At 38.2% G+C, this 47,541-nt stretch carries 49 protein-coding genes, 1 tRNA gene and 1 pseudogene; 9 read left to right on the top strand and 42 right to left on the bottom strand.

All coding sequences use genetic code 11. The features are described from left to right. The 3 genes and pseudogenes from PVA17_RS15030 to PVA17_RS15020 form a co-directional block, all read right to left on the bottom strand. A pseudogene (locus PVA17_RS15030) lies at positions 1-267 on the bottom strand (S9 family peptidase); the annotation flags it as partial. Positions 268-534: 267 nt separating this feature from the next. Continuing rightward, positions 535-1,299 (bottom strand): TPM domain-containing protein, encoded by a 765-nt coding sequence (locus PVA17_RS15025; protein WP_132361992.1) that lies wholly within the window; start codon positions 1,297-1,299, stop codon positions 535-537. Then, positions 1,299-1,880: a LemA family protein gene (locus tag PVA17_RS15020; RefSeq protein WP_132361994.1), complete on the bottom strand. Its 582-nt coding sequence runs from the start codon at positions 1,878-1,880 to the stop codon at positions 1,299-1,301. Before PVA17_RS15020 ends, PVA17_RS15025 begins: the two co-directional genes overlap by 1 nt. A 189-nt stretch (positions 1,881-2,069) precedes the next feature. Between PVA17_RS15020 and PVA17_RS15015 the strand changes: the two genes are divergently transcribed. Then, complete coding sequence (locus tag PVA17_RS15015) at positions 2,070-2,684, top strand: spore coat protein (RefSeq protein WP_142509288.1); 615 nt, start codon at positions 2,070-2,072, stop codon at positions 2,682-2,684. Positions 2,685-3,117: 433 nt separating this feature from the next. On the opposite strand, the gene PVA17_RS15010 is transcribed toward PVA17_RS15015, so the two are convergent. After that, positions 3,118-3,192: transfer RNA gene (locus tag PVA17_RS15010), tRNA-Arg, on the bottom strand. A gap of 857 nt (positions 3,193-4,049) precedes the next feature. Between PVA17_RS15010 and clpP the strand changes: the two genes are divergently transcribed. Further along, positions 4,050-4,631, top strand: a complete 582-nt coding sequence (gene clpP / locus PVA17_RS15005) for an ATP-dependent Clp endopeptidase proteolytic subunit ClpP (RefSeq protein ID WP_132361998.1) — start codon at positions 4,050-4,052, stop codon at positions 4,629-4,631. 52 nt (positions 4,632-4,683) lie between these two features. On the opposite strand, the gene PVA17_RS15000 is transcribed toward clpP, so the two are convergent. The 23 genes from PVA17_RS15000 to PVA17_RS14890 form a co-directional block, all read right to left on the bottom strand. After that, a complete protein-coding gene (locus PVA17_RS15000; RefSeq protein WP_274068126.1) occupies positions 4,684-4,863 on the bottom strand; it encodes a hypothetical protein in 180 nt (59 codons plus the stop codon). Further along, on the bottom strand, positions 4,845-5,357 hold the full coding sequence (locus PVA17_RS14995) for a hypothetical protein (RefSeq protein ID WP_274068125.1): 513 nt from the start codon (positions 5,355-5,357) through the stop codon (positions 4,845-4,847). The genes PVA17_RS15000 and PVA17_RS14995 overlap by 19 nt, the downstream gene beginning before the upstream one ends. A 291-nt stretch (positions 5,358-5,648) precedes the next feature. Continuing rightward, positions 5,649-5,906 (bottom strand): HPr family phosphocarrier protein, encoded by a 258-nt coding sequence (locus PVA17_RS14990; protein ID WP_132362000.1) that lies wholly within the window; start codon positions 5,904-5,906, stop codon positions 5,649-5,651. Positions 5,907-6,021: 115 nt separating this feature from the next. Next, positions 6,022-6,969 (bottom strand): DNA-binding protein WhiA, encoded by a 948-nt coding sequence (gene whiA / locus PVA17_RS14985; RefSeq protein WP_132362002.1) that lies wholly within the window; start codon positions 6,967-6,969, stop codon positions 6,022-6,024. A gap of 65 nt (positions 6,970-7,034) precedes the next feature. Further along, on the bottom strand, positions 7,035-8,018 hold the full coding sequence (locus tag PVA17_RS14980) for a gluconeogenesis factor YvcK family protein (protein ID WP_132362004.1): 984 nt from the start codon (positions 8,016-8,018) through the stop codon (positions 7,035-7,037). 4 nt (positions 8,019-8,022) lie between these two features. Next, complete coding sequence (gene rapZ / locus PVA17_RS14975; protein WP_132362006.1) at positions 8,023-8,916, bottom strand: RNase adapter RapZ; 894 nt, start codon at positions 8,914-8,916, stop codon at positions 8,023-8,025. Between the two features lie 9 nt (positions 8,917-8,925). After that, positions 8,926-9,393: an 8-oxo-dGTP diphosphatase gene (locus PVA17_RS14970; RefSeq protein WP_132362008.1), complete on the bottom strand. Its 468-nt coding sequence runs from the start codon at positions 9,391-9,393 to the stop codon at positions 8,926-8,928. Positions 9,394-9,790: 397 nt separating this feature from the next. After that, entirely contained in the window at positions 9,791-10,735 is a 945-nt protein-coding gene (trxB, locus tag PVA17_RS14965) for a thioredoxin-disulfide reductase (RefSeq protein WP_132362010.1), read from the bottom strand. A gap of 100 nt (positions 10,736-10,835) precedes the next feature. Then, positions 10,836-12,359 (bottom strand): tetratricopeptide repeat protein, encoded by a 1,524-nt coding sequence (locus tag PVA17_RS14960; protein ID WP_132362012.1) that lies wholly within the window; start codon positions 12,357-12,359, stop codon positions 10,836-10,838. Between the two features lie 90 nt (positions 12,360-12,449). Then, positions 12,450-13,067, bottom strand: a complete 618-nt coding sequence (gene hisIE, locus PVA17_RS14955; protein WP_132362014.1) for a bifunctional phosphoribosyl-AMP cyclohydrolase/phosphoribosyl-ATP diphosphatase HisIE — start codon at positions 13,065-13,067, stop codon at positions 12,450-12,452. Beyond that, the gene (gene hisF, locus PVA17_RS14950; protein WP_274068124.1) at positions 13,064-13,825 is read right to left on the bottom strand and encodes an imidazole glycerol phosphate synthase subunit HisF; all 762 of its coding nucleotides are present in this window, start codon (positions 13,823-13,825) and stop codon (positions 13,064-13,066) included. Before hisF ends, hisIE begins: the two co-directional genes overlap by 4 nt. Continuing rightward, positions 13,819-14,451, bottom strand: coding sequence for an imidazole glycerol phosphate synthase subunit HisH (hisH, locus tag PVA17_RS14945; protein WP_274068123.1), 633 nt, complete (start codon positions 14,449-14,451; stop codon positions 13,819-13,821). Before hisH ends, hisF begins: the two co-directional genes overlap by 7 nt. Further along, positions 14,448-15,047, bottom strand: a complete 600-nt coding sequence (hisB, locus tag PVA17_RS14940; protein ID WP_100544051.1) for an imidazoleglycerol-phosphate dehydratase HisB — start codon at positions 15,045-15,047, stop codon at positions 14,448-14,450. Before hisB ends, hisH begins: the two co-directional genes overlap by 4 nt. A 4-nt stretch (positions 15,048-15,051) precedes the next feature. Continuing rightward, positions 15,052-16,326 carry a histidinol dehydrogenase gene (gene hisD / locus PVA17_RS14935; protein ID WP_274068122.1) on the bottom strand — a complete coding sequence of 425 codons (1,275 nt, stop codon included), beginning with the start codon at positions 16,324-16,326 and terminating at the stop codon, positions 15,052-15,054. A gap of 54 nt (positions 16,327-16,380) precedes the next feature. After that, complete coding sequence (gene hisG, locus PVA17_RS14930) at positions 16,381-17,004, bottom strand: ATP phosphoribosyltransferase (protein ID WP_132362024.1); 624 nt, start codon at positions 17,002-17,004, stop codon at positions 16,381-16,383. After that, positions 16,997-18,169, bottom strand: coding sequence for an ATP phosphoribosyltransferase regulatory subunit (locus PVA17_RS14925; protein ID WP_274068121.1), 1,173 nt, complete (start codon positions 18,167-18,169; stop codon positions 16,997-16,999). The genes hisG and PVA17_RS14925 overlap by 8 nt, the downstream gene beginning before the upstream one ends. Positions 18,170-18,697: 528 nt before the next feature. After that, positions 18,698-19,240, bottom strand: a complete 543-nt coding sequence (locus PVA17_RS14920) for an acyltransferase (RefSeq protein WP_274068120.1) — start codon at positions 19,238-19,240, stop codon at positions 18,698-18,700. Between the two features lie 4 nt (positions 19,241-19,244). Beyond that, positions 19,245-19,886: a pyrophosphatase PpaX gene (gene ppaX, locus PVA17_RS14915; RefSeq protein WP_274068119.1), complete on the bottom strand. Its 642-nt coding sequence runs from the start codon at positions 19,884-19,886 to the stop codon at positions 19,245-19,247. Positions 19,887-19,898: 12 nt separating this feature from the next. Then, positions 19,899-20,720: a prolipoprotein diacylglyceryl transferase gene (gene lgt / locus PVA17_RS14910; RefSeq protein WP_132362032.1), complete on the bottom strand. Its 822-nt coding sequence runs from the start codon at positions 20,718-20,720 to the stop codon at positions 19,899-19,901. Between the two features lie 252 nt (positions 20,721-20,972). Then, on the bottom strand, positions 20,973-21,908 hold the full coding sequence (gene hprK / locus PVA17_RS14905) for an HPr(Ser) kinase/phosphatase (protein ID WP_132362034.1): 936 nt from the start codon (positions 21,906-21,908) through the stop codon (positions 20,973-20,975). 193 nt (positions 21,909-22,101) lie between these two features. Next, on the bottom strand, positions 22,102-22,422 hold the full coding sequence (cccB, locus tag PVA17_RS14900; RefSeq protein WP_132362036.1) for a cytochrome c551: 321 nt from the start codon (positions 22,420-22,422) through the stop codon (positions 22,102-22,104). A gap of 52 nt (positions 22,423-22,474) precedes the next feature. Next, on the bottom strand, positions 22,475-23,323 hold the full coding sequence (locus PVA17_RS14895; protein ID WP_274068118.1) for a YitT family protein: 849 nt from the start codon (positions 23,321-23,323) through the stop codon (positions 22,475-22,477). Positions 23,324-23,767: 444 nt separating this feature from the next. Next, the gene (locus PVA17_RS14890) at positions 23,768-24,997 is read right to left on the bottom strand and encodes an EAL and HDOD domain-containing protein (protein WP_132362040.1); all 1,230 of its coding nucleotides are present in this window, start codon (positions 24,995-24,997) and stop codon (positions 23,768-23,770) included. Positions 24,998-25,388: 391 nt separating this feature from the next. Between PVA17_RS14890 and PVA17_RS14885 the strand changes: the two genes are divergently transcribed. Genes PVA17_RS14885 through PVA17_RS14870 form a run of 4 tightly spaced genes read left to right on the top strand, consistent with a single transcriptional unit; the run spans position 25,389 to position 28,057 of the window. Then, positions 25,389-25,763, top strand: a complete 375-nt coding sequence (locus tag PVA17_RS14885; protein WP_132362042.1) for a GntR family transcriptional regulator — start codon at positions 25,389-25,391, stop codon at positions 25,761-25,763. Beyond that, complete coding sequence (locus tag PVA17_RS14880; protein ID WP_274068117.1) at positions 25,760-26,650, top strand: ATP-binding cassette domain-containing protein; 891 nt, start codon at positions 25,760-25,762, stop codon at positions 26,648-26,650. Before PVA17_RS14885 ends, PVA17_RS14880 begins: the two co-directional genes overlap by 4 nt. Further along, the gene (locus PVA17_RS14875) at positions 26,634-27,362 is read left to right on the top strand and encodes a hypothetical protein (RefSeq protein ID WP_274068116.1); all 729 of its coding nucleotides are present in this window, start codon (positions 26,634-26,636) and stop codon (positions 27,360-27,362) included. Before PVA17_RS14880 ends, PVA17_RS14875 begins: the two co-directional genes overlap by 17 nt. Then, a complete protein-coding gene (locus PVA17_RS14870; RefSeq protein ID WP_274068115.1) occupies positions 27,359-28,057 on the top strand; it encodes a hypothetical protein in 699 nt (232 codons plus the stop codon). Before PVA17_RS14875 ends, PVA17_RS14870 begins: the two co-directional genes overlap by 4 nt. A 59-nt stretch (positions 28,058-28,116) precedes the next feature. Here the strand turns inward: PVA17_RS14870 and PVA17_RS14865 are convergent, their stop codons facing one another. The 9 genes from PVA17_RS14865 to lplA form a co-directional block, all read right to left on the bottom strand. Further along, positions 28,117-28,764 (bottom strand): VTT domain-containing protein, encoded by a 648-nt coding sequence (locus PVA17_RS14865; RefSeq protein ID WP_274068127.1) that lies wholly within the window; start codon positions 28,762-28,764, stop codon positions 28,117-28,119. 597 nt (positions 28,765-29,361) lie between these two features. After that, the gene (locus tag PVA17_RS14860; protein WP_274068114.1) at positions 29,362-30,909 is read right to left on the bottom strand and encodes a fatty acid--CoA ligase family protein; all 1,548 of its coding nucleotides are present in this window, start codon (positions 30,907-30,909) and stop codon (positions 29,362-29,364) included. Positions 30,910-31,361: 452 nt separating this feature from the next. After that, the gene (locus PVA17_RS14855) at positions 31,362-33,296 is read right to left on the bottom strand and encodes an FtsX-like permease family protein (RefSeq protein WP_274068113.1); all 1,935 of its coding nucleotides are present in this window, start codon (positions 33,294-33,296) and stop codon (positions 31,362-31,364) included. After that, complete coding sequence (locus PVA17_RS14850) at positions 33,268-34,044, bottom strand: ABC transporter ATP-binding protein (protein ID WP_274068112.1); 777 nt, start codon at positions 34,042-34,044, stop codon at positions 33,268-33,270. Before PVA17_RS14850 ends, PVA17_RS14855 begins: the two co-directional genes overlap by 29 nt. Before the next feature lie 12 nt (positions 34,045-34,056). Next, complete coding sequence (locus tag PVA17_RS14845) at positions 34,057-34,491, bottom strand: hypothetical protein (protein WP_132362058.1); 435 nt, start codon at positions 34,489-34,491, stop codon at positions 34,057-34,059. Between the two features lie 11 nt (positions 34,492-34,502). After that, a complete protein-coding gene (locus tag PVA17_RS14840) occupies positions 34,503-35,486 on the bottom strand; it encodes a sensor histidine kinase (protein WP_132362060.1) in 984 nt (327 codons plus the stop codon). Continuing rightward, complete coding sequence (locus PVA17_RS14835) at positions 35,486-36,190, bottom strand: response regulator transcription factor (RefSeq protein WP_132362062.1); 705 nt, start codon at positions 36,188-36,190, stop codon at positions 35,486-35,488. The genes PVA17_RS14840 and PVA17_RS14835 overlap by 1 nt, the downstream gene beginning before the upstream one ends. A gap of 132 nt (positions 36,191-36,322) precedes the next feature. Beyond that, a complete protein-coding gene (locus tag PVA17_RS14830) occupies positions 36,323-36,565 on the bottom strand; it encodes a hypothetical protein (RefSeq protein ID WP_274068111.1) in 243 nt (80 codons plus the stop codon). A 478-nt stretch (positions 36,566-37,043) separates the two neighbouring features. Next, positions 37,044-38,036: a lipoate--protein ligase gene (gene lplA, locus PVA17_RS14825; protein WP_274068110.1), complete on the bottom strand. Its 993-nt coding sequence runs from the start codon at positions 38,034-38,036 to the stop codon at positions 37,044-37,046. A gap of 144 nt (positions 38,037-38,180) precedes the next feature. On the opposite strand from lplA, the gene yhfH reads away from it, so the two are divergent. Further along, positions 38,181-38,306 carry a protein YhfH gene (gene yhfH, locus PVA17_RS14820; RefSeq protein WP_132362068.1) on the top strand — a complete coding sequence of 42 codons (126 nt, stop codon included), beginning with the start codon at positions 38,181-38,183 and terminating at the stop codon, positions 38,304-38,306. 245 nt (positions 38,307-38,551) lie between these two features. Here the strand turns inward: yhfH and PVA17_RS14815 are convergent, their stop codons facing one another. From PVA17_RS14815 to PVA17_RS14790, 6 genes are all read right to left on the bottom strand, one after another. Next, positions 38,552-40,741: a YhgE/Pip domain-containing protein gene (locus PVA17_RS14815; protein ID WP_132362070.1), complete on the bottom strand. Its 2,190-nt coding sequence runs from the start codon at positions 40,739-40,741 to the stop codon at positions 38,552-38,554. A gap of 114 nt (positions 40,742-40,855) precedes the next feature. Beyond that, positions 40,856-41,428, bottom strand: a complete 573-nt coding sequence (locus PVA17_RS14810; RefSeq protein ID WP_132362072.1) for a TetR/AcrR family transcriptional regulator — start codon at positions 41,426-41,428, stop codon at positions 40,856-40,858. A gap of 137 nt (positions 41,429-41,565) precedes the next feature. Next, the gene (locus PVA17_RS14805) at positions 41,566-42,075 is read right to left on the bottom strand and encodes a FixH family protein (protein WP_132362074.1); all 510 of its coding nucleotides are present in this window, start codon (positions 42,073-42,075) and stop codon (positions 41,566-41,568) included. Positions 42,076-42,078: 3 nt separating this feature from the next. Next, the gene (locus tag PVA17_RS14800; RefSeq protein ID WP_274068109.1) at positions 42,079-43,467 is read right to left on the bottom strand and encodes a sensor histidine kinase; all 1,389 of its coding nucleotides are present in this window, start codon (positions 43,465-43,467) and stop codon (positions 42,079-42,081) included. Beyond that, positions 43,464-44,147, bottom strand: coding sequence for a response regulator transcription factor (locus tag PVA17_RS14795; protein WP_132362078.1), 684 nt, complete (start codon positions 44,145-44,147; stop codon positions 43,464-43,466). Before PVA17_RS14795 ends, PVA17_RS14800 begins: the two co-directional genes overlap by 4 nt. Then, a complete protein-coding gene (locus tag PVA17_RS14790) occupies positions 44,144-45,112 on the bottom strand; it encodes a YncE family protein (RefSeq protein WP_274068108.1) in 969 nt (322 codons plus the stop codon). The genes PVA17_RS14795 and PVA17_RS14790 overlap by 4 nt, the downstream gene beginning before the upstream one ends. A gap of 191 nt (positions 45,113-45,303) precedes the next feature. Here PVA17_RS14790 and PVA17_RS14785 point away from each other — a divergent pair, with 191 nt between their 5' ends. Both PVA17_RS14785 and PVA17_RS14780 read left to right on the top strand, forming a co-directional pair. Beyond that, on the top strand, positions 45,304-46,389 hold the full coding sequence (locus tag PVA17_RS14785; RefSeq protein ID WP_142509253.1) for a glycosyltransferase family 2 protein: 1,086 nt from the start codon (positions 45,304-45,306) through the stop codon (positions 46,387-46,389). Between the two features lie 153 nt (positions 46,390-46,542). Beyond that, the coding region (locus tag PVA17_RS14780) for a beta strand repeat-containing protein (protein WP_274068107.1) at positions 46,543-47,541 on the top strand (999 nt) is incomplete at its 3' end.

Genomic DNA, 47,541 nt, shown 5'->3' with positions numbered 1-47,541 from the left:
ACGTTTAATATGGACACTTAAATCTTTTAATTCCTCGCCTTTTACCCACGTATCAATGATTTGCTGACGCATTGTCTCTGATCCATGTTGGAATGTTAGGGCTGTTACAGTTAAATTTAAAAATTCCTTAGCAGATAAACGTTCCTCTTTTACTTCTACTTGACTGCTAGTTTCATTGGCAGCGTGCACTTCCTGCATAGATACAGGAATGACAGCAGATGATGTTAAAATAACCGCTAATGATGCTGATAAAAATCTCTTCTTCAAAATGATTCCTCCATATATCAGTTTATGTTATATCGTTTGTCGATATAATTGAATTATAGCAATTTTATCTCTATTGTCAATAATTGATAATAATTAAGTATATTTCCCTTTTAAACCAATAAAAAAAGCGAACTGCATTGAGTTCACTTTTTCACTATAAACAGTTGTGCCACCGGAAGCTTCCGCCTATAAAGGAAGTCTGTCGCTACCAAAACACTTGTAACTGCCAGCTAGCTCACTTACGTTACATAAAGCAGGCATCTGAAGTTAAAATTTCCGACTTGCTCCTCCACCAGCAGATGAGCCGCCTCCGAATCCGCCAAATCCACCGCCCCTAGAACCGCCACCTCCGAATCCACCTGGAAAACCACCCGGAAAACCGCCACGTCTACCAGAACGAGGCCCTCCTCCTCTACCATTAGAAATAAATGTATAAATAACAAGTACGATGATAGCGATTAAAATAATCATCCACGTTGGCATTTCTTCATTGTCAGCTGTATTTTCAGGCATCTTTCCATCCCAATTGTATTCGTGTGCGACAGTTTGAAATACTTCTGCGTACGTTGCTTTGAATGCCTTATTAATGTCCCCAGCTCTTGCATTTGGATAAAACGCTGTATCTAAAATGCGCCCCAACTTGCCATCAGGTAATGCTCCTTCTAGACCTTGGCCTACAGCAATGACGACATCATTATTGCCATCGCCCTGTCCAAAAGTTGCTAAAATTAAAACACCGTTATTTTTTTGCGCATCGCCAATACCCCATGAACGAATCATTTTTGTTGCATACATTTTTGGTTCTTCTCCGTTAATCGTATCTACTGTTACGACCATAATTTCAGCACCTGTGCCTTTGTCTAGCTGCTCTGAATAGTGGTTTAGTTCTTCCTTAACGGATGTTGATAAAACATTAGCAAAATCATGCATATACGTATTTTTCTTCGGTGTCGGCATTGCGGCATCCGCCATTGTTATAGACAGAATAAACATGATGCTAACAATAGCAAGTTGGAATATTAACCGTTTCATTATTGTTTACCGGTACTGCCAAAATCTATAGATGGTGCCTTTTCAGCACCCGCAGCTGCTTTAAAGTATTCTTTCTGTTCAAAACCAAACATCCCTGCAATAAGATTGCCTGGAAAACGTTTAACCGTTTTATTAAAAGTCTGCACTTCATTGTTGTAATCTTCTCGAGCCACCGCTAAACGATTTTCTGTCCCAGCTAATTCATCCATTAATTGACGGAAATTTGCATCTGCCTTTAAATTCGGATAATTTTCCACGACTACTAGTAATCGACTAAGTGCTCCGTTTAATGCATCATTGGCAACCGCCTGTTCCTTTGGACTTTGAGCACTTCCCATTTGTGCACGTGCCTCTGTAATGCTAGCGATCACTTCTTTCTCATGGTTAGCATAACCTTTTACAGATTCTACTAAGTTCGGAATCAAATCGTAGCGACGTTGTAGCTGATTTTCAACTTGCGCCCATTTCGAATCTACGCTTTCCTCTGCCGTTACTAGACTATTGTATTTTGGAATAAATAGTAAGGCTAATACAACTAAAATAATAACGATTATTCCTACAGGTCCAACTATTTTTTTCAATGTAAAAACCTCCTTCGCTTTCTTTTAGCTATCATCCATGATAGGCCTTTCTTTTTTCTTACCATTAATGTGCAGCAAAAAAAACATCCCTATTCTACATATATGCAAATACATTAATACCGTATGAAATTTCTCTAACGTGCCATACTTAATACTGTAACAAACTATGATATTTAGGAGGCGCTTTTTTTGACACAATCGTTTCAAAACGAATCATCAAACCAAACATCGTTTAATCAACAACAAAGCCTAAATCATGGTGGACATGAGCAAATGGACTTACATGAAACAATCGGTGCAATCATTGCTTGTATGAATCAATCCATTGTTTTACGTCCACATGTTAAGGACACAGAGTTACTTAGTATTTTGGATCGCCAATATAATTTCACATTAGGTATGTATAACACAATTGTGGAATCTTATAACACAGGTCATGATCCATCTGTTCCTACAGGTCGCTATCAAATGGAGACAGGAAATAATTTTAAATATGGATTAACTCCTGGCCAACCTAAAAAGCCAATGCAAAATGCAAATGAGCTCAGCGATGAATGTATTTCTGGCTTCTTACTTGGCGCTCAAAAAGGTGTGGCAAAAGGTATGACTGCAGCAGCAACAGAAACTACAAACCCTGTTGTTCGTCGCGTTATTGCCGATAGTATTCCCAACTGCATTGAAATGGCATACGAATTATCTATATACCAAAATATGCATGGCTACTATCAAGTACCTCAATTTTCTCAACAAGATATGCAAACAATGCTTAATGCATACAGCACTACAACAAATCCCCTTCATTAATTTAAAAAAACAAGAGCAGCCCCACCTGTGGTCACTATCACCCAGGGGCTGCTCTTGTTTAATGTTTTAATGCTTTTCGTTCATGGATTCGCCAAGTCAAGCCGATCACCTATCGAATAACTAAAAATAGCACCTGGAGTGAATGTTTTGCCATTCATCCTGGTGCTATTTTTAGACTATTTGTAAAAAAAAAGAATCCCCTCAGATAGGATTCTTTTTTTCGACTAGTATAACTAGTCTTCACGTACAGTATGTTCACTAAAAATAATTTGGAGTTGTTGCTTTTTTGAAGGTTTGAAAGGAACATATACGGGAATAATGCCTATTAGGCAATATTTCCATTATATTCCCTTCTCTTTTCCCCACTAAGCAGGCTGCTAAACTACTTATTAGGAGAATTGAGTTATAAAAGTAAATCAAATAATCAGTAAAATGGCGCCCTCGGAGGGAATCGAACCCCCAGTGCAAGAACCGGAATCTTACGTGTTATCCATTACACCACGAGGGCAATTAAACAAAAAAAAAAGTACTCACCCTAGGCTTTAGAAAAGCATGATGTAGATAACCCTCATGTGAAGCATACCTGCAAAATAGTGTACTGTACTTTAACTTATGTGACCTTATCAATTATACAAACCTATTGCCCATATTTCAACTATAGAATGCAAAACATTTTAACTTTTTTTATCTTCATCCAATAAGTATCAAAAACCTACGAAAAAAAGATAACCTACAGACGGATATCACAGATTGTGAATTATGCTGATACCCTTTAAATTTTGGAGACAGTATCTATTTACGTGAGAGCAAAGCGTTTGCGGTACTTCCTTATTTGCGTGGAACGAGGCGGTAATGGGAAATGTTTTTTGTAGCACAGCGAGGCGGTAAGATTTAATGGTTTCTAGGCGAGGGCGATGTGATTGCATCCAAGTTTTTTGTGGCGAAAAGCAAAGCGATTGCATCCAATGTTTTTTGAGCGAAAGCGAAGCGGTAGCATCCTATGGTTTCTGAGCGGGGACGAGGCATTTGCATCCTATGTTTTTGTTGCCAAAGTGAAGCGGCGCATCCAATGGTTTCTGTTGCGAAAGCGAAGCGGTAGCATCCTATGGTTTCTGAGCGAGGGTGAGGCTATTGCATCCAATGTTTTTGTGGCCAAAGCGAGGCGGCGGCGGCAAATGGTTTCTGTGGCGAAAGCGAGGCAGCACTATAAATACGCTAAGGCAAAATTGATTTAATTTATTTTACTTTAACAGGGTTAATATTTGACCTTCCCTGACTATAATGTGTATGATAAGGATACAGCTGAATTACCAAGGAAGTTTTCAGCAAAAGTATTCGAATTTAGTTTTTTAAGGAGGATTTAACATGAATTTAATTCCTACAGTTATTGAACAAACAAGTCGTGGTGAACGTGCTTATGACATCTATTCACGACTACTAAAAGATCGTATCATCCTATTAGGAAGTGCAATTGATGACAACGTTGCTAACTCAATTGTTGCTCAACTTCTATTCCTACAAGCAGAAGATCCAGACAAAGATATTTTCCTTTACATTAACTCACCAGGTGGATCTATCACTGCTGGTATGGCAATTTATGACACAATGCAAATTATCAAGCCACAAGTACAAACAATTTGTATCGGAATGGCAGCATCTATGGGTGCTTTCCTACTTGCTGCTGGTGAACCTGGTAAACGATTCGCATTACCAAATGCTGAAGTAATGATTCACCAACCTCTTGGCGGTGCACAAGGTCAGGCAACTGAAATCGAAATCGCTGCAAAACGTATTTTATTCTTACGTGAAAAATTAAATGGAATTTTATCGGAACGCACTGGTCAACCACTTGAAGTCATTGCAAGAGATACAGACCGCGATAACTTCATGACAGCTGAGCGTGCAAAAGAATACGGCCTAATCGACCAAATTATGGAACGTAAATAAAAAAGTTAATGGCATCCCAGATTATTTCTGGGATGTCTTTTTTTGTTCGACATTAACTGTATTGGTTTGATGGACTTCTTTCCGTCGCAGCGTCTTCTTTCCGTCGCTTCGACCTTTCTTTCCGTCGCTCCGACCCTTCTTTCCGTCGCTCCGACCCTTCTTTCCGTCGCTTCGACCTTTCTTTCCGTCGCTCTGACTCTTCTTTCCGTTGCTTCAGCCTTCTTTCCGCCACAGCGTCTTCTTCCGTCGATCTGACTCTTCTTTCCGTCGCTCTGACTCTTCTTTCCTTCGCTTCAACCTTTCTTTCCGTCGCTCTGATTCTTCATTCCGTCGCAGCGTCTTCTTTCCTTCGCTCTGACTCTTCTTTCCGTCGCTTCGGCCTTTCTTTCCGTCGCTCTGAATCCTCTTTCCGTCGCTTCGGCCTTTCTTTCCGTCGCTCTGACTCCTCTTTCCGTCGCAGCGTCTTCTTTCCTTCGCTTCGCCCTTTCTTTCCGTCGCTCTGACTCTTCTTTCCGTCGCTTCAGCCTTTCTTTCCGTCGCAGCGTCTTCTTTCCGTCGCTCTGACTCTTCTTTCCGTCGCTTCGAACTTTCTTTCCGTCGCTCTGACTCCTCTTTCCGTCGCAGCGTCTTCTTCCGTCGATCTGACTCTTCTTTCCGTCGCTTCGGCTCTTCTTTCCGTCGCTTCGGCTCTTCTTTCCGTCGCTTCGGCTCTTCTTTCCGTCGCAACGTCTTCTTTCCATCGCTCTGACATTTTACTGTCGTAGCCTTTTCCTTCCATCACTTTGGCTCTTTCCGTTGCATCTTTTTCTTTCCGTCGTATCCTTCTCTTTCCAGCGCTTTGATTACCCTTTCCATCACTTTAACTCTTTCCGCCGCCTGACCTTTCCTTCCATCGCTTCGCCATAATATCCATCGCTTTGGCTTAACTTTCAGGACCTATTTATCAGTGCAAAAACACAAAAAAAACTGTCCAACATGTAAGTTTTACTGTTTGGACAGTTTTTGCGTCATAGTTTTTTAATCTTCTTTTTCGATTAGTGCTGCTAATGCTGTAACCGCTTGCTCAGCATCGTTGCCATCGCCACTAAGTACTACCTCTGTTCCTTTTGCAATGGCTAAGCTCATAACACCCATAATGGATTTAGCATTTACTTTTTTCTCGTCCTTTTCCAGAAAGATATCTGCGTTAAAACGATTTGCTTCTTGTACAAATAGTGCTGCTTGTCTAGCTTGTAGTCCTAATTTTAATTTTACATGGACTCTTCTCTCGGTCATTCTTAAAACTCCCCTTTACTACCGTTCATCTATTATTTTTATCTTACCTTACTTACTAGCAAAAGAACAATACGCGATTACGCTTTTCACATTCATACCTGAAAAGTATGAAAATTTAACCACCAATTTTTTCTCCGCTTCTTAATGCATCGGCTATTTCATCTATTTTCCGTAATCGATGATTGACACCGGATTTACTAACCGTTCCACTTGATACCATTTCACCAAGTTCTTTTAGTGTGACATCTTGGTATTCTACGCGTAATCGTGCAATTTCGCGTAGTTTTTCTGGCAATTGATCTAAACCTATTGCATTTTCAATAAATCGGATATTTTCTACTTGACGTAATGCTGCGCCTATTGTTTTATTCAAGTTTGCTGTTTCACAGTTGACTATGCGATTGACACTATTTCTCATGTCTCGCAATATGCGGACGTCTTCGAATTTCATCATTGCTTGATGCGCTCCAACAATGTTAAGGAAATCTGAAATTTTTTCCGCCTCTTTTAAATAAGTTACGAAGCCTTTTTTTCGTTCAATTGTTTTTGCATTTAGCTCAAATTCATTCATTAAATCCATTAAGGCCTCGCCGTGCTCTTTATATAATGAATAAATTTCTAGATGGTAGGCAGATGTTTCTGGATTGTTGACAGAGCCACCAGCTAAAAAAGCACCCCGTAAGTATGCTCTTTTTTGACCACTCTTTTTAATGAGCTTCCGAGAAATAGTATGATTAAATTGAAAGTCGTCTGAGATGATTTCTAAATCAATCAGTAGCTCACGCGCACCTTCTCTTACACGGCAAATGTATACGTTATTTTTTTTCAAACGCATTTTTTTTCTAACAAGTAACTCTACATTATACGGATACAACTTCTTCATAATCGTATAAAGTCTTCTTGCGATTGCAGCGTTTTCAGTTTGTACGTCTAAGCTTAACTGTTTATTAGCAAAGGATAATGAACCATTCATACGAATTAGGGCAGATACTTCTGCTTTCATACAATGATTGTCCGCTTCTATTTGCGTTAACTCTTTTTTCGTTTCTGAAGCAAAAGACATATCACGCCCTCCTTTCAACTTTTTGTTCTATGTATATGTTCATCTTATCATATACAATAAGCGCTTTATGATTCACTAACTTCTTGTTCATAGATATTTGCGTAATCTACAAGCCATTTCGCAACGTTTGTAGCATTATGACGTACCGTCCCATCTGGTCGAATCGTGGCAATATCCCGTTTAATAACCTCTAATCCCATACTTTCAAGCTTTGCAACGTCGAATGTTACTGGCTCAGCACATTCTTCCTTATAAAGCTCTTTTACAGGATGAGGGAGTTTTACATCATTCACCAATATAGAATCAATGAAGGAGTCACTAACATGTTTATAGATAGCTTTAACATGATCACCTGCTGTATATGAAATGGTTTCACCTTTTTGGGTCATTAAATTACAAACATAAATTTTTCTTCCTTTAGCCTTTACAACAGCTTCTCCTATTCCTTTTACAAGAAGGTTTGGAATAATGCTTGTATATAAACTTCCTGGACCAATTAAAATATAGTCAGCACGATGAATTGCTCGAATAGCCTCTGGTAACGGTTTCACATTTTCAGGCACTAAAAAAACACGACTAATTCGTTTTTTTGCCTTTGGAATTTTAGATTCCCCTTCAATGATTGAACCGTCCTCAAGCTCAGCATGTAAATTTATCTTTTTGTTGGCAGCTGGTATGACGCGACCATGGACCTTTAAAACCTTTCCCATCTCACTAATAGCATGGTTAAAATCCCCGGTAATATCTGTTAAAGCAGTCAGCATTAAATTACCTAATGAATGCCCACGTAAATCTTCTGATGCAGAAAATCGGTATTGAAACATTTGCTCTACAAGCGGCTCAACATCCGATAACGCCGCGATCACATTACGGACATCACCAGGTGGTGGAATATCATAGTCATCTCGTAAACGTCCTGAAGAACCACCATCATCTGCTACTGTCACAATTGCAGTAATATCAAATGGGTGGTGCTTGAGTCCTCGTAGTAACGTAGAAAGCCCCGTACCACCACCAATTACAACAAGCTTTGTTCGCTTCTTTCCCATTCACTCAATCCTTTCTACGATTGATGTCACGATGTGTAATAACAGTATTTTCCTTTCCAGCTAAATATGCCCCAAAATACTCTGCTAATGTTACTGAACGATGCTGTCCTCCAGTACATCCAAAGGCAATGACAAGTTGTGATTTGCCCTCTTGTCTATAGAGCGGAATCATAAATTCAAACAAATCCGTTAGTTTTTGAATAAGTGTTTGCGTATCCTCAAGTGCCAAAACATAAGAAGATACCTCCGTTTGTAAACCCGTTTTGGGGCGTAACTCTTCTACATAATATGGATTTTTCAAAAAACGGACATCAAAAACTAAGTCGGCATCTATCGGCATACCATGTTTAAATCCGAAAGACATAATATTTACCGAGAAAATATTATCAGCATCGCTGGCAAATTCTTTAGCGATTTTTTCACGTAGCTCTTTAGGCTTCATATTAGATGTATTATAGACAAATTTAGCGCGACCTTTTACTTCGGATAAAAGCTTACGTTCTTGTTTAATGCCATCTAATGGTAAACCATTTACAGCCAATGGATGTGCACGTCTTGTCTCTTTATAACGTCTAACTAAAGCTGCATCATCTGCATCTAAAAATAAAATACGTGCAACGATGTCACCTTCTTTAAGAATATGGTCGAGAGCGCCGATAAGAGAATCAAAAAAGTCGCCACCACGCATATCCATGACAGCTGCTATACGTGTAATATTTTTACCCGAATCCCTTAGTAAGGTTAAAAATGTTGTAAGTAACGCTGGTGGTAAATTATCAATACAGTAATACCCTAAATCCTCAAAGCTTTGAATAGCTACTGTTTTCCCAGCTCCAGACATTCCTGTAATAATAACCAATTCACTTGTACCTTTTGGTCCTTCAACCACCACTGTCATGCAGCTCCTTTATTGTTCGATTGATATTTGTATTTTCTCATGAAGTAATTCAAATTCAGTTGTGTATTCAAATGTACCGTACTGAATGCCTGATTGTGAGATAGCAAATTGTAAGTTTGTTCGATCACCTTCAGCCATTGGCAAATGTTTCAAATCCTCTACTGGGTGCCATGCAAGTTCGCCTTCTCTAGTTTCTTTAAACGGTACTCCTTCTACATCCTTTGCAACAAATGTATAAAGCATCCATTCGTCCACTACCTCATTATTTTCTTTAATAACCATTGTATAAACACCCTTTAAATGAGCATTTATTGGTGTGACATTTGTTTCTTCTTTAAACTCCCGTACTGCAGCCTCATAAATCGATTCACCGCTCTCCATTTTACCGCCAGGAGCTACGTACCAGCCACGTCTCGGCTTCTGAAGTAATAACACTTGACCGTCTTTTACGGCTATTAAATTTGCAATTCTTTGCATAGGCACACCTCTAATCTCTTTTGCATTCTACCTTTTATTATAGCAAGACCAAACAAGGTTTGTCCTCAATTCTAAACTTTACGTCATTTGCAATTTTAACTTTATCGATACTGTTTTTAACCTTTACTCAAACATATGAAACTCAGTCATAAAAATTTCCGTTCACAACAAAAATAGGCTGCTCCACCTAATTGATGGAAACAACCTACTTAACAAAATAAAAGGGGGATTGCTAATTACAATTTATATATTACACCTTTTATATGTCATTCAAGTTACAACTATATTAAGACCGTATTAAAATTGTATTTTTTACCTCAAAATATTGATCTTGGGCATTCTACTAAAATATGCACACCCATTTTGAAAGGAGATTGCCCTTTTCAATGATCCACTATTAAGCATTAATTTTTTCTAATAATTCTTCCACATAGTGCTGTACTGCTTGTGCTGCAATACTTCCGTCCCCTGTTGCTGTAACGATTTGACGAAGTGATTTTTCACGTACATCTCCAGCTGCGAAGATACCTGGTACTGTCGTTTCCATATTATCATTTGTCACAATATAACCAGCATCATTTAAAATGCCTAGAGACTCAAATGGTTTTGTTAATGGAAGCATACCAATGTATACGAATACGCCATCAGTAGCAAAATTAGATTCTGTACCATCTACAGTTGATTGTAATGTTACACTTCCAACTTTACCGTTAGCCTCATTAATTTCCTTCACTGTTGCATTCCAAATGAAATCAATTTTTTCATTAGCAAAGGCACGATCTTGGAGAATTTTTTGTGCACGTAATTTATCACGTCGGTGTACAATTGTTACTTTATCAGCGAAGCGAGTTAAATAAACGCCTTCTTCAACAGCAGAATCCCCGCCACCTACGACAACAAGATTTTTTTGCTTGAAGAATGCACCATCACATACTGCACAATAGCTGACACCACGGCCTCCAAGTTCTTTTTCGCCAGGCACGCCCATTTTTTTATATTCGGCACCTGTAGAAAGAATAATTGCACGTGTTTTATATTCTTTAGTACCTGATTTTATTGTTTTATATTCCTCACCATCAATAATTTCAGTTACGTCGCCATATGCATACTCTGCACCGAATTTTTTAGCATGATCGAACATTTTTGTAGATAGCTCAGGCCCTAGAATTGTATCAAACCCAGGATAGTTTTCTACTTCTTCTGTATTTGCCATTTGTCCGCCAGGGATCCCACGTTCAATCATTAAAGTTGAAAGGTTGGCACGTGATGTGTAAACAGCAGCAGTCATCCCAGCAGGACCTGCACCAATTATTACTACATCATAAATTTTTTCTTCTGACATAAATACTTCCCCCTAAACAGATTTTTTACTTTTTTATAATAATGTTAGTATGTTCATCGTATGTGAAAGTAAAAAGTTATTCAACTATGTTGCTCACGGTCTAATTATGAGTGTCTGGTAAGAACATTAAAATCTCTTCAATATACTTCGATAAAGTTGACACTGACACTCCGTATTGCTGAGCGATTTCTTTTTTTGTCACCTTGAGCATTCGGGAAGAACGGAATAAATAATCATTTGCTCCTGCAATAGCTGCTGGATTTGTAAAACGATAATTGTTCATCAATGCTTGCTCGCAAAGCACAAACCACATTTGGAACATTGGTGCAATTAATGTCGTTAGCTTATCATACTGTTCTAGTAAAATTTCTGGCACACTTACTGCTCGTATAAAGCTAGCCTCTACTTTGTTTTTCATATCAAATTGATGTCCTAGTGCATAAGCGAGGAATAGCTTTTCATACGCATTAAATTGGTCAACATCTATCCATTTTGGATGCGCAATAATTTCCTGTTTATGTGCTGTACAGCTTAATAAAAACAAACCAAATATGCGTTCACTTGTATACTCGCTCTCTAGCTTTTCTACAATATAATCACGGTCATGTTCTAATGCATCAAGTGAATAATTGTTTTCTTCTTGACGCCAAGGTTCAAAGCCTTCTTTATCGGGATCTAGCTCAAGTAGCTGCTCCCATGTACTTTTTGAAATTTCTTCATGTCCTGAGAAATAAGCGGCATGTGATAACCAAAAGTAAAAGCCAGCATCGCCTACATAGCCTCTTTTCTGCATGCTACGTAACCATTTAAATGCTAAATCATATTGTCCAACGAGCGCTAATGTTGCACCCAGCTTGTAGCGATGTTCCCATAAGTATGGTTGAATTTTCACAAGTATTTCTAAAAGATCCTTTAAATCTTCTTCATTTTTTTCATAGTATGCGATAACCGTTAAATTACATAGTGCATGTAAATTCCCTTTATTTTCACGTAATACAGTGTTTAGCAGCGCTTTCGCTTGTTCTGCTTCACCCACATAAAAATAGGCAAGGGCTAAGTTATTATAAGCCGACCAAAAATCTGGTCTATCTTCAATTAAGTTTTCTAGCATTTTAATAGCTTCAGGGAAATCTCCCTTTTCCATACAGCGTCTCGCCTGTTCTTGCCGATATAAATCTTCAGCTGAACCTTCAAGCTCCTCAAAATCATCCTGCTCAAAATCAACAAACTCTAATATTTCAGCAGCTTCATCTGCATAGGCACCTTCTGGCTCTATTTGTAAATATTGCTCTGCAAAACGTTTAGCATCATGTATGATCCCAATACATCCTGAAACCTCTGCCATGTAAAAAATAATTTCTGGATTGTCTTTATCTATTTGATAAGCACGACGAAGTAGATCATACGCTTCCTCGAAACGTTGACCCTCTAACTCTATTATCGCTAATTGTAATAAAATCATCGGATCATCAGGGCTTAAATCAACTGCTCGCTGTAAATATTTATAGGCTTTATTCATTTGTCCGCTATTCATTGCTTGAATTGATTTTTTATAATAATAGTCGCCTGTTGGAATGAACGACACTATATTCGTTTGAGTCTCTTTTTGACGTTTCTTTTCCAAAATATTTCCTCCGAAACAAGAAATAAGGAACGTATTATACGTTCCTTTACACAGTAACTTCTATTATAACATACAATAAGCAATATGCCGTTATTTCTCCTCGTGACGTTTTTCTAACACATGTAACACGTCATAAATACTTACTTTTTGCTCTTGCAGTAATACTAGTAAGTGATACATTAAATCGGCAGCCTCCCATTTCACTTCTTCTGCATCGCGATTTTTTGCACCTATGACAACTTCAGTTGCTTCTTCTCCAACCTTTTTACAAATTTTATCGATTCCTTTATCGAACAAATATGTAGTATACGCCCCTTCTGGCATTTCTTGCTCGCGCTTTTCAATGACCTTTACGAGTTTAGAAAGAATCTCAACAGATCCGACCTTGGCATTGTGCTGAATAATCTCCGTAAAGCAAGAAGTTGTTCCAGTATGACAAGCCGGTCCAGCAGGAATTACTTCCACAATTAATGCGTCACCATCACAGTCCGCCTTGATAGATACCACTTTTTGCGTATGACCACTCGTTGCCCCTTTGTGCCAGAGCTCTTGACGTGAACGTGAGAAAAACCATGTTTCTCCTGATTCAAGCGTTTTTTCTAGAGATTCTTTATTCATATACGCTACAGTTAGTACTTCTTTTGTATTTGCATCTTGTACAACCGCAGTGACAAGACCTTTTTCATCAAATTTAATGCTGTCAATCATCTTACTGTCACTCCTTTTTCACGTAAGTATTCTTTTACTTGTGCTACGCTCGTTTCTTTATAATGGAAGATGGATGCTGCAAGTGCTGCATCTGCATCGATACCTTCAGCTAATACCTCATAAAAATGTTCGGCATTCCCTGCACCGCCGCTTGCAATAACAGGAACTGTCACAGCCTCTCTCACAGCTTTTGTTAACGCTAAATCAAAACCGGATTTCTCACCGTCCTGATTCATACTCGTTAATAAAATTTCACCTGCACCTAAGCGAACCGCTTCCTTCGCCCATTCAGTTGCTCGCCATGTTGTTTTGTTTCGGCCCCCATGCGTATAAACCATCCACGTGGCATCTTCTTCGCTATAGCAGGCATCAATAGCTACAACAATACATTGTGCGCCAAAAAAGTCAGAACCTTCTTTAATAAGCTCTGGACGCTCTAAAGCAGAAGTATTCACTGATACTTTATCGGCACCTGCACGTAAAATACGTTTCATATCATCTAACGTTCGAATTCCACCACCTACTGTGAATGGGATGGCTAATGTAGCTGCAGTTTGCCGTACGACATCCACCATTGTTTCACGTCCTTCATGTGATGCTGAAATATCTAGAAACACAAGCTCATCTGCCCCTTGCTCATCATAAAACTTAGCAAGCTCAACTGGGTCACCCGCATCACGTAAAGACACAAACTGTACACCTTTGACAACACGTCCCTCTTTCACATCAAGACATGGAATAATGCGCTTTGTTAACATGATGCCACCCCCTTCAACCATTGCTCTAATAAATGAACACCTAGTTCGCCTGACTTTTCAGGATGGAACTGCATGCCCGTAATAGAGCCATTTGCCACAATGCCAGGAACTTTAATACCATGATAATCCGCATAAGCGACAAGCTCCGTTTCCTCGATATCAGTTGCATAAAATGAGTGCACAAAATAAACATGTTTTGCCGTTACTTCACCATTTAACCAAGAAGGATGCTTTGTCACGACGAGCTCATTCCATCCCATATGCGGCACTCGATACGTTTGCCCAGCGCTGTCACCAGTAAATCGTTTAATGCTGCCTTTAAAAAAACCCAGCCCCTTCGTTGGGGACACTTCTTCACTTTGCTCAAATAATAATTGCATGCCTAAGCAAATTCCGAGAAGTGGTCGATTTTCTGCTTTCACCTTGTGTAAATATTGATCTAAATTCGTTTCAGCTAAACGTTTGATGGCATCAGGAAACGCTCCAACACCAGGAAGCAACAGTGCATCTGTTGCGTCTAGCACTGTGTCGTTAGCCGTAACAACAACCTCACAGCCAAGTCGTTTTAATGCTTGTTCAACGCTAAATAAATTCCCCATTCCATAATCAATAACACCTATTTTCACGTTAACAGCCCCTTAGTCGATGGTACACCTTTAACACGTGGATCGATTTCCACTGCTGCGTCAATGGCACGTGCTAACGCCTTAAAAATAGCTTCAATAATATGATGTGTATTATGGCCATAAGGTACAATCACATGAACATTCATCCGAGCCTCGAGTGCAAACTTCCACAAAAATTCATGTACTAATTCAGTATCGAAACTACCGACCTTTTCCTTCAACTGTGGCACACGATATTCTAAGTGAGGACGATTGGAGCAATCTACAACGACCTGTGCAAGTGCATCATCCATTGGCACAAATGCTGTGCCGTAACGCTTTATTCCTTTTTTATCACCGAGCGCTTCACGAATAGCTTGGCCTAAGACAATTCCTAGATCTTCTGTTGTATGATGATCATCTATATACGTATCACCATTCGCTTCTATCGTCCCATCAAAAAGCCCATGTTTAATAAATAGGTCAAGCATGTGATCCATAAAGCCAACACCTGTTTTAATATTTGCTTTCCCTTCACCATCTAAATCGATTGCTACAGAAATTTGCGTTTCATTTGTTGTACGTTCAACTTTTGCATATCGTTTCTTTTCAGTCATTGTATTACCCCTTTTCCCAGCCACGTGATTCCACTGCACGCGCATGACCCTCTAAGCCTTCCATACGTGCTAGGCGTGCAATTTTCGGTGCGTTTTCTGCCCAAGTTTTTTCACTATAAAAAACGACGCTCGATTTTTTCACAAAATCATCGACATTTAAGCCACTTGCAAAGCGTGCAGTGCTATTCGTTGGCAGCACATGATTTGTCCCTGCAAAGTAATCACCAACTGGTTCAGAGCTATAACGGCCAATGAAAATCCCCCCTGCATGTCGTACTTGCTCAGCTACAGCCTCCGCATTTTTTGTGACAATTTCTAAATGCTCAGGCGCTAGCGAATTAATGGCATCTACGGCATCTACCATCGTTTCAGCCACATAAATGACACCAAAGTTTTCTATCGATGCACGTGCTACCTCTTCACGTGGTAAAATCGTTAATTGCTTCTCCACTTCATTAGCTACTTTTATAGCCAATTGCTCAGAAGTCGTTACTAAAATGGCACAAGCTAATTTATCGTGTTCAGCCTGCGATAAAAGATCGGCCGCGATTTCATCAGCAAATGCTGTATCGTCTGCTAACACGGCAATTTCACTTGGTCCTGCAATCATGTCAATGGCTACCTCACCAAACACTTCACGTTTTGCTAATGCTACAAAAATATTTCCTGGACCCGTAATTTTATCAACTGGAGAAATAGTCTCTGTACCATACGCAAGAGCTGCAATCGCCTGAGCTCCACCGATTTTGTATATTTCTTCTACTCCTAAAATATGCGCTGCAGCAAGCACACCTGGAGGTAATTTTCCATCGCGACCTGCTGGAGATGTCATAACAATGCGCTGGACACCAGCAACTTGTGCAGGAATAACGTTCATCAAGACCGAAGAAGGGTATGCTGCTGTACCACCAGGAACATAAAGACCAACTGCATCGAGAGCCGTAATGCGTTGTCCAAGCCATGAACCATCTGTCAGTTCCAAGCGATAACCTGCACGTTTTTGCTGCTCATGATAAAGGCGAATGTTTTGAGCAGCTTCTGTTAAATCAGCATAAAGCTGTTGATCAATTGTATTAGCGCCCTCTTCTATCTCTTTCTTCGTTACGCGTAAATAGTCAGGGGCAAAGCCATCCCATTTTTCTGTATAAAAACGTATGGCTGTGTCACCCTGTGCGCGAACATCTTTCAATACTTGACGTACAATCTTTAACTGTTCTTCATTTCCACCTTCCAGTGGTCGTTTTAAGGAAATACCTTTTTCTAGCTTTACTATTTTCATAGGATTAATCTCCTTTAAATCTAGGAATGTGCCTCTTCCAGACAGTTGACATTTTTATTTAACGCATTTTTTCAAACGTTTCACAAGATCGATAATACGATCGCTCTTCATGCGATAGCTTACTGGGTTGGCAATTAAGCGTGATGATACGTCTGTAATAAATTCATACTTCACTAAGCCATTTTCTTTCAATGTCCGGCCCGTTGAAACAATATCAACAATTCGATCTGCCAAGCCAATCATGGGCGCCAATTCAATCGATCCATTTAGCTCAATAATTTCAACCTGCTCTCCAATACCCTTATAATATTTCATTGCAATATTAGGATATTTCGTCGCTATTCTTGGTGCAATTTCATTCATCGTCGTATCAGGTAAGCCTGCTGATGCGATATAACAAGTACTTATTTTTAAATCCAGCAATTCATGCACTTCTCGTTGCTGTTCTAACAAAACATCCTTCCCGGCAATACCAATATCCGCTACACCGTGCTCAACATAAACAGGAACATCCATTGGCTTTGCTAGTATAAAACGTATTTTTTCTTCTGGAATTTCAAGCATTAATTTACGAGACATTTCGACTTCTTCTGGTAAATTAAAGCCAGCTTCTAAAAGCATTTCATATGCCTCGTCAAATATGCGTCCCTTCGGCATAGCAATCGTTAATTCATTCACCGTCAACGCCCTCCTGTCCCACCACAACTACTTCTGTAAAGTGTGCTAAAAAAGCTTCTTCATCGACAAGGCTACTCCTTAACTGTAAGGTAACCTGTTTACCGGGTACACGTAGCGTCTGTACTTTCGTAAGAGCCGCTTCAAATTGTTCTTCCTCAAATAGTACGACTGTAGCTTCTTGTCGTTCATGAGATTGGGCATCAATTGTTTCTAATAGGCGGTCAACACGAATACTAAATCCTGTAGCACCTACTTTTGAGCCAAATACCTCCAGCAATCCGTCATAGCGTCCCCCATTGCCTAATGGAAAACCACTGCCGGTTGCAAACACTTCAAATAACATGCCTGTGTAATAACTCATGTGGCTAGAAAGTGTAAAATCAAAGGCTACATAATCCGCTAAGTTTGCCATTTCAAGTAGCTTAGCGAGCTGTTGCATATATTCTAATGCGTCATTTTTTCGCACATATTTTTCAATATCTTGAATTTCTTTTAAATGCATTGCTTCTTCAATAAATTGCAATAATGCATCAGATTTTGTTTTAGGTAAATTAAATGATTCTACCGCGTCTTCAAACCCTACGTAATTGCGTTGTACAAGTAGCGTCCGAAGTATATTTTGTTGATCAATGCTTTCTGTATAATCTTGTAAAATGCAATTTAATATACCCGCATGTCCGATCGTCACTTTAAATTTCGTTAATCCCAATTGCTGTAATAACTCCATTGCTGTCACAATAACCTCAGCATCCGCATATACGGAATTGTCTCCAATTAACTCAATTCCCATCTGATCAAATTCTGCTGGGCGTCCACCTTCCGCTTCCTGTGCGCGAAAGACACTAGCAAAATAAGCAAGGCGTAAGGGAATCATCTCTTTTAATAATTTTGATGTTGCTACTCGTGCAATCGGTGTTGTCATATCAGGTCGTAGTACTAACGTGTTGCCCTGGCCATCTACTAATTTAAATAATTGCGCATTGGCTATCGCGGATGCTTTGCCAACTGTATCAAAATACTCGACTGCAGGCGTTTTAATAAATTCATAGCCTCTTCTGCATAAAAACTCTCGCCCTGTATTTCTTACAGCCTCTACCTTTTCAAAAATTTGCGGAAATGTATCGCGCATTCCAAGTGGTTTTTCAAACATTTTAATCGACGACAATTTTAACACTTCCTCACGTTCCACTTTAACTCACTAGAGTATTAGAGAATTAGATTATGAAAGAATTCTAACTTATTTCTTCTCGCTAGTCAATGCAACTCACCTAAATTATCAAATAATTTCAATACTGATTATTCTGTTAATTATACTCGAAAATAAATAAATTAAAACGTATTCAGCAAAGCAAGTTTGTATAAACATTGAAATAAATAACCAAGTACATTTTTGATTCCCTTTGTATAGCGAATCATGCGAGTAAAGGCTTCGTGTGTCGGATGTCGATAAAATTTAGAAGTTGAGTGATAAAACATGAAAGTTAGTCGATAAAATTCAAAAGTTGGGGGATAAATTATAAAAGTGTTCCGATAAACTAAAAGGACCCCTCAGGAAGCTTTGCCTTCTGCGAAAGCGAAGCGGCAGCGATAAAGCGCCCAGTCGGAACGGAAAATCAACCCCTCTTTTTGCCGGAGAGTCCTACTTTTCAACAAAAAAACTGTGCACAGTAAAGCATGCACAGTGTAGTTGTTATTATTTTTTCGGCGCGCACCATTCCACTACTTCATTGCGTTTGCGCTCCGCCATTTGTTCAGCTGTATAAATTATTTGCATAGGATTACCGCCTGCTAGACAGCCAGCTGGCACATCCTTATGCACAAGGGTTGCAGCTGACACAATCGCACCGTCACCTATCGTAACACCTGGTAGTATCGTTGAATTGGCGCCAACCATTACTTCATTGCCAATATGAACATCTCCAAGGCGATATTCCTCTATTAAATATTCATGCGCCAAAATAGTCGTACTGAAGCCTATAACGGTATTATCACCGATATGAATACGTTCTGGAAACATTGTATCTGGCATCACCATTAAAGCTATGGAAGTTTGGTCACCAATCTCCATTTTTAAAAAAGATCGATAGAGCCAGTTTTTCACACGTAAAAATGGTGTGAAGCGTCCAATTTGAATGACAACGAAACACTTCATCACCTTCCAAAAGGACACCGTATCATAAATATTCCAAAGCGAGTTTGCTCCTTCGACACGGTAGCGTTCTGTTTTACGTGCCATTTACTTACCCCGCTTTCACAATTTCAAATAAATCCATCATATGATGCAGCATATATTCCGGCTTGAATTGCTGTAAGTATTCCTCACCTTTAAAAGCCCATGCGACACCAGCTGCTCTAACTCCAGCGTTGTGCCCAGCCATAATATCATGAGAATTATCGCCAATCATAATGGCCTCTTCCTTGTTTACACCAAGACGTTCAAGCGCAAGCAAAACTGGTTCTGGGTCAGGCTTTACATTTTTTACATCATCCGTGCCAATACGAATGTCAAATAAATGACTTGCACCTAGTACGGACAGACCCCGATCTATCATCTTATTACGTTTTGTAGATACAATCGCTAACTTGATGCCCATTGCCTTTAATTGCTCTAAAGTAGATACGACTTCAGGATATTGAGTGACAAGCTCATCGTGATGTAATTCATTATATTCACGATATTTAGCAATCATTGCTTCCTCTTCACCAGGAGCAATGTCAGAAAATGTCTGTTTTAAGGATGGTCCGAGAAATTTCAGACAATCTTTTGGCGAATATTGCCCGGGAAATCGCTCGTTTAAAACATGCATAAATGTTTGAATGATTAAATCATTTGTATTAAGTAATGTACCATCAAAATCAAATAGTAATGCCTTTAAAGTCATGCTTTGCACCCCTTATTTATTATCTAAATACTTTACGGCAGGTTTTTCTTTTATACGACGGTAAATAATCGCGCCAAGCCCTACTACAATACCTAGGATTGAAACAACCTGAGCAGAGCGTAAATCTCCTACTAAATATAGACTATCAGTACGCATGCCTTCAATATAAAAGCGACCGATCGAATACCAAATTAAATAGCTGAAGAATAGTTCACCACGATTTAAATTTACTTTGCGTAAAACTAATAAAATTATTAGCCCAATAAAGTTCCAGATGGATTCATATAAAAAAGTAGGATGTACATATGTCCCTAATTCTTCAACATACATTTGATTAATAATCCAATCCGGTAGCATGAGATGTTCTAAAAATTCACGTGATACTGGACCACCATAAGCTTCCTGGTTCATAAAATTTCCCCATCGGCCAATTATTTGCCCAATTAAAATACTCGGTGCTGCAATATCCGCTACTCGTAAAAAGCTAATATTTCTTCTACGAGTGAATATGTAAGCTGTCAAAAATGCACCAATAAGAGCACCGTGAATAGCGATACCACCATTCCAAATTTCAATAATCTTCCCAGGGTTTTCGCTATAATAATCCCAACGCATCGTAACATAGTAAATACGTGCACAAATTATAGATATAGGAACAGCCCATAGTAATAAGTCCGCAAGAAAATCCTCGGGTAAGCCTCTCTTCACAGCCTCTCTTTGTCCTACAACATAAGCTAAAATAATACCCGATACGATTAGTAACCCATACCATCGAACAGGGATAGGTCCTAAATGGAAAGCAATCGGATTAATTTCTAATAATAACAAGTCCATCTTATACTCCTCTCAATTCATTACATTTGCAAAAAAATTCTAATGCCTCAGCATAATTCCGTCCGGAATCGACTTTGTGCTTGTACAAAGAACTTTTCGATTTCCGTGACATCGATTGCTTAGGCCAACACGATATTGGACACTTAGGCGTTTTCATAGGATGTGAAGTTTTTAGCCTCAGTTCCTCTATTTTAGCGGTACCTGTCGCTACGCTTTCGGTACAAAAATACTCGCTGAAAAAGGTAAAAACGATTAGTCGTCCAATTCATCTGCTGATGAAATGACTTCATCTAATCGTCTAGAAAACTCCTCGGCTGCATTAACACCCATCTTTTTCAAACGATAGTTCATTGCTGCTACTTCAATAATAACAGACACGTTACGTCCAGGTCTTACAGGAATCGTTAACTTTGTTAATTCCGTATCAATGATTTTCATTTTTTCTTCCTCTAAACCTAGACGATCATATACTTTTTCTGGATCCCATATTTCTAATTCGATAACTAATGTGATACGCTTGTACGGTCGTACCGCACTTGCTCCAAAAAGTGTCATAATATCGATAATACCAATGCCTCGAATTTCGAGTAAGTGTTCTAAAAGAGGAGGTGGACTCCCAATTAAAAAATTCTCTGATTCTTGACGAATCTCAACACAATCATCAGCCACTAAACGGTGCCCCTTCTTGACAAGCTCTAGTGCTGTTTCACTTTTCCCTACACCACTTTTTCCGATAATTAGCACACCGATGCCGTATACATCAACTAAAACTCCGTGAGCAGCAGTCATTGGTGCTAAGCGACCTTCTAAATAGTTAGTTAGCCTACTCGAAAATTTCGTTGTTGTCATATGCGTTTTAAATACAGGTACATGTTTTTCATTAGACGCCTGTATAAGTTCCTTAGGTACCTCTAAATCACGAGAAATAATAATAGCTGGTGTATCCTGCGAACATAGAAGACGCATGCGCTCCAGTTTCACATCTGAAGGCAGCATTTCAAAAAAGGATAGTTCTGTTTTTCCTAGCAATTGCACTCGGTTTGCAGGATAATGCGTAAAATAGCCCGCCATCTCGAGCCCAGGTCTTGAAATATCACTAGTAACAATCGTTCTTCCTATTCCTTCCTCACCAGCTAATAGTTCTAACTTAAATTTCTCCATAACGTCTCTTGTTAATACTACGACCAATGTTTAGTAGCCTCCATTCAAAGGAATCGAATATGTTTAAGTTAACTAGCAATCAGCCTAATGATTGCAGTTTCACCTTATTTTAGCATGTCTATGTATAAAAGAAATGTATTTACACTCTGTCTGCCCTGACTAAGAAATCTACAAAATATAAAAAACTAGCGGTTCTCCAGCCCGCTAGTTTCATTTCGTTTTATTTTTGAGTAGCTAACCATTTGGCAACTGCTTCTGCATCGGCACCTTTAACAACACCTGGAGGCATTGTACCTTTACCATTTTCAATAACATCTAAAATTTCTTTTTCTGTTAAACGAGAGCCTACATCGCTAATTTTTGGTGCATTATTTTGGCCTTGTAGCTCGCTACCATGGCAAGCGATACAAGATTTCATAGCAATTGTTTCGCCATTTGGAGTAGCAGTTTTTGAACCTTCAGTTGAAGTTGTTTTACCTCCGCCACAAGCAGCTAAGAAGATTGCTGAACCAATCGCTAAAGTTAACATTGCCTTTTTCATTAGGGCCCCTCCTAAAAGTAAATAAGTATCTTTCCCCGACATTATACCAAAATTATGCACGTTTGAAACCTTCTCCTAACACCTCATAAGCATCAGAAACGATAACAAACGCTGATGGGTCAACGTTTTTAATGAGTTGTTTCAGCTTTGTGAATTCTGTTTGGTAAACAACAACCATGAGCACTGGTCGTGCTTCACTTGTATAACCACCTATAGCAGGCAACTTTGTCACTCCCCGATCAATCTCGGCATAAATGGCATCACGTACTTCATCTTGTTTCATCGTAATAATGTAAACCATTTTAGACTGACTTAAGCCGAGCTGAATAATATCAATCGTTTTTGTAGTAACATAAAGTCCAATTAGGGCATACAAACCTTTCTCTAAGTCAAAAACAATTGCTGCACTAATCGCGATAATCCCATCAATTAAAAGTACGCTTGTACCAAGCGATATGCCGCTATACTTTGTAATTATTTGTGCTAGTAAATCAGTGCCACCAGTAGAAGTATTCCCCTTAAAGACAAGTCCTATTCCTAAACCGACCACAATTCCCCCAAAAAGTGCACCGAGTAAAGGATTATCTGTCCAAGGCCCCCAACTATTCGTTAGTAATACAATAAACGGTAATGTTATTGTTCCAATAAACGATTTGATTCCAAATTTTTTCCCAAGTACGACTACACCTGCTATAAATAATGGAATATTGAATGCATATTGGATAAAGCCTGGATTCCAACCAAATAAACCGTGTAAAATTGTACTAATCCCACTTACTCCGCCAGAAGCTACTTGATTTGGCAGTAAAAATACATTAAAGCCAATAGCAATAATTGCTGCTCCTACGATGACGTACATATACTCCACAATGCTTTCCCTTACACCACGAATTCGACTCATTTCCCCACCCACTTCAACTATCAGAATCTTTTAAATACGAGATGATTATAGCAAATAGTATTCGCATTGAGAACTTCGCCTTGATGAAGGAAACATGAGTTCATCACCATAACGTGTGGTTGATTTCTGTTCCAACAGGGCAATTCGTTGCTGACACTCCGCTTACGCGCAGAGCAAAGCTTCCTGGGGTGTCTAATGTGCCTTCACTCGCGGGTATAATCTGACCCCTAGGAGTCGCCCAGTCTCCACTCCAATCAATTATATACCTAGCATAAGTTTTAACAAATGTCATCCCCTACTACAAAAGATGCGACCAATAGAAACATAAAAAATAAGCTATTTTAAAAAGAATTTTAAAATAGCTTATTTTTGACTTTTCACTAAAATATATACGTAACTATAAATCCCACTACAGGACATTGAAGATAAAAACAAATCCTTGTTTTATAAAGATTTTTCTGCCCACTCCATTGCTTCATTGTATAAAAGATCAATATTTGTGAAATTCATATTGAGCTGTGGAGCTAAATTTTCTAAAGTGGTCCAATCTAATTTACCTAACGCAATACTGAATTCCAAATAAGGTGTCATTTCAGTTTGATTACCTAAAATCGTTTCTGTTATTTCTTCTGAAAAAGGTAGCTGCTGTAAAATAACATCCAGCGGTCTCTGCAACAAAGTGTCTATCAACGAAAACATCCCGACTAAAAAATATTCAGAGAAGTTTTTCTTATAGGAAAGCTTGGCTAATTTCTCACAAACCTTTGCTCTAAATAAAGAAGTACGCATGACTTCTTTAAAAAGATCATTTTCAGCATTTCTATCAATTTCTCGCATTGCCAATAAATAAATCCACTTTTGTAAATTTGAAACGCCAAGTAATATAATTGCTTGTTTTATCGAACGTACCTTGGATTTAGACCGTAGCTCTGAGTTATTTACCATTTGCAATAATTTATACGTTAAAGAAATATCACGCTCGATATTATCAGCTAATAATTGTATATTCGGTTCCTCTTCTTTTAATAGCGTAATAATATATAAATATTGAATAGTATTAGCAGGTATATCGGTAGCTGTAATGATTTGAGGTTGTTCAAAAAAATAGCCTTGAAATAATTCATAGCCAGAATGCTTTGCCACTTCAAATTGATTACGTGTTTCAACCTTCTCAGCCAGTAGTTTTATGTGAGGGAAATTTTCTTTCACTTTATTTTCAATTTCCATGCGCTCCAATAACGGTGATACTAAAAAATCAACTTTTATAAAATCGATATAAGGAAATAACTCATCATAAATTTGTACTTTATCATCCAAAATAAAATCATCTAATGCAATTTGAAATCCATATGATTTTAGCTCAATAACTCTCTCGACTAACTGAGTTGTAATAGGGACATTCTCTAAAATCTCAATAACAACTTGTGATGGATTTAAAAATTCATTTAAGGAACTCTTAAGTAAGTTTTCTGTAAAATTAACAAAACTAGGTTTACCTTTTGTTACCTCTTCAATGCCAATTGAAAGAAATGAGTTTACTAGTACATCGATTGTTGCAGCATCTGGATCGACTATCGGAAAAGCATTTACGTTTTTGCTACGATATAATAATTCATACGCAACGACTTGTTCATGAAGGTTAAAAATAGGCTGTCTGCCGATAAATACTTCCATTTCGTCGCCCCCCATTTCTCCATATTCTAGTAATTAATATTATAGCACCTTTCATTACTCTCTGCTTATCATTCAAGTAACTGTCTAAAAGTCGCCTAACATTAATTAACATTCTATACAAGAAAATATTTTATCACTTTTATGCCGCTATCCCAAGGACACTTTATTCCAATGCTCTTTAAGCCCAACTTTCGGTGATTAGCCCCTAAAAATCCAAACTACATATTTCATTTATTCCTTTTCCAGAGAGATCTTTTTCAATTTCACTTAATCCTTCCGAAATAATTTTTGTCAAAAATTTCATTTCATATTGACATTTTCCAGTTTTCAATATACAGTACATTACAACACTAATGCACTGTGTCACATAGGAATGAAAGGGGGTTTTTCGATGCACGTTCATCTAGATGGTACAACACCAATTTATATTCAAATTGCTGAATGGCTACAGCACGAAATCATCGCAGATCGATTACAGACAGACGCGAAGGTCTATTCACAATACCAGCTAGCTGAATTATTCAATATAAATCCTGCTACAGCTGGTAAAGGGCTGACAATTTTACTTGAAGAGCAACTTTTATATAAAAAACGGGGGTTAGGTATGTTTGTCGCTACGGATGCAAAGGAACGAATTTTATTGAAACGTCGAAACGAAATATTGACGAAAATGGCACAAGAGATCGTATTAGAGGCAAAACGTTTACTTGTATCTGATGAAGAATTGCTAGTGCTTATTCGAAAAACACAGGAGGGATTGGAATGAATATTATTCAATGTGAGGAGCTATCTAAAAGCTTTGGACGTAATGCACTACAGCGCGTAACCTGCGCTATTGATGCAGAGAAAATTATCGGCATTATTGGTCGCAACGGTGCCGGTAAGTCGACACTACTTAATATTTTTGCTGGCTATCTAAAACCTACAACTGGATCATGCAAAGTGTTTAATGAAAATCCCTTTAATAATATTCATACTGCTGCCAATATGATTTATATCGATGATCAATTAAGCTTTTCTGATTATTTGTCACTCGAAGATATTCTAAAGATGGGCGCTGATTTTTATCCTAATTGGCAAAATGAGTTAGCCTATCGCATGCTCGAATATGCAGGTATAGATCTCACAGCAAAGCATCAGCAATTATCTAAAGGTCAATTAGCAACCTTTAACCTTGTTTACGGATTAGTAAGCCGCTGTGCACTGACAATTTTAGACGAACCGATGAATGGTATGGACGAAGTGATTCGTACAGATTTTTACAGGGCGATTTTAAAGGAATACCTAGCCTTTCCACGAACATTTTTAATTACTAGTCACCATCTGCAAGAGATGGAATCTATTTTAGAAGAAATTATATTAATAGATGAAGGCTCTATCATTGCCCACGCACCGTTAGATGAATTTAAGGAACAGCTTATATCACTTAGTGGACCAAGCGATGCACTTGCAGAACTGCTCTCTGAGACGGAAGTATACGCTCAAAAGATTATGGCAGGGATGACCTCAGCAATAATAGATGCTAGTAATTTATTCGTCTCAGAAGAAATACTTCGAGCAAAAGGCATCACGATATCATCCCTTACAGCAAGTGAAGTGTGCAAGTATCTAACAAGTAAAAAAGGAAGTGATATTGATGCAATCTTTGACTAATATTTCATTGAAAACCATTGTTAAAAAACAAGTGAAATGGAAAGCAAAATTATATATTTCTGCCCTTAGTTCCTTAGTTATTGTACAAATCATTTTTGGGCTTTTAACATCTAGCGCAGGAAGTGGGTCTTCTGGTTATGGAGGAGAGAATTTAACTGTTCATTTCTCTAATTACTCACTCGATACATTTCTAATTGTTACAGCAATTTGGGCATTTATTGTAGCACTTCTCTTTACGACAAAAGCGTATCGTATTGATGACTTATCCGTTATTTCTAGTCGAACATCTAGCGCCATTGCCAATATATTTGTCATGATTATTTATAGTTTTATCGCGGTCATCATTATGATTTCTACTTACTATTTACAAGTATTCGGAATTTTATTAGTGGAGAAAAAATCCTTTATAATAGAAGATCTATTTATTTCACCATCAATATTACTATTATGTTTTAGTAGCGTCTGTTTATTTGGCGCAATTGGCTTACTATTAGGCACCAGCTTCAAGGGGCCAGTAGTGATAAAAATACTTGTATCTACTTTGCTGCTGCTTGGCCTTATATTATTTTTTATGTCACCAGAGTCGATAAATGTTAGGTCATTAATAATGTTATCCAATCTTATGATTAGTGTTCTTTATTTGCTTATGGCTCTACTATGCTTTAGCCTCACTATTTGGATTGCTGATAAAGCGGAGGTGACGCGCAAATGACGGCGACTACACTATTCTTTTTTACTACAATACTACTGGTAATTGCTATTTATATACTAGTAAGTAAATTAGGGAAAAAAGCTAAAAATATTTGGACCCCTAAGCGTATTATAATTGGCATTACTAGCTATATCGTACTTGGACTTATCGCCTTCATTTATATTAGTTTTTTTTCAGAATCAAAAATACCAATACTTTCTCCTTCTGAAATTAAACAAGTTGAGAAAAAATCAGATCAAATACAAAAGTACGATCAAGAAAACGATTCTTCTTATTTAACAGAGGAATACAAAAGGGAAACGTGGGAGCTAAGATATGAAGGAGATACATTACCTGTTGTTATAAATGAAGGTGACAGTGGTTCAAGAGTTAATATTCGAGTGCGCTATAATGACAATATGGAATCTGGAAATGCTCTTGTTACCTATTACCAACTTCCTGTCATTATAGAAGGTATTGATCTTTCAAACGAAGTACCGTTACCTAACATATACGTGGCACAAAACCAGCTATTTATTGAATCTCTTGCTAGACAACAAGTAAATTATTTTCGTATAAAAGCAACATTAGGTATTTTAGATATGAATCGTGAGCTAGAACGTGAATCATATGTAATGAGCTATTCCAATCCAAATGTCATTGTTATCGACATTCCACGAAGTACAGTTCTGGAAGACTCCCAAGGTCTTTTTTAGATAGTAAAAAACAAGGACAGTCCGCAGTGATTTTTTATCACATTTAGACTGTCCTTTTTTTATTTTCCACTTGTTTTTGATTTAATAGCACCAATAACAGCTGGTACAACGGAAATTAAAATAATTAATATAAGTACCGTTGAGAAGTTATCTTTAATAATTGGAATATTACCAAAGAAATAACCTAGTAATGTACAGCTGAAGACCCATAACACTGCACCTAAAATATTATACATAATGAAGTAGCCATACTTCATTTTACTAGCCCCTGCAACAAATGGTATGAATGTACGGATGAAAGGCATAAAACGCGCGATGACAATCGTTTTTCCACCGTGTTTATTAAAAAACTTTTCTGCTGCTTCCATACGTTCTTTTTTTACGACCCTACCAAGGAAGCTCTTCGGTGGAATGGATGTCCCTACTTTATGACCAATATGATAGTTCATCGTATCCCCTAAAATGGCAGCCGCTAAAAACACAGGAATTAATATCCACATATTAAATGCGCCCATTGCTGCTGCTAATGTACCACTTGCAAAAAGCAACGAATCACCTGGCAAGAATGGGAAAATTACGACACCTGTTTCAACAAAAACGATTGCAAATAGAACGAAATAACTCAAATTACCAAACTTATGAATGATCTCCTCTAAATGCACATCAATATGCATAATAAAACTAATTAACTCCTTGATGAGTTCTATCATTTTTCCGTATGCTCTCTTTCAATTAAATTTTCTAAAGGTTTTGACGTAGCTAGACACCGAAGGTTCCATTTTCTTTACAGTTATTGCTGTTACTTCTCCCTCACTATATGACAAGCCTTTAAAAAGTATGTAGATTTCACAAGTTTGATTTTATCACTTACAGACATATACACTCAACTTATTTAAAGAAGTGGCCATGCTTTTTTACATTGCTGTAATATTGGCCTAAGGTGAAGCAGTGGGTGTTCCTCGTCCCCCACTAGAGGCACACTAGCTAAAATCTCACATTCTATGCAAACATTTATGTGCTAACGAGCTTTCTCACAGAATACAATTGTGGCCCCTAATCAATTGAACTTTAGGGGCAATTGATCTTCAACTGATACTTACAATTTCATTTCGTATGTGCTAAACTTTTATTATCCATTTGGGTACCCCTTTCGCATGGAGTCGGTTGACCAGACCACCTTCATTGTATGATTGGGGTTTTTTTCTTGTCCATAGCTAAAGGCTTTCCGGAACCCCTCCCCATAGCAAGGGGTTTTCAAAGAATACAAAAAAGCTACTATTTTTTTCAATAGCAGCTACTGTTTCTTATACTTTTTCTTTTAATGTACGACGCAAAATTTTTCCTGTCGTATTTTTCGGTAATTCATCCATAATCTCAATTACTTTAGGAACCTTGTATTTCACCATATGCTTTGCACAGTATGCTAGAAGGTCTTCTGTTGAAGTTGCTTCTGTATCTTTTAAGACAACATATGCATGTACTGCTTCACCTAAGTTAGGGTCTGGGTAACCTACAACTGCCGCTTCAACAATATTATTATGAGCAAAGAGTACTTCTTCAACCTCTCTTGGATAGACATTAAATCCACCTACAATAATCATATCTTTTTTACGGTCAACGATGTAGAAATACCCTTCTTCGTCAACTCTAGCTAAGTCCCCTGTATATAACCAGCCATCACGTATAGCCATCGCTGTTTCTTCGGGTAATTTATAATAGCCCTTCATAACGTTTGGCCCTCGTACGATGAGCTCCCCTACTTCTCCAACGGGCACTTCCTGACCGTTAACATCCACCACCTTATTTTCAACATTGGAAATGGATGTCCCAATAGAACCCGCCTTACGCTCACGGTCCAATGGGTTAAAGCACGTCACTGGTGAAGCTTCTGATAAGCCAAAGCCCTCTGATACACGCACATTAAATTTCTTCTCGAAATTATGTAATAGTGCTACCGGTAAAGACGCGCCACCTGAAATCGCTAAACGTATTGTAGAGAAATCTTCAGGGTTGCTATCAGGTAATTGATACAAGAAGTTATACATAGTTGGCACACCAGCGAAGACGGTTGCCTTTTGTTCCTTCGTTAATTTAAAGATTTCAGTTGGACTAAAACGTGGTACAAGTAAAATCGTTGCTCCACTCAATAAAGGTGCATTGGCGACGACAGTTAATGCAAATACATGGAAAACTGGTAACGTAGCAATAACACGATCATCTGCTTTATAGCCTAAATAATGCGCAACATCTCGTGCATTTGAATAGATATTTCTATGAGTCAGCATTGCCCCCTTCGGAGTACCTGTCGTTCCTGAAGTATATAAAATAATAGCATTATCATCGTCAGCTACTTCTACTGGTTGGAGAGAATCCGATGCACTAGCAATCACTTGTGAAAATAAATGAATTTTTGCCCTTGCTTCTTCGGATAAAGTCATTACTTTTTTAGCAACATCCTCTGTTGTTTCACAAACAACAAATGTTTTTACTTGTGGAAAAGCATGTACACCCATTTCGACTAATGGAAGAAGTGCATCTAGTGCAATAACAGCTTTTACATCACCATTATGCAAAATATACGAAATTTCATCCGGTGTATAAATTGGATTAATCGGAATTGCCGTTGCTCCTAAACGCATTGTTGCATATAACGCAATTAAATAATGTGGTGTATTGCCGAGTAAACACGCCACATGGTCCCCTTTTTCTACCCCTAAATCTTGTAACCCCTTTGCAAAGCGACCTACCGTGTATTCAAACTCACCGTACGTCGTATCTTTCCCCATAAAATGATACGCAATTTTATCCGGTTGCTCTAATGCTTGCTGACGAACACTTGAAACTAAATTCAATTACCCCATCCCCTTATCGTATCAATTTCACCTTGGCGTAATTGAGGTCAGGATTTTAAATTGCGCCTAGGCCTGCACGAGTGCCGACACGATGTCGGTCATTTCGGTAATGCCACAAGGACGTGGCGTTATTACCGATGCAGGTCAGTTAGCTGTTTTCGCAGGATGCGAAGGTTTTAGGCTAACATCGTTTAAGCATTCCTTTGAAAATCCGTGACATCCGCCAGAGGCTTTACCATTATTCAGTAGATGCATAGAAATCCCTTAAAATGGAATCACAGCCGAATCCATCTCACTACCGCAGAGGTAGGAGTCTGCTACTGAATGAAGATAAAATGAATCATTATTCAGTAATATTATATAAGAAACACATCTAAAAGACAACGAAACTTTTTATTTCATGTCATAAATTACGTCAAATAATTCATTTTTTTCTCCATTTCATATTTTGATTACGAACGAATGTGCGAGATGTATCGCCAACGAATCAAATAAAAATAGACTACTTGTATTAAAACAAAAAATCCAAAAGCAAAGACAACTTCTTTGACAATGGAAATATTAGCAATATCCTTCAAAATACCTTGAACCATAAGAAAAGCAAAGGCACTATGCATCATTGCAACACCCCATGGCAAGAAAAATTGTGGGAACAAATGACGATTCACAAGCTTTTTGAGCTCTGTATCTGTTAAGCCCATTCGCTTTAAGACATCGAATTTACGCTTTTCTCTTTCAAGAGAAGTATGCAGTTTAAAGTAAACGAAGCTACCTGCTGCTAATAAAAATACCGTTGCTACTAAAACCCCTACTAAAGTGAATAATGAGTAAGTAGCTAATATATAAGAATAATTTAATCCTGCGTTTTCAAAGTAAAATGGGCTGAATCTATCCTTCTTATAAAAATATTGAGAGGCTTTTAACTCCTCTATGTCCTGGCCGATCTCTTTTGTTTCTATCCACTGAGGGATATAGAAGGTAAATAAATGATAGATTGGCTGCACTACGTTTTTATCAGCAATCGGCTTTCTAAGCTTTCTAAAATCCTCATCACTTATCACTATAGAATTCACACTAACAATAGACCCTGGGAATACTATTTTAGGATATACGCTATCAATTGTTATCGGGATAGAATTTTCCTCTAATACAGTATGCACAACTTTATTTTTTAGTCTTTTTAGAGAATCCTCCGAGTAAGGTATAAACACTGCCTCCCCTGAAGCCAAATCAAGTAAAGGGTAACTATAGGAAGAAAGCAATACATTCATATCCGATTCCCTAAAAACTTCAACCTCATTGTGAGTAAATGAAGATGTTTGCTTAATGACAACAAAGCGCGATAAATGATAGGACAACCCCTTCTCCTCTAATTGAAGTCGTAAAGAGGCGATATGATTTCGCTCAAAGGGATTGTCGACATCTCCCTTATAGACAAGTCCTAATGGATTTAAACGATCATATTGTATTGTGTAGGATGACATCGTCGCTAATACACCGACCGATAAAAAGGCCATTGTTGACACCATCGTTACTACAAAAAACATTTTCACATTGTCCATCATAATATGCGTTTGCTCAGCTAACGAAAGAAGTCGATAGCGTTGCCAATGAAATTTACGTTTGCCTCGTGCTTTATCTAAAAAGCAAGGTAAAGAATCACTGAAAAAATAATATGTTCCAAAGGTCGCTAAAAACGGGATTAATAATGTTAAACCAATCCAAGATGTATTCGATACGATAAACGTTAGTACATATGCTGATAAAATAAGGGTAATACCAAATACTGCACGAATTTTAGAATAGGTTGAAACACTATTTAAATAGTCATTCCCCTTAAGAAGATCGCGTAATTTTCTTTCACGTGTAAAATACACACTAATAAAGGAAATCACTACAAAAGCACTTGTGAAGACACCAATCGTTAGTAAAAATGGCTGCCATGAAACATATAAGGGTAAACTATCTAAATGTAAAATTTCTCGTACAATCATGAAAAAGAATTTTGAAAATGAGAAACCAAATATAATCCCAACAAAAATAGAGCCCGATCCAATAATCATTGTCTCCAAAAAGACAAGCCTATTCATCTGGCGTTTTTCCATTCCTAAATGTAATAAAATTGCAAACTCATGTGATCTAGCCTCTAAAAAAGCACTCATCGAATAATATAAAAAGAATAAGGTAAAAAGAACGAGTACGGTTTCCGCACCTACCATTCCAATTAACGATGCTTCTCCTAAAATCCCTTGTTCAATATCCGGATGAAACATGAGCATTGAATAGATGAAAAACACAGCCACAGAAAAAAAGCTTGCCATGAAAAAGGCACCGTATATACGGCTGTTCCGTACGACATTACGGTAAGCGAATTGTCGAAAGGTCACCTACTTGTCCTCCTCCTAGTAAGCTCAAAACATTTAATATTCGTTGGAAAAACATTTGACGACGATCATCTTTGTAAATTTCATTGAAAAATTCACCATCTTTAATAAATAACACGCGATCGCAGTAACTAGCTGCAATTGGATCATGTGTTACCATTACAATCGTTGTTCGTTTGTCCTGATTAATTTTTGTTAAAAGTTCAAGTACATCACGCGAAGAATTCGAATCCAAATTTCCTGTTGGCTCATCTGCTAAAATGAGACTTGGATTATGAATAAGTGCCCGCCCAATGGCAGTTCTTTGTGCTTGTCCACCTGATATTTCATTTGGGCGTTTATGCAAGAACAAAGTTAAATCGAGCTTTTCCACAATGCTTGCAAGACGCTCCTCCATTACTTCTAATGGTTGTTGATCTAATGTAAGTGGCAGCACAATATTCTCTTCCACTGTCAGCATATGCAAAAGATTAAAATCTTGAAAAACAAAACCAAGCTGTCTTCTTCTAAAGTAAGCTAGCTCAGTTGCTTTTAGCGTATGAGGATTCATGCCATCTAAAATGATTTCTCCACTCGTTGGTTCATCAATCGTAGAAATGATATTCAATAATGTTGTTTTTCCACTTCCTGATGGACCCATGACTGCTAAAAACTCACCTTCCTCAACATCAAAGCTTAGTTGATTTAAGGCACGATGAGTTACTTTGCCTTCATACACTTTTGTCACGTCTTTTATTTGTAAAATAGGCATATCTTGTTCACCTTATTTCTTGTTTAATTCCATAGATTGTGGTAACAGCCATTGCAATACTACCTCAAAGCCAATTTGAAAATGCGGCTCTGTTAATGATTCAGCTAACTGATTACCATCCTCCTCCACTAGACTAAAGCAATGCGACCCAACAATTACATCCCAGGCATCCATTTCACCTTCCATGATTTCTCCACAAACCGTATAATGCCCACTGTACATCACTTGTTCACCTTCTACTGGAAAAGCGTTAAGTAAAGTTGGTTTATGTAAGTCTAGCCCAAGCTTATTCGAAAAATGCATTACTTCTTCATTAAACAAAAGACTAGCTTTACGGAAATTTTTACAGGATAAACAATCACAAACATCGTTTTGCGATTCGTATAATGTCTCTGTTTTTTCTGTCTCTACATGTAAAACCCATTCATCCAAACGTACTTCTATCATTTCCGATCCCCCTAATTCGTAAATGTCACTGTGACAATTGTTCCTTTTCCTACCTCTGATGTAATGTGTAATTCGTGACCGAGTTTTTCACAGATTTCTTTTGCTAAATATAAGCCCATCCCTGTGGATTCCCCAGTTTTACGCCCATTCTCACCAGTAAAAAAGGCTTTAGTGACGCGAGAAAGATCGGAAGTTGGAATACCGATACCTTCATCACGAATGGCTAATTGTACGTAGTCATTCTTTTTAATGGCGGAAATAACTATTTTTTTATTTGATTCAAACGTATATTTAACCGCATTCGTTACAAATTGTCCGAGAATAAAGCGCAGCCATTTTGAATCACTTGCTACGATAATATCATCCTCAATATGAATTTCTGGGAAAACACGCTTTGTAATAAATAAACGTTTATTTTCATTTACAGTTGCAGTCACAATCGTTTTTAAAGCAACCTGTTCTACTTGCATATCCTCTTCAAAATTTTCTAATCGTGCATTCACTAACACCATATCTAGGCCTCTTCGCAAACGGTCAATTTCCTCCTGCACATTCTTTTTATCGAGAGGACGTTCATCCTGCAATAAAAGCTCAATAACAGAAATGGGCGTTTTCATCTGATGCACCCATTGATTAATAAACTGATCATGCCGTTTTTGGCCTGCATATAATGTTTGAAGCTCATGCTTATATAGTCGATATAGTTCATGCATATATTTCTCAACCTGTATAGCCTCAGGTGTTTTAGCATTTTTTTGCAACACATCCTCCATTGTTTGAGGCAGCAGTGATATTTTTAATAAATAACGTTGTCGCATTAAATAACGGATCAGTAAAAACGAGGCTAATAACACTAAACTAATACAGAAGGAATAAATAGCAGTATCAACATTGCGAAAGCCGTCCAACCAATATAAAACCATGATGAAGCCGACTAATATGATCTGGAATACAATGAACGATGCGTAATCACGCAAAAATAATTTCCAGCCCACTACAACTCACCTGCACTTAAAATAAAGCGATAGCCTGCTCCACGTACAGTTTCTATAGTAGACGCAATATGATAATCAGCTAACTTTTTCCGTACTCGTGTCATATTGACGTTCAACGTATTCTCATCGACAAATGCCTGATCGTCCCAAAGCTCTTCTAACAGTTGCTCACGTGTTACTACTTTTGGGGCATTTCCCATTAACAGTTCTAAAATGATACATTCTTTTTTCTGCAGTGGAATTTCTAAATTATTTTTATGAAGCTCCATTCTTTCTAAATGAAGAATAAGCTGTCCTTGTTTAATTGTCCGCTCCTCTTGTCTTGCTGCGTATTCACCATATGTACGACGCAAGTGACTGCGGATTTTAGCCAGTACAATTTCATAATTAAATGGCTTCGTAATGAAATCGTCGCCCCCATTTTCAAGCGCAAAAATTTGATCCATTTCGCCAGAACGAGCGGAAATGAAAATAATTGGACAAGTTGTATGTTGACGTAGCTGGCGACACCAATAGTAGCCATCGTACGAAGGTAAATTTATATCAAGCAACACCATATGTGGATTAAATGCTGTAAATTCTTCAACGAGATGATCAAATTCTTTGATCGTTTCAACTTCGTATTGATATTTTCTAAGCGTTTCTGCAAGCAATGACGCAATCTTTACATCATCTTCGACAATAAATATTCGATGCTTCTCCATACCAACACTCCTTTCTATCTTATATTGTATCAAAAAAAGGTTCGATGACATAACTGTCAGCGAACCTTTTGTAGCAAAAGTTAACCCGAATTATTAGCTAGAGATATTTGTCTCAAAATGCCTTTGCCTCAATTAGGGGCATCCCCTTAACGTGGGTGTTAATCTCCGTTCCGACTCGGCGCTTTCTGAGTGCGTTCGTGTGCCGCGTTCTTTGGCTTTTCTATCCGTCGATTCGTTTTCCTTCCGTCGTTCTCGCACTTCTATCCGTCGCTCTGTCACTTCTATCCGTCGCTCTGTCACTTCTATCCGTCGCTTCAGCTCTTTCATCCGTCGCTTTCCAGTTAAGTCCTTAATATTGCGTAAAATTCTATACAATGTTCTTCAACTTTGACTTTAGTTTTGTCAAATTGTCCAGCTTATGTTGGAATTCGCCGCTAAAAGTGTGAGTTGCGCCGCTAAACAAAGGAAGAACGCTGCTAAAACACGAAATTCCGCCGCTAACTAAGCAAGGATCGCCGCTAAAACACGAAATTCCGCCGCTAACCAGGCAAGGATCGCCGCTAAAACACACATCCGTCCATCACAGGATGTAATGCCTTTAGCCTTCGTTTCTCTATCGCTAATTTCCAATGAGTCACCAAGCCGCATGATACGTGTCATCTACCTTTGTTTATCGAAACACTTTTACGTTTTATCGCCCAACTTTTGAATTTTATCGACTAATTTTTACGTTTTATCGCCCAAATTTTAATTTTTATCGATATCCAAAAAGGATTCATACACAAAATTGTGTGTGAATCCTTTTACTTTTTTATGTCAAACTCGAATCCTCAATTTTCTACGCAAGCTTTTCTTAATAAATTAATTGTAAAAACTCTTCTGTCGTAATTCCACCAAAGTATGTTGGTATATCAATATTTGTTAACGCCTCAGCAATTGCAGTTCGATCATAGTTTGTCCCAACTAATCGTTGTTCAACATCTGCCATGTCGCCAACGCCGAAGAAATCACCAAAAATATGCGCTTCTTCAATAATTCCGTGTTTCACCTCTAAGCGAATATCAATGCCTCCTGTTGGGAAACGATGTGTTTTTTGAATGTTAAAGCGTGGTGATTTTCCATAGTTCCATTCCCACGTTTGATAACGCTCAGCGGATAGCTTATGGATATTTGCCCAATCTTCCTCCGTTAACTCATAATAGCGAATCTTTTCTTCACCACCGAAAATGGATTTTAATATTTCTAGGCGGAATTCTTCGACTGTCATCTTGTCCTTTAAGAACTCCGAAATATTAGCTACTCGTGAACGGATCGATTTAATGCCCTTTGATTCAATTTTGTCTTTTTTCACCTTTAATGCGGATACAACAGCATCAATTTCTGTATCAAACATTAAAGTACCATGGCTAAACATACGACCCTTTGTAGAAAACTGTGCGTTACCAGAAACTTTACGCCCTTCTGCTAAAATGTCGTTACGGCCAGAAAGCTCAGCTTGAACGCCCATTTTTGCAAGTGCTTCTACAACAGGCTGCGTAAACTTTTTGTAATTCATAAAGCTATCGCCGTCGTCTTTCGTGATAAAGCTGAAGTTAAGATTCCCTAAATCATGATACACCGCGCCCCCACCAGAAAGACGTCGCACAACGATAATGCCATTATCCTCTACATAATCAGTATTAATCTCTTCTATAGTATTTTGGTTTTTACCAATGATGATTGAAGGCTGATTAATGTAAAAAAGTAGCACTGGCTCCTTCTCAACATCCATTGTTTTTAATAAATACTCCTCAATGGCAAGGTTAATGCGTGGGTCATGAATCCCTTTATTATCAACGAATATCATAAATTTCGTTTCCTCCTTCACAAAATATCCATATTTATTTTATCGTAAATTAGGCATTTTGTGTTGACGAAAAGCATCTGTTATAATACACTATAAAATATCAAAACAGTAATAGTACAGATGAATTTAAAGGAGGAGTCCACAATGTTAGAAAATGTAGTTGAATTTTTCAAGAACCTACCTGCAAAGCAATGCACAGAATGCGGTGAAAAAATTGAAGAACAAAGTGAATGCTACAGCAACACTTGTGAAAACTGTAACCACCTATAAGCATTTGCCTATTCTGTAAAGTCGTGATATACGTGCCCCACACGTACTAATAATGACAACCCTCATCATATTTTGATGAACCCTTAATTAAATCTCTTACACTTACAAAACAGCAGCTGATACGCTCATATCAGCTGCTGTTTTTTGTGTAAAGTTCTTCTCTCCAACCTTCCTCTCCCTATTTAAAGCAATCATTCAACAAAAAAACACCCACCAATATTGGTGGGTGCAAAAAATTCCTATTTTTAGTTTTCTTCAGCTACTTTTGAGTAACGTTTTGTGTGTAGTAACATGAAATAACCGAAAGTAATAGCTAATAATACTACTAGGAAACCTGCTAGAACTCCGTAGTTTTGCATTAAGAATGATGTATCACCAGTTGAGATACTTGCTTTAAATGCTGAAACAGTATATGTCATTGGTAATAGTTTATTAAATACTTGTAATGGTGATGGGATTAACTCAAGTGGGAATGTACCCGCGCTTGTTGTAAGTTGTAAAATTAATACAACAATCGCCATGAAGCGTCCTGGATCACCGAAAATAGATACTAACATTTGAATTAAAGCTAAGAAAACATAACTTGTTAATAATGCTGTTAGGAAGAAGTAACCAAAATTGTTTACTTCAAGGCCTAAGCCCCATTTTACAATAACCACTGTTAATATAGTTTGAATTAAGCCGACTATTGCTAAAACTGAAGCTTTACTTGCAAACCAAGCTGCTCCATTTTTTGGACGAATTGCTGGTTCCACAAGTGGGAATACGATCGAGATTAATAACGCACCAACGAATAAACCAAGAGAAATAAAGTATGGTGAGAAACCTGTTCCATAGTTAGGTACATGGTTAACAGATTCTTTATCAACCTCTACTGGGCTACCTACCATATCATATGTGTCTTTACTTGCATGAACTTCTTTTGCTTTTTCACTTGCTTCACCTAGTTTGCTAGATAAAGTTGATGTACCATCTACAAGTTCAGTAGTACCATCAGCAAGCGTTTTAGAACCTTCTGCTAATTCACCAGATTTAGAGGCAAGTGTTGATGTACCTTGATTCAATGTTGTTGAACCACTTGCTAGCTCATTTAAACCTGAAGCCAATGTTTTAGAACCTGTTACGGCTGTCTTAACACCAGCATTTAATTCACCTAATTTTTGAGCAAGTGTTGCATTACCAGCTTGAAGACCTTTTGCTCCTTCGATTAATGCACCACTTTTTGATGTTAATGCATTAGCGCCTGCTAACACTTGTGATTGACCTGCTGCAATTTGCGATGCACCAGAACTTAATTGATTAGCACCCGCTTGTAATTGACCTGTACCAGCAGTTAAAGAACCTAAACCATTATGCACGCTTGCACTTCCTGCTTGTAGCTCTGCTAATGTTTGTTTTAATACTGCCGCTTGCTCTTCAGGCAATGAAGCCATCATGCCTTGTAATTGATTAGATAAAGCTGTGATGCCTTCTGCTACTTTTGCAGAACCCGCTGTTAATTGGCCTGCTGCACCATTTAATTTACCGGCATTATCAGCGATTGAAGCTGCGCCTGCACTAATTTGTTTTTGTTTATCGCTAAGTGTAGCTAAACCTGCTTGAACTTGCGCTACACCTTGTGTATATTGTGATACACCTTGCGAAAGACTTGATGCTCCTGTTGCTGCTTGCTGTGCACCCTTTTGTAACTGTACTGTACCGTCTTGTAATTTTACTAGACCAGTAGATAAGTCATTTGCACCTTTTGCAGCATCTCCAGCACCTTTAGTAATTTTATCTGCACCATTTGACAATTCAACTGTACTAGATGCTAATTTCTCAAGATAACCTTTTAAATCTTTTGCACCATTGGCTAAAGTTTTAGCACCTTCATCTAGCTTACTTGAGCCATCTGCAGCCTCTGTAAAGCCATCTCCAAGTGTTGTAATTGAATCAAATAATTTTTCTGCATAAGTAGCAGAAACTTTTGAATTCACTTCAGCACGTACACGGTCCATTGCTGTTTCACCAATTTGTGCACCAAGGAAGTTTAATCCTTCATTCGGAATATAATTCATAACTAGTTTAGATGGTTTGTCATCTAATAACGTAGTTGCATGCTCTGAGAAATTTGTTGGAATTTCTAGAATCATATAATAGTCTCGACCATGTAAGCCTTTTTCAGCTTCTTCTTTGGAAACGTCAATAAACTTAAACTCGTTACTATCGACAAGCTTATCGACTAATTCTTTCCCTAGATCTAATTTAACCCCTTCCATTTCTGCGCCCTTATCTTCATTGACAACAGCTACTGGTAAATTAGGCAGGCCTTCATACGGATCCCAGAACGCCCATAAGAACATGCCTGCGTACATCACCGGGATAAATAATACAGCGATTATTGAAACAAGCATTTTTCTTGTTTTTAAGATTTTAAGCCACTCAGCTTTAATCATAAGTTTTCTTCACTCCTATAATATTTGACCGAAAACGTCAGTCGGTCATTTTTATTCAAAAAAAAACCTAAATCCTCAATAGACTGTCATTGATTCACCTTTAGCTCAGCTGAATCAAGTTAGAATTAGCCCACGGAAGATTGTTTCCTTGAAAAGATTTAATATCTTTTCTTCAGGAATAATGTCGCCATGTAGCTCATGCCAATCAACGACAAATGCTAGATACGCCTTTAACAACAGAAAGCTGACTAATTCTGCATCACAATCTCTAATTTCGCCTTTATCGATACGTCTTTGAATTAATTCTGTAACGTAGGATAAAATTTCAGTCTCAATGCGAACTAAAGCTTGTTTAACTACTGGCGTTCGTAGCTCTTTTTCTTCCTCTAATAACTTCGCAAATAAAAGATGTTTTTCACGGAACTGTAGCATTTTCATTAAAGCATTATGCGCATTGTCCATAAAGCTAGCGGATGCATCCAACACTACATCTGCTTCTGCTTGCATCTCTCGTACAAGTGACATAGCTATCTCTTGAAATAAAATTTCTTTATTTGCAAAGAATGTGTAAATCGTCCCTTTACCGACGTTAGCGATTTTAGCCACTTGCTCCATTGTTGTTGCCTTGTAACCAAACAATGTAAAGGATTTTGCAGCTGCTTCAAGAATTTCCTGCCTACGATCCATTAATAACATCCTTTCTTGTTATGTTATGTACATGCCTTTGTACACGAAAATGATAATGACCAGAAAACCATTCCGGTCATCTGGTCATTATCATATTCCTATTTTAAAAATAATGCAAGCATTAATTGTGATTTTTTTCACTTTTTTTCATGATCACTATGCTCAGAAGTATCATTACCGTGATTCATCATGTTATGATCCATACTATTGTTATTTGCTTTTTCATCCTCTGGTAAAACTTTTGTCATATCAGGGCTGCCAGCAGTAATTTGTTGCTTCGGCATAGTATGGACGCCATTAGCAGTTGTATGAGCATACATATAATATACCCCATCGTGGTCAAATGTAGTCGTCGCTTTATAAACGCCATCTTTCTCTAATTCACCGTCAATCATTTGCGATTGATCACGTTTACCAGATTCCCAAACCTCAAATTGTAAAACTGCATTATCTACTTTTTGGCCACCTTGTACAACTTGCGCCGCAAGATCAATTGTTTCATTGATCGCTACTTCTTTCGGTGTTAAAATTTCAACTTCTGGTATTGGAGCTACTTCAGGCTCTGGTAGAGCTGCTGACTCTTTCTTTTCTCCGCAACCTACTAATAATGCAGGTACTGCTACTAATGCCAATAACCATTTTTTCATGTTTTATTCCTCCATTAACGGCAATGTGATTTTTACAACTGTGCCTTTTTCAACTTCACTTTCAATCTCAATCTTGCCATGTAACTGCTTCAACAATTGTTCAACAATTGACAAACCTAGTCCACTACCACCATCTGCTCGGCTCCGCGCTTTGTTCACACGATAAAAACGCTCGGTTACATGCGATAAATCCTCTTGAGGAATACCCATTCCATAATCCTTAATGATAATTTGTGCTCGAGCATCTTTCTCTAAGGCAGTAATTTCAACCTTTGACTGTTCATACGAGTAGTTAATGGCATTTTCAATAATATTAATAAAAATTTGTTTCAGCTTTACTTCATCCGCTTTGATGATTAAGGCATCATCAGCATCTAAATGGAGTACAATGTTCTTCTTCTCTGCCTGATGAGTTAATATTTTTTGAACCTCACGTAATGTTTCGGCAAGAGGAATTGGATATAAAGTAATTTCTGCTTGTTCATTTTCCATACGAGCAAGTTGAAGTAATTCATTCGTTAAACGTTCCATACGATTTGCCTCACGTACAATGAGCTGGATCGTTTCCTCTTTTTGATGTTCTGGGATAATACCTTTTTGCATCGCTTCGCTATAGCCTTTTACATAGCTAATAGGTGTCCGTAATTCATGTGAAACAGTCGCCAAAAACGTCTTTTGAGCCTCATCCTCTTGTTGGATCGCCTCTGCCATTTGATTAAAGGTGCTCGATAGCCTTCCGATTTCATCTTTCGAATGAACTGGCACACGCGTTCCATAGTTTCCGTATGACATTTGCTCAACAGCTCTTTGTAAATTACTTAACGGTCGCATAATATGTCGAATTCCTTTATAAATTAAATAGCTGATGACAAGTAAAAATATAAAGGCGCTGACAAATAAGAAAATGACTTCATTATTCGCTAACTCACTAATTTTTGCTAGAGGGAAGTATATATAAATAATTCCTTCGAGCCTATTTTGATCCACTAGCGGAAGTACTACAGAAATTAGCTGTCTATCAAATCGGGGTTCATATCCAATTTTTTGTACATATTCACCCGCAAGTAATTGCTGTCGCTCTTCTGGACCAATTAATGTTTCGAAATCTATATCAAACGGCACACAGGCACTTAGTTCTCGCGGATTTCTTACTGCAAAAATATTCAAATTCGAATAATTAGCATAATGTTCAATTTCTGCAATAAATTCATCTGTTACCTTACTACCGGTATACATCGTTTGTAGCTTTGTCCCTACTTCTACCATCATCTCTTCTGTGTCTTCTACATAAAGTCTTTCATATAAATAATCTGTCAGGACATACATAAAGACAACGGTAATGATCAAAAATGCAAAGATTAATAGCCAAATGCGTGTTGAAATTTTTTTCATTCGCCAGGATCAAAGCGATAGCCCACTCCCCAGACGGTTTGAATATGCCCCGCCGCTTCCTTTCCAAGCTTTAGACGTAAGGTTTTTATATGAGTGTCAACCGTTCTTGTTCCCCCTACATAATCGATATCCCAAATGCGTTCTAGTAATTGCTCCCTCGTATAAGCATTTCCAGGATTATTCATAAATAAATGTAATAGTTCAAATTCCTTCAACGTAAGTGGAACACTCTTTCCATCTACAGATACCTTGCGTGCTATCTCATCTATTTTAATAGGTCCTAATATCACATATTTTTGCTGCAAGTCTTCAATATTAGTACCACTTCTTCTTAGCACTGCATGAATCCGCGCAACTAGTTCGTCATTTGTAAAGGGTTTTACAATATAATCATCTCCGCCAATTGTTAAGCCTTTTACCTTATCCTCATTTGCATCACGTGCTGTCAGGAAAATAATTGGTATATTCGACATCGCACGTATACTTTGACAAACCGCAAAGCCATCTTCGTGCGGCATCATCACATCAAGTAGAACTAAATCAATATTTTCGCGTACAATCATATCGTAGGCTTCTGTACCACTTGCTGCAGTTACGGTCTCAATTTTTGCATTATGGAGCATCATTTCTATTAAATTACGCATATCTTGCTCATCATCAACAATTAATACAGTTGTCACATTTTTTCCTCCCTCACTAACAATTGAAAAGCACCTTTCCCCACATCAACTGTTTTTTTCACCTGACCTTCTTTTATAAAATACAAAGTATGGTCATCATAACCAGCGACAACAATATAATCTTTAAACTGATTTACGACAAACGGATTAGCTCCTACCTCTTGCTGCCATTTCACATTTCCATCAAAGTCAGCAACATATAATGCATTACGACCATGACTAACAACGAGAACAGCATCCTTTGTTTTGGTTAATCCAACAGGCATTAAAGGCATTGCTATCTCCCCTTGTTTGACGCCTGTTATAAGATCATATTTTTTAACAGAGCTATTCGGTTTACTTCCTTCTCCATGGCCACCAATCCATAGTTCATTTTTCTCTTCAAGAATTGCTATTCCATGTGATGATTTTTGAATCGGCCACTCTTGTTCAATTTCTAGATTCTCAATATTTAACACCGATAATTTCGTATCTTTATAATTAATCACATATAGCTTATCTTTATAGGCGGCCATTGACATAGGATAATTACCAAGCTTCTGTGTTGCCAGTTCATTGCCCTCTTCATCAAAGCTTGTCACTGTATTCGTTTTGCTATTCGTCATAAAAAACTGTTTTCTATTTTCAGCATAATACGCATTCGTTGAGCCAAGCTGTACTTTTTTGGAATAGAGCTTCTTTCCAGTTGATAATGTATAGATGTCAATTTCATTTAATTGATGACCATACAATAACAGACGATCATTTCCGAGGAGAATTGCCCCCGAGTAAGCTTTATCTAATAACCATGTTGCTTTCACATTACCTTGTTCATCGATAAAATCTAGAGAAGGCTCTTGTATATTTAAGGATGCAATAAAATTCTGATCGCGTTCAATAGGCTCAAACGATTTCTCCGTACACCCTACTAGCAATACTAGCTGTACTAAAGAAAAAATGAAAATTGCCCATTTTTTCAACATCATCACCTCTGTTTCTTAACTATACTTCACAATTGTGAAATTCACGTGAAACTTGAGAGATAAATTTATGACAAAGAAAACAAGCAAATTACACAATTATTATTATGTAATGCTACATATACGAGCATTTATCCAATCCAAAAATTATAGTAGCACATATACTACATAGATTATGGTAAGGAGGAATCAACTTTATGGTATCCATTAGCTTATGTATGATTGTGAAAAATGAAGAAGCTGTCATCGGTAGATGTCTAACATCTGTAAAAGACTTAGTCGATGAGATTAATATCATCGATACCGGCTCTACCGACAATACAAAGCAAATTGTTAAAGAGTTTACAGATCGTATTTTTGATTTTGAGTGGATTCATCATTTTGCAGCTGCAAGAAATTTTTCATTCCAACAAGCAACAAAGGAGTACATTTTATGGCTAGATGCAGATGACGTATTATTAGAGGAGGATCAGGAAAAATTTAAAGCACTAAAAGAATCCCTGACTCTTGATATAGACGCCGTTTCAATGAATTATAATTTAAGCTTTGATAATGAAGGAAATGTAAGTTCTCTATTAAGAAGATATCGCTTAGTAAGAAGAGATAAACAATTCCAATGGATAGGCGCCGTACACGAATATTTAGAAGTAGGTGGAAAACTATTGGATAGTAATGTCGCTGTCAGTCATTTACCACTTAGTCACGATCATTCCCGAAATATTAATATCTATAAGCAATTAGTTGACTCAGGCGAACCGCTCTCTCCACGAGATACTTTTTATTACGCAAATGAATTACTAGATCACGGACAATTTGAGGACGCAATATTTTACTATGAAACGTTTTTAACTTCAAAATTAGGCTGGGTAGAAGACAATATTACAGCCTGTTTCAAATTAGCAGACTGTTATTCTCATTTAAATGATCCCGAAAATAATTTGAGTTCCATTCTAAGAAGCTTTGAATACGATATTCCACGTCCTGAAGCGTGTTGTAGACTTGGTTTTCTTTTTATGGAACAGGCCAAAACCTATGAAGCAATCTTTTGGTATGAACAAGCACTTAACATCAAACAAAATCCTAACGCCCCTTTTCAAAATAAAACCTTTACAACATGGTTACCCCACTTACAACTATGTGTCCTCTTTGATCGGTTACAACAATATGAACTTGCCAACGCACATAATGAATTAGCCAGATCCTTTTTACCAAATGACGAAAAAATACTACACAATAAAAAATATTTTGAGCGTATTTTAAATAAAGAAAATGAAACATCATAAATATCTTCTATATTAATGGGTTGTTAGTAAACCGTGATTAAAAAATACTTTCGTCGCTATTGATATTTTTAGAATAACCAATGAGTTAACTGTCTATTTCACCTCCGCCCTCTATGAATACGCTATTTGAGAGAGGAGGTGAAACAATGCAATTTGGAAAATTTAAAGAGAGAGTTTGCAGTCAATGTAATACATTCCCATGTTGTTGTAATCCTTGTGCTCCAAGCTGTCCTGTTTGGCCTATTAAACCTGGAAGAACTGGGGCTACTGGGGCTACTGGGGCTACCGGTGCTACTGGCTCTACTGGCTCTACTGGCTCTACTGGGGCTACCGGCGTTACTGGCTCTACTGGCTCTGCTGGCGTTACTGGGGCTACCGGTTCTACTGGGGCTACCGGTTCTACTGGGGCTACCGGCTCCACTGGTTCTACTGGAGCTACGGGTTCTACTGGGGCTGCTGGCGTTACTGGGGCTACGTTCTACTGGGGCTACCGGCGTTACTGGCTCCACTGGGGCTACGGGTTCTACTGGGGCTACCGGCGTTACTGGCTCCACTGGGGCTACGGGTTCTGCTGGCGTTACTGGCTCTACTGGGGCTACTGGGGCTACGGGTTCTGCTGGCGTTACTGGCTTTACTGGTTCTACTGGGGCTACGGGTGTGACTGGCTCTACTGGCGCTACAGGTTCTGCTGGCGTTACTGGCTCTACGGGGGCTACCGGCGTTACTGGCTCCACTGGGGCCACGGGTTCTACTGGGGCTACCGGCGTTACTGGCTCCACTGGGGCTACGGGTTCTACTGGGGCTACCGGCGTTACTGGCTCCACTGGGGCTACGGGTGTGACTGGCTCTACTGGCGCTACGGGTTCTGCTGGCGTTACTGGGGCTACTGGAGCTACGGGTTCTACTGGGGCTGCTGGCGTTACTGGCTCTACTGGCGCTACGGGTTCTACTGGGGCTACGGGTTCTACTGGGGCTACCGGCGTGACTGGCTCTACTGGCGCTACGGGTTCTGCTGGTGCGACTGGCGCTACAGGTTCTACTGGGGCTACTGGGGCTACTGGCATTACTGGCGCTACTGGCATTACTGGCGCTACTGGCATTACCGGCGCTACTGGCATTACCGGCGCTACTGGCATTACTGGCGCTACTGGC

It is taken from the genome of Lysinibacillus sp. CNPSo 3705 (genome assembly GCF_028674935.1).
Taxonomy (GTDB): Bacteria; Bacillota; Bacilli; order Bacillales_A; family Planococcaceae; genus Lysinibacillus.
This window is presented reverse-complemented; position numbering and strand designations above follow the sequence as displayed.

What these genes read in the sequence shown, in the direction of transcription:
- PVA17_RS15025 (WP_132361992.1), bottom strand. Translation starts at nt 1,299, where the DNA reads ATGAAACGGTTAATATTCCAACTTGCTATTGTTAGCATCATGTTTATT.
- clpP (WP_132361998.1), top strand. Translation starts at nt 4,050, where the DNA reads ATGAATTTAATTCCTACAGTTATTGAACAAACAAGTCGTGGTGAACGT.
- PVA17_RS14990 (WP_132362000.1), bottom strand. Translation starts at nt 5,906, where the DNA reads ATGACCGAGAGAAGAGTCCATGTAAAATTAAAATTAGGACTACAAGCT.
- whiA (WP_132362002.1), bottom strand. Translation starts at nt 6,969, where the DNA reads ATGTCTTTTGCTTCAGAAACGAAAAAAGAGTTAACGCAAATAGAAGCG.
- PVA17_RS14980 (WP_132362004.1), bottom strand. Translation starts at nt 8,018, where the DNA reads ATGGGAAAGAAGCGAACAAAGCTTGTTGTAATTGGTGGTGGTACGGGG.
- rapZ (WP_132362006.1), bottom strand. Translation starts at nt 8,916, where the DNA reads ATGACAGTGGTGGTTGAAGGACCAAAAGGTACAAGTGAATTGGTTATT.
- PVA17_RS14970 (WP_132362008.1), bottom strand. Translation starts at nt 9,393, where the DNA reads ATGCAAAGAATTGCAAATTTAATAGCCGTAAAAGACGGTCAAGTGTTA.
- trxB (WP_132362010.1), bottom strand. Translation starts at nt 10,735, where the DNA reads ATGTCAGAAGAAAAAATTTATGATGTAGTAATAATTGGTGCAGGTCCT.
- hisIE (WP_132362014.1), bottom strand. Translation starts at nt 13,067, where the DNA reads ATGATTGACAGCATTAAATTTGATGAAAAAGGTCTTGTCACTGCGGTT.
- hisF (WP_274068124.1), bottom strand. Translation starts at nt 13,825, where the DNA reads ATGTTAACAAAGCGCATTATTCCATGTCTTGATGTGAAAGAGGGACGT.
- hisB (WP_100544051.1), bottom strand. Translation starts at nt 15,047, where the DNA reads ATGACTGAAAAGAAACGATATGCAAAAGTTGAACGTACAACAAATGAA.
- hisD (WP_274068122.1), bottom strand. Translation starts at nt 16,326, where the DNA reads ATGAAAATAGTAAAGCTAGAAAAAGGTATTTCCTTAAAACGACCACTG.
- PVA17_RS14920 (WP_274068120.1), bottom strand. Translation starts at nt 19,240, where the DNA reads ATGGCACGTAAAACAGAACGCTACCGTGTCGAAGGAGCAAACTCGCTT.
- ppaX (WP_274068119.1), bottom strand. Translation starts at nt 19,886, where the DNA reads ATGACTTTAAAGGCATTACTATTTGATTTTGATGGTACATTACTTAAT.
- lgt (WP_132362032.1), bottom strand. Translation starts at nt 20,720, where the DNA reads ATGGACTTGTTATTATTAGAAATTAATCCGATTGCTTTCCATTTAGGA.
- cccB (WP_132362036.1), bottom strand. Translation starts at nt 22,422, where the DNA reads ATGAAAAAGGCAATGTTAACTTTAGCGATTGGTTCAGCAATCTTCTTA.
- PVA17_RS14895 (WP_274068118.1), bottom strand. Translation starts at nt 23,323, where the DNA reads ATGAGTCGAATTCGTGGTGTAAGGGAAAGCATTGTGGAGTATATGTAC.
- PVA17_RS14890 (WP_132362040.1), bottom strand. Translation starts at nt 24,997, where the DNA reads ATGGAAGTATTTATCGGCAGACAGCCTATTTTTAACCTTCATGAACAA.
- PVA17_RS14885 (WP_132362042.1), top strand. Translation starts at nt 25,389, where the DNA reads ATGCACGTTCATCTAGATGGTACAACACCAATTTATATTCAAATTGCT.
- PVA17_RS14880 (WP_274068117.1), top strand. Translation starts at nt 25,760, where the DNA reads ATGAATATTATTCAATGTGAGGAGCTATCTAAAAGCTTTGGACGTAAT.
- PVA17_RS14875 (WP_274068116.1), top strand. Translation starts at nt 26,634, where the DNA reads ATGCAATCTTTGACTAATATTTCATTGAAAACCATTGTTAAAAAACAA.
- PVA17_RS14870 (WP_274068115.1), top strand. Translation starts at nt 27,359, where the DNA reads ATGACGGCGACTACACTATTCTTTTTTACTACAATACTACTGGTAATT.
- PVA17_RS14850 (WP_274068112.1), bottom strand. Translation starts at nt 34,044, where the DNA reads ATGCCTATTTTACAAATAAAAGACGTGACAAAAGTGTATGAAGGCAAA.
- PVA17_RS14845 (WP_132362058.1), bottom strand. Translation starts at nt 34,491, where the DNA reads ATGATAGAAGTACGTTTGGATGAATGGGTTTTACATGTAGAGACAGAA.
- PVA17_RS14835 (WP_132362062.1), bottom strand. Translation starts at nt 36,190, where the DNA reads ATGGAGAAGCATCGAATATTTATTGTCGAAGATGATGTAAAGATTGCG.
- lplA (WP_274068110.1), bottom strand. Translation starts at nt 38,036, where the DNA reads ATGATATTCGTTGATAATAAAGGGATTCATGACCCACGCATTAACCTT.
- yhfH (WP_132362068.1), top strand. Translation starts at nt 38,181, where the DNA reads ATGTTAGAAAATGTAGTTGAATTTTTCAAGAACCTACCTGCAAAGCAA.
- PVA17_RS14815 (WP_132362070.1), bottom strand. Translation starts at nt 40,741, where the DNA reads ATGATTAAAGCTGAGTGGCTTAAAATCTTAAAAACAAGAAAAATGCTT.
- PVA17_RS14810 (WP_132362072.1), bottom strand. Translation starts at nt 41,428, where the DNA reads ATGGATCGTAGGCAGGAAATTCTTGAAGCAGCTGCAAAATCCTTTACA.
- PVA17_RS14805 (WP_132362074.1), bottom strand. Translation starts at nt 42,075, where the DNA reads ATGAAAAAATGGTTATTGGCATTAGTAGCAGTACCTGCATTATTAGTA.
- PVA17_RS14800 (WP_274068109.1), bottom strand. Translation starts at nt 43,467, where the DNA reads ATGAAAAAAATTTCAACACGCATTTGGCTATTAATCTTTGCATTTTTG.
- PVA17_RS14790 (WP_274068108.1), bottom strand. Translation starts at nt 45,112, where the DNA reads ATGATGTTGAAAAAATGGGCAATTTTCATTTTTTCTTTAGTACAGCTA.
- PVA17_RS14785 (WP_142509253.1), top strand. Translation starts at nt 45,304, where the DNA reads ATGGTATCCATTAGCTTATGTATGATTGTGAAAAATGAAGAAGCTGTC.